The sequence below is a fragment of the Methanosalsum natronophilum genome, from assembly GCF_024808815.1.
GTDB lineage: Archaea > Halobacteriota > Methanosarcinia > Methanosarcinales > Methanosarcinaceae > Methanosalsum > Methanosalsum natronophilum.
Map to the genome: position 1 here is coordinate 1 of NZ_JANUCS010000009.1, position 57,671 is coordinate 57,671.

The 57,671-nt window shown below is 32.1% G+C and carries 51 protein-coding genes and 3 tRNA genes (1 of these 54 running past the window's edge); 21 read left to right on the forward strand and 33 right to left on the reverse strand.

Features of this window, described 5'->3' with window-relative positions; genetic code table 11:
* Positions 1-90: 90 nt before the first annotated feature.
* The 4 genes from J2T59_RS05935 to J2T59_RS05950 all read right to left on the reverse strand — a co-directional run bounded on the left by J2T59_RS05935 (position 91) and on the right by J2T59_RS05950 (position 3,159).
* Positions 91-234 carry a hypothetical protein gene (locus tag J2T59_RS05935; protein WP_259134903.1) on the reverse strand — a complete coding sequence of 48 codons (144 nt, stop codon included), beginning with the start codon at positions 232-234 and terminating at the stop codon, positions 91-93.
* A 301-nt stretch (positions 235-535) separates the two neighbouring features.
* Positions 536-1,132, reverse strand: coding sequence for a methyltransferase family protein (locus J2T59_RS05940; RefSeq protein WP_259135014.1), 597 nt, complete (start codon positions 1,130-1,132; stop codon positions 536-538).
* A 180-nt stretch (positions 1,133-1,312) separates the two neighbouring features.
* The gene (locus J2T59_RS05945; RefSeq protein WP_259134905.1) at positions 1,313-2,368 is read right to left on the reverse strand and encodes a disk-shape morphogenesis protein volactin; all 1,056 of its coding nucleotides are present in this window, start codon (positions 2,366-2,368) and stop codon (positions 1,313-1,315) included.
* Between the two features lie 2 nt (positions 2,369-2,370).
* A complete protein-coding gene (locus J2T59_RS05950) occupies positions 2,371-3,159 on the reverse strand; it encodes a cell division protein CdpA domain-containing protein (RefSeq protein WP_259134907.1) in 789 nt (262 codons plus the stop codon).
* Positions 3,160-3,348: 189 nt separating this feature from the next.
* Here J2T59_RS05950 and J2T59_RS05955 point away from each other — a divergent pair, with 189 nt between their 5' ends.
* The 5 genes from J2T59_RS05955 to J2T59_RS05975 all read left to right on the forward strand — a co-directional run bounded on the left by J2T59_RS05955 (position 3,349) and on the right by J2T59_RS05975 (position 6,371).
* Complete coding sequence (locus tag J2T59_RS05955; protein WP_259134909.1) at positions 3,349-3,657, forward strand: YgjP-like metallopeptidase domain-containing protein; 309 nt, start codon at positions 3,349-3,351, stop codon at positions 3,655-3,657.
* Between the two features lie 368 nt (positions 3,658-4,025).
* Positions 4,026-4,358, forward strand: coding sequence for a hypothetical protein (locus tag J2T59_RS05960; RefSeq protein ID WP_259134911.1), 333 nt, complete (start codon positions 4,026-4,028; stop codon positions 4,356-4,358).
* Between the two features lie 35 nt (positions 4,359-4,393).
* Positions 4,394-4,534 carry a hypothetical protein gene (locus tag J2T59_RS05965; RefSeq protein WP_259134913.1) on the forward strand — a complete coding sequence of 47 codons (141 nt, stop codon included), beginning with the start codon at positions 4,394-4,396 and terminating at the stop codon, positions 4,532-4,534.
* Positions 4,535-4,607: 73 nt separating this feature from the next.
* Entirely contained in the window at positions 4,608-4,823 is a 216-nt protein-coding gene (locus J2T59_RS05970; protein ID WP_259134914.1) for a hypothetical protein, read from the forward strand.
* 813 nt (positions 4,824-5,636) lie between these two features.
* Entirely contained in the window at positions 5,637-6,371 is a 735-nt protein-coding gene (locus J2T59_RS05975; RefSeq protein ID WP_259134915.1) for a SagB/ThcOx family dehydrogenase, read from the forward strand.
* 569 nt (positions 6,372-6,940) lie between these two features.
* On the opposite strand, the gene J2T59_RS05980 is transcribed toward J2T59_RS05975, so the two are convergent.
* The 3 genes from J2T59_RS05980 to J2T59_RS05990 all read right to left on the reverse strand — a co-directional run bounded on the left by J2T59_RS05980 (position 6,941) and on the right by J2T59_RS05990 (position 10,099).
* Positions 6,941-7,768: an immunoglobulin-like domain-containing protein gene (locus J2T59_RS05980; protein ID WP_259134917.1), complete on the reverse strand. Its 828-nt coding sequence runs from the start codon at positions 7,766-7,768 to the stop codon at positions 6,941-6,943.
* A 176-nt stretch (positions 7,769-7,944) separates the two neighbouring features.
* On the reverse strand, positions 7,945-9,453 hold the full coding sequence (locus J2T59_RS05985; protein WP_259134919.1) for a catalase: 1,509 nt from the start codon (positions 9,451-9,453) through the stop codon (positions 7,945-7,947).
* Positions 9,454-9,760: 307 nt separating this feature from the next.
* On the reverse strand, positions 9,761-10,099 hold the full coding sequence (locus J2T59_RS05990; protein WP_259134921.1) for a winged helix-turn-helix domain-containing protein: 339 nt from the start codon (positions 10,097-10,099) through the stop codon (positions 9,761-9,763).
* 124 nt (positions 10,100-10,223) lie between these two features.
* Between J2T59_RS05990 and J2T59_RS05995 the strand changes: the two genes are divergently transcribed.
* Entirely contained in the window at positions 10,224-10,652 is a 429-nt protein-coding gene (locus tag J2T59_RS05995; RefSeq protein WP_259134923.1) for a hypothetical protein, read from the forward strand.
* Positions 10,653-10,753: 101 nt separating this feature from the next.
* On the opposite strand, the gene J2T59_RS06000 is transcribed toward J2T59_RS05995, so the two are convergent.
* The 4 genes from J2T59_RS06000 to J2T59_RS06015 all read right to left on the reverse strand — a co-directional run bounded on the left by J2T59_RS06000 (position 10,754) and on the right by J2T59_RS06015 (position 17,702).
* Positions 10,754-10,825 (reverse strand) — tRNA-Gly (locus tag J2T59_RS06000).
* Positions 10,826-11,059: 234 nt separating this feature from the next.
* Positions 11,060-13,102, reverse strand: a complete 2,043-nt coding sequence (locus J2T59_RS06005) for a hydantoinase/oxoprolinase N-terminal domain-containing protein (RefSeq protein ID WP_310572664.1) — start codon at positions 13,100-13,102, stop codon at positions 11,060-11,062.
* Between the two features lie 176 nt (positions 13,103-13,278).
* Positions 13,279-16,425 (reverse strand): AAA family ATPase, encoded by a 3,147-nt coding sequence (locus J2T59_RS06010; RefSeq protein ID WP_259134925.1) that lies wholly within the window; start codon positions 16,423-16,425, stop codon positions 13,279-13,281.
* The gene (locus J2T59_RS06015) at positions 16,422-17,702 is read right to left on the reverse strand and encodes a metallophosphoesterase family protein (protein ID WP_259134927.1); all 1,281 of its coding nucleotides are present in this window, start codon (positions 17,700-17,702) and stop codon (positions 16,422-16,424) included. The genes J2T59_RS06010 and J2T59_RS06015 overlap by 4 nt, the downstream gene beginning before the upstream one ends.
* Positions 17,703-18,297: 595 nt before the next feature.
* Between J2T59_RS06015 and J2T59_RS06020 the strand changes: the two genes are divergently transcribed.
* A complete protein-coding gene (locus J2T59_RS06020) occupies positions 18,298-19,665 on the forward strand; it encodes an aldehyde dehydrogenase family protein (protein ID WP_259134928.1) in 1,368 nt (455 codons plus the stop codon).
* Between the two features lie 582 nt (positions 19,666-20,247).
* Here the strand turns inward: J2T59_RS06020 and J2T59_RS06025 are convergent.
* Positions 20,248-20,320: transfer RNA gene (locus J2T59_RS06025), tRNA-Phe, on the reverse strand.
* An 85-nt stretch (positions 20,321-20,405) separates the two neighbouring features.
* Positions 20,406-20,479 (reverse strand) — tRNA-Val (locus tag J2T59_RS06030).
* A 154-nt stretch (positions 20,480-20,633) separates the two neighbouring features.
* Between J2T59_RS06030 and J2T59_RS06035 the strand changes: the two genes are divergently transcribed.
* Positions 20,634-21,236, forward strand: coding sequence for a class I SAM-dependent methyltransferase (locus J2T59_RS06035; RefSeq protein WP_259134930.1), 603 nt, complete (start codon positions 20,634-20,636; stop codon positions 21,234-21,236).
* Between the two features lie 22 nt (positions 21,237-21,258).
* On the opposite strand, the gene J2T59_RS06040 is transcribed toward J2T59_RS06035, so the two are convergent.
* Together J2T59_RS06040 and J2T59_RS06045 are read right to left on the reverse strand one after the other, a co-directional pair.
* The gene (locus J2T59_RS06040; RefSeq protein ID WP_259134932.1) at positions 21,259-21,690 is read right to left on the reverse strand and encodes a hypothetical protein; all 432 of its coding nucleotides are present in this window, start codon (positions 21,688-21,690) and stop codon (positions 21,259-21,261) included.
* A gap of 140 nt (positions 21,691-21,830) precedes the next feature.
* Positions 21,831-22,010, reverse strand: a complete 180-nt coding sequence (locus J2T59_RS06045; protein ID WP_259134934.1) for a hypothetical protein — start codon at positions 22,008-22,010, stop codon at positions 21,831-21,833.
* Positions 22,011-22,183: 173 nt separating this feature from the next.
* Between J2T59_RS06045 and cca the strand changes: the two genes are divergently transcribed.
* Entirely contained in the window at positions 22,184-23,575 is a 1,392-nt protein-coding gene (gene cca, locus J2T59_RS06050; protein ID WP_259134936.1) for a CCA tRNA nucleotidyltransferase, read from the forward strand.
* Here cca and J2T59_RS06055 read toward each other — a convergent pair.
* From J2T59_RS06055 to J2T59_RS06090, 8 genes are all read right to left on the reverse strand, one after another.
* Positions 23,532-24,395, reverse strand: coding sequence for a DNA-3-methyladenine glycosylase family protein (locus J2T59_RS06055; protein ID WP_259134938.1), 864 nt, complete (start codon positions 24,393-24,395; stop codon positions 23,532-23,534). The genes cca and J2T59_RS06055 overlap by 44 nt on opposite strands.
* Before the next feature lie 5 nt (positions 24,396-24,400).
* Positions 24,401-25,768, reverse strand: coding sequence for an ADP-dependent glucokinase/phosphofructokinase (locus J2T59_RS06060; RefSeq protein ID WP_259134940.1), 1,368 nt, complete (start codon positions 25,766-25,768; stop codon positions 24,401-24,403).
* Between the two features lie 22 nt (positions 25,769-25,790).
* Positions 25,791-27,257, reverse strand: coding sequence for an ADP-specific phosphofructokinase (gene pfkC, locus J2T59_RS06065; protein WP_259134942.1), 1,467 nt, complete (start codon positions 27,255-27,257; stop codon positions 25,791-25,793).
* A gap of 23 nt (positions 27,258-27,280) precedes the next feature.
* Entirely contained in the window at positions 27,281-28,465 is a 1,185-nt protein-coding gene (argJ, locus tag J2T59_RS06070; protein ID WP_259134944.1) for a bifunctional ornithine acetyltransferase/N-acetylglutamate synthase, read from the reverse strand.
* Positions 28,466-28,520: 55 nt separating this feature from the next.
* Positions 28,521-29,000: a CBS domain-containing protein gene (locus J2T59_RS06075; protein WP_259134945.1), complete on the reverse strand. Its 480-nt coding sequence runs from the start codon at positions 28,998-29,000 to the stop codon at positions 28,521-28,523.
* 57 nt (positions 29,001-29,057) lie between these two features.
* Entirely contained in the window at positions 29,058-30,071 is a 1,014-nt protein-coding gene (argC, locus tag J2T59_RS06080; RefSeq protein ID WP_259134946.1) for an N-acetyl-gamma-glutamyl-phosphate reductase, read from the reverse strand.
* Positions 30,072-30,154: 83 nt separating this feature from the next.
* On the reverse strand, positions 30,155-31,633 hold the full coding sequence (gene metX, locus J2T59_RS06085; protein WP_259134947.1) for a homoserine O-acetyltransferase MetX: 1,479 nt from the start codon (positions 31,631-31,633) through the stop codon (positions 30,155-30,157).
* Positions 31,634-31,635: 2 nt separating this feature from the next.
* A complete protein-coding gene (locus tag J2T59_RS06090; RefSeq protein ID WP_259134948.1) occupies positions 31,636-32,934 on the reverse strand; it encodes an O-acetylhomoserine aminocarboxypropyltransferase/cysteine synthase family protein in 1,299 nt (432 codons plus the stop codon).
* Between the two features lie 236 nt (positions 32,935-33,170).
* Between J2T59_RS06090 and J2T59_RS06095 the strand changes: the two genes are divergently transcribed.
* Positions 33,171-33,596 carry a nucleoside 2-deoxyribosyltransferase gene (locus J2T59_RS06095; RefSeq protein ID WP_259134949.1) on the forward strand — a complete coding sequence of 142 codons (426 nt, stop codon included), beginning with the start codon at positions 33,171-33,173 and terminating at the stop codon, positions 33,594-33,596.
* A gap of 134 nt (positions 33,597-33,730) precedes the next feature.
* Here the strand turns inward: J2T59_RS06095 and J2T59_RS06100 are convergent, their stop codons facing one another.
* The 4 genes from J2T59_RS06100 to acs all read right to left on the reverse strand — a co-directional run bounded on the left by J2T59_RS06100 (position 33,731) and on the right by acs (position 38,987).
* Positions 33,731-34,342: a TIGR00296 family protein gene (locus tag J2T59_RS06100; protein WP_259134950.1), complete on the reverse strand. Its 612-nt coding sequence runs from the start codon at positions 34,340-34,342 to the stop codon at positions 33,731-33,733.
* Positions 34,343-34,395: 53 nt separating this feature from the next.
* Positions 34,396-35,619, reverse strand: a complete 1,224-nt coding sequence (locus J2T59_RS06105; RefSeq protein WP_374761080.1) for a phosphoglycerate kinase — start codon at positions 35,617-35,619, stop codon at positions 34,396-34,398.
* Positions 35,620-35,736: 117 nt separating this feature from the next.
* Complete coding sequence (locus tag J2T59_RS06110; protein ID WP_259134951.1) at positions 35,737-36,819, reverse strand: phosphotransacetylase family protein; 1,083 nt, start codon at positions 36,817-36,819, stop codon at positions 35,737-35,739.
* A 74-nt stretch (positions 36,820-36,893) separates the two neighbouring features.
* Positions 36,894-38,987, reverse strand: coding sequence for an acetate--CoA ligase alpha subunit (acs, locus tag J2T59_RS06115; protein ID WP_259134952.1), 2,094 nt, complete (start codon positions 38,985-38,987; stop codon positions 36,894-36,896).
* A 156-nt stretch (positions 38,988-39,143) separates the two neighbouring features.
* On the opposite strand from acs, the gene J2T59_RS06120 reads away from it, so the two are divergent.
* From J2T59_RS06120 to J2T59_RS06150, 7 genes are all read left to right on the forward strand, one after another.
* Entirely contained in the window at positions 39,144-39,707 is a 564-nt protein-coding gene (locus J2T59_RS06120) for a flavodoxin family protein (RefSeq protein WP_259134954.1), read from the forward strand.
* 43 nt (positions 39,708-39,750) lie between these two features.
* Positions 39,751-40,905 (forward strand): PQQ-dependent sugar dehydrogenase, encoded by a 1,155-nt coding sequence (locus tag J2T59_RS06125; RefSeq protein WP_259134956.1) that lies wholly within the window; start codon positions 39,751-39,753, stop codon positions 40,903-40,905.
* A 66-nt stretch (positions 40,906-40,971) separates the two neighbouring features.
* Positions 40,972-41,250 (forward strand): ACT domain-containing protein, encoded by a 279-nt coding sequence (locus J2T59_RS06130; RefSeq protein ID WP_259134958.1) that lies wholly within the window; start codon positions 40,972-40,974, stop codon positions 41,248-41,250.
* Positions 41,251-41,279: 29 nt separating this feature from the next.
* A complete protein-coding gene (locus tag J2T59_RS06135; protein ID WP_259134960.1) occupies positions 41,280-42,641 on the forward strand; it encodes a PFL family protein in 1,362 nt (453 codons plus the stop codon).
* A gap of 322 nt (positions 42,642-42,963) precedes the next feature.
* Positions 42,964-43,584: a magnesium transporter gene (locus J2T59_RS06140; RefSeq protein ID WP_259134962.1), complete on the forward strand. Its 621-nt coding sequence runs from the start codon at positions 42,964-42,966 to the stop codon at positions 43,582-43,584.
* Positions 43,581-44,138, forward strand: a complete 558-nt coding sequence (locus J2T59_RS06145) for a magnesium transporter (protein WP_259134964.1) — start codon at positions 43,581-43,583, stop codon at positions 44,136-44,138. The genes J2T59_RS06140 and J2T59_RS06145 overlap by 4 nt, the downstream gene beginning before the upstream one ends.
* A 66-nt stretch (positions 44,139-44,204) precedes the next feature.
* The gene (locus tag J2T59_RS06150; protein WP_259134966.1) at positions 44,205-45,416 is read left to right on the forward strand and encodes a potassium channel family protein; all 1,212 of its coding nucleotides are present in this window, start codon (positions 44,205-44,207) and stop codon (positions 45,414-45,416) included.
* Positions 45,417-45,640: 224 nt separating this feature from the next.
* Here J2T59_RS06150 and J2T59_RS06155 read toward each other — a convergent pair whose 3' ends face one another.
* Positions 45,641-46,060, reverse strand: coding sequence for an HIT family protein (locus tag J2T59_RS06155; RefSeq protein ID WP_259134969.1), 420 nt, complete (start codon positions 46,058-46,060; stop codon positions 45,641-45,643).
* Positions 46,061-46,279: 219 nt separating this feature from the next.
* Between J2T59_RS06155 and sp36 the strand changes: the two genes are divergently transcribed.
* On the forward strand, positions 46,280-46,462 hold the full coding sequence (gene sp36, locus J2T59_RS06160; protein WP_259134971.1) for a Sp36 family protein: 183 nt from the start codon (positions 46,280-46,282) through the stop codon (positions 46,460-46,462).
* Positions 46,463-46,490: 28 nt separating this feature from the next.
* Here sp36 and J2T59_RS06165 read toward each other — a convergent pair whose 3' ends face one another.
* Genes J2T59_RS06165 through cgi121 form a run of 3 tightly spaced genes read right to left on the reverse strand, consistent with a single transcriptional unit; the run spans position 46,491 to position 49,450 of the window.
* Positions 46,491-47,786: a tRNA (N(6)-L-threonylcarbamoyladenosine(37)-C(2))-methylthiotransferase gene (locus tag J2T59_RS06165; protein ID WP_259134973.1), complete on the reverse strand. Its 1,296-nt coding sequence runs from the start codon at positions 47,784-47,786 to the stop codon at positions 46,491-46,493.
* A gap of 9 nt (positions 47,787-47,795) precedes the next feature.
* Positions 47,796-48,887 (reverse strand): class II fructose-bisphosphatase, encoded by a 1,092-nt coding sequence (gene glpX, locus J2T59_RS06170; protein ID WP_259134974.1) that lies wholly within the window; start codon positions 48,885-48,887, stop codon positions 47,796-47,798.
* 53 nt (positions 48,888-48,940) lie between these two features.
* Complete coding sequence (gene cgi121, locus J2T59_RS06175) at positions 48,941-49,450, reverse strand: KEOPS complex subunit Cgi121 (RefSeq protein WP_259134975.1); 510 nt, start codon at positions 49,448-49,450, stop codon at positions 48,941-48,943.
* A gap of 170 nt (positions 49,451-49,620) precedes the next feature.
* On the opposite strand from cgi121, the gene thrC reads away from it, so the two are divergent.
* Positions 49,621-50,829: a threonine synthase gene (gene thrC / locus J2T59_RS06180; RefSeq protein ID WP_259134976.1), complete on the forward strand. Its 1,209-nt coding sequence runs from the start codon at positions 49,621-49,623 to the stop codon at positions 50,827-50,829.
* Positions 50,830-50,872: 43 nt separating this feature from the next.
* Positions 50,873-53,776 carry a leucine--tRNA ligase gene (gene leuS, locus J2T59_RS06185; protein ID WP_259135019.1) on the forward strand — a complete coding sequence of 968 codons (2,904 nt, stop codon included), beginning with the start codon at positions 50,873-50,875 and terminating at the stop codon, positions 53,774-53,776.
* Between the two features lie 55 nt (positions 53,777-53,831).
* Here leuS and J2T59_RS06190 read toward each other — a convergent pair whose 3' ends face one another.
* Positions 53,832-54,623 carry a nitrilase-related carbon-nitrogen hydrolase gene (locus J2T59_RS06190; RefSeq protein WP_259134977.1) on the reverse strand — a complete coding sequence of 264 codons (792 nt, stop codon included), beginning with the start codon at positions 54,621-54,623 and terminating at the stop codon, positions 53,832-53,834.
* A gap of 706 nt (positions 54,624-55,329) precedes the next feature.
* On the opposite strand from J2T59_RS06190, the gene J2T59_RS06195 reads away from it, so the two are divergent.
* Positions 55,330-56,679 carry a DEAD/DEAH box helicase gene (locus J2T59_RS06195; RefSeq protein ID WP_259134978.1) on the forward strand — a complete coding sequence of 450 codons (1,350 nt, stop codon included), beginning with the start codon at positions 55,330-55,332 and terminating at the stop codon, positions 56,677-56,679.
* 1 nt (position 56,680) lies between these two features.
* Here J2T59_RS06195 and J2T59_RS06200 read toward each other — a convergent pair whose 3' ends face one another.
* Positions 56,681-57,671: the 3' portion of a DUF2117 domain-containing protein gene (locus tag J2T59_RS06200; RefSeq protein WP_259134979.1), read on the reverse strand. It continues 128 nt past the right edge of the window; the window shows 991 of its 1,119 coding nt (coding positions 129-1,119); its start codon lies beyond the right edge, outside the window; its stop codon occupies positions 56,681-56,683.

The window sequence follows — 57,671 nt, forward strand, 5'->3', positions numbered from 1 at the left end:
AGTAAAATCAACAAAATTAGCTGAACTGGCAAACTCATTTTCCGACAAAAATTAGTAATATTTAATCAAAAATAGTTTAAACTGGCAAACTTAGGGTACAAAGTATTTTTGTAACTTATCCCTAAATACTTCTAATTGCATTTGACAGATTGGGCAAACAAGTTCATTACCATATTCTCTGTTTTTGAAAGATTCAACTGCTCTTCCACATCTTACACATGATTTAATGCACAATTGATACTACCCCAAAGATTTAAATTTAAGTATTTGACCACAAGTTTAAATCGTAATTCAAAATATTAAACATGCAATATAATATATATAGACTCTTAATTTAAAATCTTTAAAGAATGTTAGTTTCTTATCTATAATATTGTACTTGATTACTTTAGATTTATTTGATACAACAATTTTTTCTCTAGTTATCCTCGTGCTAATATTTGTAATCTGTAAAATTAGAAATTTATATCAAACATTCCTTTATAAAGTAACTTTTGAGTGGTGTATGCTTATTATGAAAATAAAAATTATCAATTTATTTATTAGGAACTCTAGGTAATATCCTATTCACTTCAGTTTGATATTCTTTGTATTCAGTACCAAACTGTTCCACTAACCTTTTCTCCCAATGGAATGATCCAAAAACTAGATAAATGGTTATAAGAACATAAATAAGCAATAAATTCAGTGTCATGAATGGAGTAAACCAGATTATAACTAGACCAGATAAAAGAAAAGGATCTCTAATCCACTTGTAAATACCTTTTATTTTTAGGTGATTTAGTTCTTTATTATCAACTTGACCTAGCTGTAACCTTAATTTAAATCTATGGGGAGCATCAGTTAAAGCACGAGGTGCAACCAGTGCAGCAATTACTTGTATGCTTATCATAACCCAGAACCAGGGTGTTGGTATTATATATATTATTGAACCTGGGTTGTTATATATTAAGTACACTAAAGGTGAAATTGTCAATAAGGCTAATAGACTGTAGACTGGCAGATATACTTTGTCAACAAAAGGTCCTAGTCGACATCTGATTTTTCTTTTAAAGTACAAACTTGCTGTAAAACTGTGAATCACGGCAAATACAGTGAAGTAAAGAATGATTAATAAAACGATTTCTATCAGCTTTTTTCATCTCCCTTTGTCTCAAATAAGTTACTATAACTGAAAATTGGTGTAAAACTTTGTTTATGCAATAGAAGTTATAAAATAATGAACTATTAGGTTTCTTAAGTTATAAATAAAATAAAAAAGTGTTGAGATGTTATTTTTTCATCTCAATACAACTAGCAAAAATAGTTTTAGTTATTTATTCTCTTCATTTTTTGTTTTATTTACTTCTTCACTCTCAGCTTTTTCAGCATTTTCACGGGTTATGCTTGATATAAGGCACCCACGTGCAATCGCATATACTGGATCTTTAGCACCAGAGCTGGCATACTGTGTTTTCTTGACCTTTGAAATGTTGATGGAAAGGTTAGCCTCAGTTATTCTTTTCTCAAACATTTCCAAGAAACCTTTTGCACGACTGCTACCTCCAGCGATAGCTACTGGAAACTCTGCATCTGGTGGTGCAGCTTCTTCAAGTTTCCTTTTAAGGTGCTCAATAATATAAGTTATCAGTGCATCATAATAAAGGGCGATAGCACCCTGTATACTTCCAATTTCATATTCTGAATTGAAAGTGAAGTCATTCTCTTTGATTGAAGTAACTCTTTCAATAGCTACTCCAGTAGCACTAGCAACTTGTTCGTCAATCCAATCACCACCTCTGGCAATACTGAACGAAACAATTGGAGTTGCTAAGTATGCTACTGTTATGTTGGTCATTCCAGCTCCAACACTTATACCAACACCAGTAAAGTTTTGGTCACCTAGTTCAGAATAGACAACAGCAAGGCCCTCATCGATTAATGTTGTTTTGTACCCGAGTTTTTTTGACAAAGCTTCTACTGTTTTACTATGGTATAGTACATTTATATTACTGTCAACTGGACTTGCAGGTACTGAAATTGTTAATAATTCACCATCTTTTTCAGCCTTATTCAAAACACGTTCAATTATCAACTTAATCATGGGGATTGATTCTTTCTCATCAGGACTAATTATACCTTGTCTCATTGGTCTTCTGATAGGCTTATTAAAAACGTTTGCAAATTTGAAAGCATCTTCTCCAAGTACATTTATTGTATCGTTTTGATGTGTATATAAGATTTTGGAAGTATCTAGCATATTTTGGGCTAAGTCACCTGCTTCCATCTTCAAAAAAGCATTTCTTTGTTGTGCAAAGACTATAGAATCGCTTTTTCCTTTTTCCGCACAGATAATATTCATTGTTCCTACATCGAGTCCTTTTGCCATAATTATTTCCTCTTATTATTGAATTTAGTTTTAAATTTGTTGAAAATACTTTTGTTTTGGTCCCGTTCCTTTTCTTTCATAGTTTCACTTAACATCTTGGTAGTTAACTCCAAACCATAATCTCCGGTTTCAACTTTACCCGTCATTGTGGTCTGCAAATTTTTAGCTTCGCTTATAAAATCTTCTACTTCAATTCTTTCTTGTTGAGTGCTTTTAAATGTTTTACATGGAACAAAGCTTGTATCATCTTCTTTTACCCCAAGATCAAAACTTGAAAAGTTAGTATTATTGGTTGAATAACTTTGACTTAAAGTTTTTTCTACTTCTTTTTCAATATCTTCTAATGAATAGTTCTTATTAGAACTAGATGTACTTAGGTTTTCAGATGGTTCTCCGATTACTCTTAAAACGGCATTAGCAAAAGCATTTCCTGAAAGTAGACTAATACCCGAAGCATATAATATAACTAAATACGTAGCATAGGGGTATACCCAATTATCTTGAAATATCATTAAAAAATAGATTACACCAGCTATCGATAGTATAAATCCAGTAACCATTGCTATGTTGCTATACAGTCCATAAGGCCTTTGTTTACTAATCATTAAGTTAATGCCCAACAGAGTTAAACTAAAACCTATACCAACTAAGCTGTAAGTAGTCATAATTTCAATGGGATCAGAAGTCCACATCAGGTTAACAAATATACCAAACCCAATGCCTGCAATTGAGATTATGAGACCAGACAAAAATACCATTGACCCTAAATAGTATCTGAGTTTCAAGTCCATGGACATAATACTATTATATTTGATAAATAAGTTTCGTATATATGTTTCATTTTTTCATATTAGGGTAATGCTTGTTAGTCATGTGTGAGATACACTGTAAATGGAGTAAAATAAGGTATTGATAAAAATATTACTTAAGGTGTTGTTTCGCTATCAATAAAAATAGGGCAGAATGTTGTTGAGTACAATTTGATTTGTTCAAATAGGAAAAAGACCTTTGAGGTTAGAGTTACTTTCACTAAGAAGTTAATTGTAAGGGCACTAAAGAATATTTCAATATTTGAATTTGAAAAATTGATTCAAAAGAAATCTAAATGGATATCTAAGAAATTAAATTCACCTATTGTCCTTAACTCTGAAAATATTAAAAGAACTTATTCTGAAAATGAATTGTTTTATTTTTTGGGTTCTGAACTTTCTTTAAATATTAAAAAATCAAAAAAAGAACAAATATTGGTCTTTAAAGCACAAAAAAAAGAACTTTGTATTTCAATTTAGTTTATATGACAATGTCTTTCATGCCATTATTAGTTATACTTAAACTCAAAGTAACCGATAAAGCTTTGTTTAATCCTGATGAGTTTCAATTTATTGACTTAGAACTTGCGATAAGCATTGAATGTTTACGTAGTTCACTGTTTTAGATACTATACTAACTTTGATTATTTAGCTATCATACAACATCATACTAGCTTTAAAATAATAACAGCTAAGGATGGGTTCGATATATAGTAATTAAAAGAAAAATCTATTTAACTATAAATCTATTTAACTTTTCAGCTTTCTTAGTAATGTAAAGATTTAGTTTAAGGAATAATACCCAAATGCGCTCTAATAAATTTAAATCACACATATCAAAATATATTTTGGATAAATTGTCTGAAAATCATTGTTATTGTAAGATAAGATTAAGTTATTTGGGAAGATATGTTAATTTTTTATTAAAAGATGCCCAAAAAGTGATTGAAACTATATTAGAGCTTAATAATGACATATTGTTTGTAAATAATACAAGTAAAATATTTGGTACTATAAAAGAAGACAATTCTGATGGGATTCCTTCTTGTGGTTATATAGCTCTTTTAGGTAAAGATAATGAACAATATTCTATGTTTACTAGATTATGTTATAGAGTGACTGTATTCTCACCGAAAAGTTTTATTTTGTGCTTTTCTTTTATGAAATTAAAAAATGTATAACCTATATCAATTAAGTTTTTACTAAAGTGATTTGAATGTCAATAAAAAAAAGAATATGGAAGGAACTAGCTGAATTAAAAAAAAATAGCATAGATGAACTTAATGAAGTTAAAGATGAATTAAATGAAACAAGTGATGAAATAAAAAATATGAAACATAGGAAAAAAGAAAAGTAAATTATTTAATGGTATAAATGAAGACTCTATGGACTATTAATGTAAAAACATTTTCTTGTTAAAGGTGAAATAAATGAGTTATAAAGAGAAAATGGAAGAAAAAAAAGAATACTTAAAAGATGCTGATTGTAAAAATTGTTTTTTTGTAAAAAGAAAAAGAAACCGAGCATATTGTACAAGGTTTCCTAAAGAAGTTGAAAAATATTACGTTGGTAGAAAGTCTTTAAAGCTTATACCTTTACGAGAACAAGATGTAGTTTATTGGTGTGGTGAATTCATTCCTAAATAAAATCACTAATTTTTGAACTTAGCTGAACTTTCTTTTTTTCTTTTATTCAGATGTAACTTTTGAAACTTAGCATAATAATAGCGTTGAGTAGGAGTTAGAAAATAAGATCAAAGTAAGTCTATTAAACATAAAAGAAACATCTATCACAATTTTACTTAAATGATATGCTTTTCATAAATAGAAAAGAGAAAATGAATGGTTAAAATAATCGAATTCATACTAATCTGATTTTAAATTCGGTATAGATTTGGATCTAACTCATTTTCTCATGACAACAAATGGCATTAAAATTAATAACCCTAACAATGTAAAAAAAATAGCCAATGCCTAATAAGTATTATAAAAAAGATTATCTAAGAAACAAAAAGGCTCAAAGAACAGGTCAAAGGCGTGTTATTTTAGAGATTAATTCAATATTGAAATAAATATGAATTAACGGAAATAGTTGATAGTGAATAATATAGAAATGATTATTCATTATAAATCAATAGGTTTATATAATACATGATTTATCATTATAATTGCAAAACAAATGTGTTTCGAGAAAATACTAATATTTTCATGAGATAATGGAGTTTTAAATTATGCAAAACAAACCCAATTTTGAATTAGATGGTACTGATTCGGTAGCAATTTATGGTTATATTTTTGGAATTTTCATGATTGCAGCAATGTATTTAACTGGATTATTGGCATAATCTTTTTAGTTCTAAAGTCACTTCTGTGATGATAATAATATCTTTTCCTTTTTATGCCTCGATAGAGTTTATTAGGTATTGTACTTGATAAAATTCTCATTGTATGTTGGTTAATATGAAAGAGAATATTGGTGTAGATTTTTTGGAAAGAACAAAGTATAGAAACTTAGATGTTCCTGCTCAATCACTTGGTTATCCAAATCCTCCGTTGCAAAAACCAGTAAAAAATCAAACTATTGAGCTACCATCTCCTAGTCTCATTTCCATTGAAGATTGTAATGTGAGGGAAATTATTGAAGCTCGAAGTAGTGTCAGATCCTATTCTGATGAACATATTAACTTAGAAGAGCTATCTTATTTATTGTGGTGTATACAAGGTGTGAAAAAAGTTGTTAGTGGCATTGCTTCATTTAGAAATGTGCCATCAGCTGGTGCACGACATGCACTTGAAACTTACATTATATCTAATAGAGTTCAAGGTTTAGATAAAGGAATTTACCGATTTATAGCTATAGGGCACAAATTGGAAGTAATTGAAATAGATAATAATGTTGTACGAGAAGTGAAGAAGGCATGCTTAAACCAGGAATTTGTTACTGAGAGTGCACTTGTAGTTGTTTGGTCTGCTGTACCATATCGTATGACTTGGAGGTATGGGGATCGAGGTTATAGATACTTGTTTTTGGATGCGGGCCACTCATGCCAGAATCTTTACTTAAGTTCTGAGAGTATTGGGTATGGTGTTTGTGCAATAGCTGCATTTAGCGATGAGAATATGAATGAACTAATTGGGATCGATGGGAAAGATGAATTTGTAATATATGTTTCAGCTGTGGGTAAGAAAAATTAAATTAATTTAAATTTGATATTTTAGTGATATTTTTTATTGGATTTTAAAAAGTAGCTAAGATAAAAATAAAACATAAAAGTTACTGTATTTAATAATGTTTCTTGTAACCACATTTTTGTTGGGTTAAAAAAACAAATAAAAACTTTTTCTAGAAAGATAACTATTTCATAGTCACCTTTAAAATTTTAAATTGAACTAAAAAATATTTTAATTTCCGATAAGTAAGTAGAGCTATTTTTCCGTTTTTAGCATTTCCTACTATGATTGTGACCTTAAAATAGATGATTAACAAGTTATTAGGTAGTCAAACTTTACAGATTACATAGAATATGTGTAAGTGTAGTTTAAACTTAATACCTTAAAAATCAGTTAAGGATATATGGCGCCCTTGATAGTTAGTGATTGTTAATATCATGAGGATGTTATGTTAATACAAATACAGAAAGTAGAGGTGAGTAGTTAAAAAATATAACATGTTTCTCAAAAAGTTAGAGTCATAATAAAAACTGTTCTTATTAATTATTAAAAAATATTGTGATCATTTTTAATGACCACATTTATTCAAATATTTATTTGCCTACAATATTGAATTCTGTTTCAAGGTAAAGTACATCTTCGGTTTCGGTACATGTAACTGACTTATTTATTCTATATAATCCGTCTTCAACATTTTTAGCGAAATGTTCTGATGGGTTAAAAGACTGTTTGAAAGACTCACCTGGATCTAATACTATCATTTCTAAAGTAACAGCCATCTGCATCTCAACAGGTTTCCATCTATTTTCCATTTGTTCATAGAATTTAACTTCAAACATTCGGCCAAAAGTTATTGGAGTGGTCCCAATGTTTTTAACAGTGTATTCGATATTTTCATTTTTATCGAAATTATCTTTATCTAAACTCAAAGAAGCATTTGGATAAGGTTCATCCATATCTATATAAAAATTTTCAACTACTTTAAAACTCTCACCTGTATCTGCACAATGTAACTTCTTTATTATCCTGTATTCACCATCTTTTGCTTCAGTTATGAAATTAGAAGATGGATTAAATACTTGCTGATCGAATGTTTCTCCAGGTTCTAGAATTATTAAATCCTGTGGCCATACTAAATCCAAATCTTTTTGAGTCCATTCATCAGTGTTTTCGTCATAATACTCTATGTTAAATGCACGACCAAATTCTAAAACCGTATCTCCTGTATTTTTAATTTCAAAATGGATATCTTCATACTTACTAAAACTATCTTTAGGCAAGTTAATCTTTGCATCTGGTCCAGTTTCATCAATTAGATTATTATCTAGGCATCCTGAAAAAAGCAATAATAATGCAATTAAAGCAATTGAGATTAGATGGATTGGTTTTTTTTTAATTTTTGTTAGATTCCACATATTCATCAAATACCTATATGTGATTTACATAAATAAATCATTCTTAAGCTTCAAATTAGTTTGCAGTTATTGTTTTCAAAAAAATAATTAAAAAATATACTCTAACGTAGCTTATAATTTATAAAATAAAATTTAATAGAGGAACTATTAGTTCCTCTTCTGCTTGGTCGTTGATAAACCAATTATGAAGTTGCATTCACACGTTCTTCATGTGACATATTGGCTAGCTCTTCTACTGTATTTATATCAAGCCCTAATCCCTCAGCTACTTTTGTTCCATAATCCGAGTCTGCTTTGTAAAAGATTGCTGCTTGCCTTAATTGAATTCTTTCTATAGCACCTGATAAATGTGATATAATATTTTTTACCAAGTGTTGTTTAGCCTCATCATCCATAACATCCCTATACAGATTCCCTGGTTGTACAAAGTCATCGTTTGGATGTGTGTATTCAGTACGTGCTGCCATTCCTGAGACTTCGAATGGTGGTTCTAATACACTTTCATTGGGTTCAGGCCCATTGAAACTGTTTGGCCAATAATTTGGTCCACTACCTCCATTATCATCAACACGCATGAAACCATCACGTTGATAACTATTCTCTGGTGAATTTTTTGGCCTGTTGACAGGAATTAGGTTATAGTTTGGCCCGAGTCGGTGTATGTGTGTGTCATGGTAAGAAAACACTCTAGCCTGAAGCATTTTATCGGGTGAAATACCTATACCAGGTACAAGGTTAGCTGGACTGAATGCAGCCTGTTCGACTTCTGCGAAATAGTTTTCAGGATTCCTGTTAAGAACAAGTTTACCGATATCTATTGGCGGGAAGTCTTCATGTGGCCACACTTTTGTTATATCAGTTATATCAAATCTATAGTTTTCAGCCTCTTCAGGTGTCATTATTTGCATTTGTAAAGTCCATGTAGGATAATCTCCATTTTGTATAGATTCATAAAGGTCTCTTGTTGCGTGGTCTGGATCTGAACCACTTAATTTCTCCGCTTCTTTGCCTGTCAAGTTTTTAATTCCTTGATCGGTTTTAAAGTGATATTTAACCCAATAATAATCACCATCTTCATTATACCATTTATAGGTGTGACTGGAATAGCCGTTCATATGACGGTAACTTGCGGGTGTACCTCTATCAGAGAACAATATTGTTACTTGATGAATTGATTCGGGTGTTAATGATAAGAAGTCCCAGAACATATTAGCATCTTTGCAGTTAGTCGCAGGATGTCTTTTTTGTGTATGAATGAAATCAGGGAATTTAAGAGGATCTCTTATAAAGAAAACAGGTGTGTTATTCCCAGTCATATCATAATTTCCTTCTTCAGTATAAAATTTGACAGCAAACCCACGTGGATCGCGTGCAGCATCTGCGGAACCTTTTTCGCCACCTACTGTAGAAAATCTAACAAATACTTCAGTTTTCTTACCAACTTCAGATAAAAAGTTGGCTTTAGTATATTTACTGACATCTGAAGTAACTTCGAAATACCCTCCAGCACCTGCACCTTTAGCATGTACCACTCTTTCAGGTATTCTCTCACGATCAAAATGGCTAAGTTTATCTAGAAGATGAACATCTTGCATTAACACAGGCCCATTCTCTCCTGCTGTAAGGCTGTTCTGATCGTTACCTACAGGTATTCCAAAACCTGTGGTTAAAGTATTCTTTTTATTATCCATAGTTAATTTACCACCTTAATACTCTAAGCTCGAAAAAAAAAGCCACTCTAAGCTAATTGTTGTTTTTTCTTAGAGTATAGTTATGTGTAATATTAAAATGAAACTATTTAAGGCTTCCTTGTAAAAAAAATGTTTATAAGTTCAAATATCCATTATGATTATTTGCGTACTTTCCATAACCAGTAGATACATCACTAAATAACAACCTTTTTGTATTCATTTCAAAAGCACTTTCATTCATCACAATTTATTAAATGTAAGAAACCCATAGATTCATTTTTTATCACTTTTTAGTTGCGATTTCATTTTATTTACCCATCTTTGCATTGTCGATGTAACCTTTACCACGTGGTGATAATATGTAATAATGATTGTTATCTTTAGTAGTTTGCTCAATGAACAATGAAGCTTCTAACATCTCAAGATGGAACTTAGCCTGCATTTTGTCAATGCCTAGCTCTTTTTTAATTTCATCTAAAGTTCTTGGAGTTTTAGTAAGAACTTGGAGTATTTTTCTTCTAGTAGGATTTTGTAATGCTTTCAAACCACTTTCGTGATCTTTTGTAGGATTTTTATCAATCTTACCTTCACTCTTCATTTTTTGAATCCACTTATGTTTCAAGCTTTTATTTTCTTCATCATTCATGCTACCAATTATAATGGATAATAATTATTTATTAAAGGTTTTGGTTCAATAATTCTAGCTAAATTTAAATAAATAAAATTTCCTTTATATTGTGGTATAATGTCAATAATTTAATGAGGTAGATATGTCAAAAGAATGTTTAAACTGTGGGTCAAAAATCGAAAGTGAAAAAAAAGGAGTATGCGCAAATTGTGGCCTAAAACCAGATTATTTAAAGGAAGATGGTTATAAACCTTACAATAATTGGATGCGTGCATTTAGTATTCTATATGGCGGGATTGGCCTAGCTGCTGCACCTGCAGGATTTATGTGGTATTTAGAATCGGGCCTCATATCAGTGCTGATTGGATATTCTATATCTTTATTAATAGCTGTGATTTTAGTCCTATTAGGTTTATTACCCAATAAAACAATTAATCTTTTGAACATTAACGATAAGAGCAGACTTTTAATATTCATAATCATTTTAATTATTATTGATTTAATTGCAATAGGTTTTGTACCCGAACCCCCAGGTGGCTGGTGGAACTATAATCCATGGCAAAATAATTAGAATCCATAGAAATTTTACTCTATAGATATTTTAATTTTTTAGTTAGAGAAACATGTTTATTAAGTAAAAATGAATTTGCAGCTGATTTTGATTAAGTTAAGTACACCAGCCGGGATTCGAACCCGGGTTCGAGCGTTGGCAACGCCCGGTGATAACCGCTACACTACTGGTGTATAGAAGATAGTTTTTTGTTTTATTAAAACCAATAGACTCCTAATAAGCAGATGTAATATATTAGAGTTGCGATTTAATATTTTTATTACTTTTATATTTTTACTTAAAATTTAAAGTAAAGGCTATACTCAATTTAAAATGCTTAAGTAAATTAAATATATACAAGTTTCTTTTTTAATTTTTAAAGCTTGAGGATATACTAAATGAGAATATAGATTCTAATTTAATAACTATTAAAATGTATCACCAACAGATATTGATGAATTATTTTTCATGTATTTATCATGAGTCCCCTTTTTTTGAATTGCGACACCTAAAATAACTAAATGTGTTTCTACTGGTGGATTATGCCAATTTTGAGGAATCACTTTTTTTTCATTTACTTTTATCTCGATATCACTTTTATTGAAGCCACAAGCTAACATATGGTTCGTAACCAGCTTTTTCCCATGTTCTTTGGCAAATTCTAGAGCTTGGTAATAATCTTCTATCTTATACCGTCCATCTTGTGAAAATAATAAATAATTTTTATCTGGTTTATTAATTGACTCAGGTATTATCATCATTTCTAGACGCTTAATACCATTCCCAAACAATGCACCTGCAGCATTTCCTACACTTGCAAATTCAGGAACTCTTATATCAGCATCAATCAATTTATCTAAACCATCTCTATAAGCACTCACAGGACCTCCTAACAAAACTACAGGCACATCAAGTTTAAATTTAACATCACTGTTATTTTTAATCATTTCGTGTATACCTTCACGTGGAAGCATTGGTAACATAAAAGTTATCAAGCGATATGCCATATTTATTGTAAACATTTGTTTGACTTCTTTGCAGAATTCATAGGCTTGAAATTTGTTTAACTTACCTAATTTCTTGGAACCTATTAATGAGGCTTCAACGTTCCATTTCTTATAATCTCCTAGCACATGCAATGCATCAGTTGGTGTGAATCCAATACACTGGACTAACCGTTTTTTAATCAAAGAGTTCATTATCTGTGTTGCGGGAGGTTTTACCATAAGCCTACTAAGATCAGCAAAAGAACGCGGATCCTCATAATCTATTACTTTAAGTAGTTTTTCTTCAGATTTTGTAAGGTGCCCATGTTTTTTTTCAGTACGTATGAAATACTTTGTAGGCTGAATATTTTCATCAAGTGTACGTCTTGAGACAATTTCATCCCTTTTCAATTTATCTAAGAGATTTTTATATTTGGTTGCAGCATAGCATAATGGTATAACTTTATTTGGACCGATATTGAGTTTTTTGTCCTGAATCCATATATGACTATCCCCACCCATAGCGGAAGTTTCCATGACAGTTGCTCTGACTCTTGTTTTCCATCCCCCTACAATAGCTCCAGTTTCACTGAGTTCAGGCACACCATTTTTAATTAAAGACACATCGGTGCTGGTACCTCCGACATCGATCACTGTACATGTGTCAAGTCTTGTTAAATATGATGCACCTATAAGACTAGCAGCTGGTCCCGAGAAAATTGTTTCAATTGGTTTATCTAGAGCATCTTGGATACTTATCACTGATCCGTCACATTTGAGCATGAGCATACGAGCATTAATATCCTTTTCTTTTATTACCTGTATTGTAGATTCTATGAATTGACGGATTATTGGAATTAATTTTGCATTAAGTGTTGCAGTAACTGCACGTTCGTATACTCCAATATCCTGAGAGAGATTATGTCCACAAACTACAGGCATACCAGTCCTACTTTCAATCAGCTCTTTTATTTTAAGCTCATGTTCAGGATTACGTATACTGAAATAAGATGATACTGCAAATGCGGAAACTTTTGTTTTTACGTTATTTACAAATTCAGTTATTTCATCAAAATTGAGGTTTTCAATCTCTTCTCCATTATTGTCATGACCACCACTTGTTTCCAATATATCCAAAGCAGGATAATTGTTTGATGGATGATCTCCTACAAGTATTAAACCAACTGGATCACCGGTTTTCTCAAGCACAGTATTAGTTGCAAGTGTGGTTGAAACTGATACTAAACTTACTTGCTTTAAATGCTCGGTATCAATCGATTCAAGTGCATTTTTAATGCCTACGGTCATGTCAGGATAAGTTGTCAATGACTTATTGAACTCTACTATTGAACCATCACTATTTTCCACTATAATCGCATCAGTATAAGTGCCACCAGCATCAATTCCAAGACTATATCGCATGAATATCACATCTGTTCCAATATGGAACAATATACTAATTCTATATCTCTTAATATATAACATAAATTGTATTTTAGTGTATATATAGTGGTGGTATAGACATTGATACTTAAAATATTAAATAAATACAGTATCAAATCGATTATAACAAGAGATTCTATTAAATTAAATTAAATATTTTAATAAATATTTTTAATTCTCTGATATTACTAATAAGTTAATATTGAATACGAGATAAATTAGACAAGCTCAAAAACTTGTGTAGAGGGAATTTTTTCTTTACACATTTCAACATGTTCAGGATGACATGTGAAGTAAAACACCTGATTTGTTTTAATTAAATCATTTATTGCTTTGAAAGCGTTCTGGGCTCTAGTATTATCAAAATTCACGAACACATCGTCAAAAATTATGGGTAATGATGGATTATATTTTTGAAAGTGGAGAATAAAGCCAATCCTAAGTGATAGGTAAAGCTGTTCTGCAGTTCCTCTACTTAATTGCTGAATATCTTTGTGATTCCCTGAACAATCTTCAACTAAGATTTCAGAAGAATCTAATGGTGAGTATATCCTATTGTACTTCTCTCCAGTAATAATGGAAAAGAATTTTTGTGCGTCTGTAACAACTTCAGGTTGGTGCTCATGTTCATACTTTGAAATTGCATTATTAAGTAAGTTTTCAGCAAGAATAAAAGCTGCCCATTTACGTGATATGTGATTTGCTTTTTCACTTACAGATTTCAGATTTTGTTGAATTTCAGATTCTTGATGATTTTCTATAAGGTGATTTATTTTCGTTTCAGTTTCACCAATCGTGTTGGATAATGTTTCTATCATATCGTTTATCCTTTCAATTTCTTCTTTAAGCTCACTTTTCTCAAGTTCAAGCTCACCGTAAGTTGTATTGTTCAATTTTTCTAAGATTTCATTGAATAAATCATTTCCAGTAAATCTTCGAATTCTGTGCTCAGAGGTCTTTATTTCGTCTTTTAATTTTTTCAGTTCAATCCAATTTTGTTCCTTTTTTCTAAATTCTTTAAGTGTAGTAACTTTTTCTAAACTTAAAATCATATTTATCCTACTTTCAATATTATTGATTTCTGAATAGGTAACATCTAGTTTCTTATCGAGTTTCTCAATATTTGAAACAATTAAATCTAATTGGGCTTGGCCTCTTTCAGATAAATCCAGTTTTTCTTTAAGCAGCCTTACAGAAACTTCTATGGGTTGACTAGGATTCATCTTAAGATCTTTGATTAGCTTTACAGTTTTATTTTTGTAGGATTGAACACTGTTACTTATCTGTTCATATTCTTCTTCTTTACTTGAGAGATTAGCATTTTTATCATAACAAGTCTGAATTATAGAATATATTTCAAGTACTTGTGTTGGTAACAAGCCTGTATTTAACTTGTTTGAAAGCAACCAATTATTAAATTCATGAATTATGTCATTTATGCTATTTTCAATATTACTCTTTTCAACCTTTTTTTCCCTAAGATTCTCAGAAAGTTGCCTATTTTTATCAAAGAGTTCGGCTTCTTCAAGTTGAATATTATTAAGTTCAGCTGATTTATCTGCTTCAACCTGTAACTCTTTGGCTTTTTGTTCAACTTGAGACAAGCGGGGGATAAAATCGAAACCACATATCTTTGCTTGCTCCTTTAAAAATGAAGTTAGCTTTTTCTTTTTTTCTTCAGCATTTGTAATGTATTGGTCAATATCGTAAGGTGACTCAAAATTATCAAGAAATTTTTTATCTTCATCATGTAAAGATTTATTTGTAGTTGGTTTGCTATTATTTTTATTTGAAATATAGAGATATAATATTATTGAGCCCACAAGTATTCCCGATATTAAAGCCCCTTCTGCTAAAAGTCCAATCGTGTACATATATATAGCTTGAAGGATAGCAATTATCAATAACAGTATTGCAGGCCATACTGGTGCACTTCCATTTACATTTTTTCTTTGAACTAATGTATTAAGTATTGCAGCATCTTTTCTCCAATTATCAAGATCATTGTTAAGTTTCTCTAATTCAGGAATAAATGTTCTTAAGTTGAATATTGCTTCAAAACACCCCTCAATTTCCACTGTAATAAGGTTAGGATTAATATACTTTCGCTTATTTTTATTTGACTCAAGCTTTGCATTTATCTGATCAATATTCTCATTTAAAAGCTTTATTTCGGAATTTAGATCAGAAACTTTGTTATCAAGGAAATTTAATTGTAACTGTTTAGTTTTAATAAATTCTTTTGTTTGTATTGAAAAATCAGTATTATTGAGTTTCTCACGATTCCAATCATAACTAATTGATTTAAGTAACTTATCCAATTCTTGTTTCTCAGAAGCTATCTTAAGTTCGACCTGTTTACTAGAAGCTTTATCAGCAATGTATTTCTCAAGATAGTTGACTAATTGATATATTTCTTCTTTGTAGTCTAGAACATCGTAATCGATTAGTAAATTCTCCTTGTCCAGTATCAATTCTTGTTTTTCCTTAGTAAACTCTTCAACTTGATTTTCTAAATGCTCTTTTCGTTTCACTAAATTGGTAATTTCATCAGAATGTTTTTCACAAAAAAATGAGATTTTTTTAATATTATCCAAAGTTGCATTTGAAGAAACTAAGTTGATCCAATCGTCCCATACATATAAAAGGTTATTCACAAAATCAAACTTTTTATAGAGATCTTCTCGTGTTGCTTTTAATTTTTCTCTTTCATTTAAGCAAGATTCAAGATTTGTTTGAAGTTCATCATATGATTCTATTTTACCCACATGTTCTGAATATTGTGTTTTGAGATTTTTTATTTTGTAGAATAATTCATTCAAAACTGGTTTTTTACCTTTTGGCTTATAGTAAAATCGATGCATTGAATTGAGTTTTGATTTCACATCAGAAATTGATATGCTTTTAAAACCTGTACCTGCACTATACAATTTGTTCTGTATCGCTTCATCATTAAGTGTATTGAAGTCCTGTAATTCTTTCAGGCTAAATGCATAAATGTTTTCAAATGTATTGGAATCTATACTGCCAACGAGCTTGCTAAGATCATGTTTGTCGCCTATTTTTCCTGTAGGCAAGATCAAGTTCAACTCGGTAGTATCATAGCGTTCAATGACATATTTTTCATCCTTACTTATAAGACTTAGAGAGCCACCATGTCGCCCTCCTTTTAGTGGGATATATGGTTTTGGACTTGTATTTTTGACTTTTGAGAAACCAAAGAACATTATTCGTATAAACTCTAGTAAAGTAGATTTTCCTGCTTCATTTGGACCATAAAATAATACACAATTTGAGGTAATTCCCTCAGCTCTATAACTATTGAACTTACCAAATCCATTTATGTTGATATTTTCAATCCTCATTCATCATTCTCCATGAACTGATCCAATATGATGTCTTCAGCTTCATACAATATTGTTCTCAGCTCGGATTTATTTATGGGTTGCAGAAATCTTTTTCCATCATTGGAGTTAAAAAGAGTTGAAACTGTTTCAAATAGTTCAGTTAAATCATCATCATTAGCTTGATACTCATCAACAAGTTTCACAATTTCGCTTAAAAGGTCTTGGCGTTGAGCTATATTTTGTCTATTTATAGGCAATTTTGTATGGTTCCGTAGTCGATCGATCCAAATGAACTGAGAATCAAGATTTTGGTCATCGTTAAAATATTTTAAAATATTATCAATAACCTCTTCATCATTTAGAATGCTGCTAAGCTTAGACTTACCTACTAATTTATACCTGCATATAATGGATTTATCAGTTTGCTCATTCTTGACTGTTCGAATATGTTTATTCAACATTTCAATTAAGTCTGACTCTGAATTTAATCCATTCAATGATAATTCGGCACAATCCCAATAGATTGTGCTAGTACTCTGAAAGGTATACTTTATTTGAGGATTGTCCATTTTCACAAGATAACAACCTCTTTCACCTGTTTCACCTGGATGTCGGCCTTGAGTATTCCCAGAATATATGATAGGAGGATTGTTTTGAAGAATTGAAGGAGTATGTACATGTCCTAGTGCCCAATAATCATAATTCAATTGATTTAAATCGTTTAAAGTACATGGGGAATAACTATAATGCTCACCGTGATTTCCGACACTACAATGCAATAAACCAATCGTTAGAGGCCATTTTTTACTTTTCGCAGGGAATTGTTTAACAAGATTATCTTTTATGTGATGTTCCTGATAACTCATGCCTACGATATGAACATTAAAATCATTGGATTTAAATACTTTAACCTCAGGTTCTTTTCCATTGAATATATGTACATTTTCGGGCCAATTTAAATGTGCAGACCAACCAGATAGCGGGTCATGGTTACCATGTACTATATATGCCTCAATTTTAGATTCATTTAACAATTCCATTCCTTTAAGGAACTGCAACTGAGAATAGAGGCTTTTATTCTGATTATCATAAATATCACCAGCGAAAAGTACAAAGTTGACTTCTTTTCTAATAGCAAGATAAATTAGATTAAAAAAAGAATCAAAAGTAGCATTAGATAATTTATGTGCCAGTTTCTGATTTATTTCCGCAATACCACTAAAGGGACTATCTAAATGAAGATCCGCAGCATGAATAAAAGAAATACTGTTTGCTGAATTTGATTCGTTGACCATAGAAACACATAAAATATTTTATATTTAAATATTAATAAATTACATATAATCTTTTTTAAACCTTTAATAGATGATTATCTTACCCCATAAATAATAACATAAAATGTAAAGGTCATATGTATAGGTGTATCAATTTTTGTATATACTAACAAAGTTGATCTATGACTTTAAAAAGAGTTGAATTGAGAGAATGGAAATTTCTAACACGCCTCTTTTTACTCATAAAAGTTAACGGAATTGCTTATTTTTCACAATGCTCAGACTTGGTGGTCAATAGTGGCATCATTTTGTACGTTTGGTACAAAATAATATATATTATATATAATTATTGGTTTTTATTTCTAAGTATAGCTTATTACATTAGTGGTTTACTGGATTCGTCCACAATAACATTTCAAGGAACTACATAGAAATGAATTGTCAAGCTTAAAGCCCTACAGGATAGTGGTAAGATTAGAAATAAGCTCACATCAATATCGAAATAGGTAGAAGTTATTAATATACAAAATGAAATTTAATCAAAATGTGGTTGAGGCTTTGACCTTTTCTTTAGTGACACATAAGAAGAAAACAATAAAGAGGCATAATAATAATAATGGAAAGTATCACATCATTTAATCCTGCAACAGGAGAGGCCATAGGGGATTACGAGCTGGATTCAGTACACATTATAGAGAATAAGGTAAGATGTTCTTTGAATTCTTTTATTGACTGGAAAAACACATCGGCTTTTGACAGGTCAGTGTATATAAATGTCGTTGCAAGTGTTCTTAAAAAGAGAAAATATGAGCTTTCAAGTATTATCACCACAGAGATGGGAAAGCCCATCAGGGAATCTGAGCAAGAAATAGACGACTGTATAGATCTTTGCAAATATTTCGCTGCAAATGTTGAGAAGTTCCTTGAAACCGAATTTGTGGATACGGATGCCATTACTTCGGGTTTCTTGTACGAGCCTCTAGGCACCATACTTAATATCACACCTTGGAACTTTCCCTTTTGGCAAGCTTTCAGCACCTGCATTCCAGCACTTGCAGCAGGTAATGTAGTGCTTCTGAAACATTCTAGTTACGTTCCAATGTGCTCTATGGAGATTGAAAATGTCTTTTCTCAAGCAGGATTTCCAAGAGGTACATTTCAGACAATGATGGTCAAGGGTAACATGATAGCAAGACTGATTGCAAGAGGGGAAGTGAAGGCGGTTTCCTTTACCGGCAGCAGTGAAACAGGTAAAAAAGTGGCAGCTGAGTCCGGCCGTCATATGAAGAAATTTGTGCTGGAGCTTGGTGGAAGTGATCCTTTCATCGTACTAAAAGATGCCGATTTAGAGGTAGCTGCAAGGGAGGCTGTTAGAGCCAGATTCCTAAATGCAGGACAGAGTTGTACTGCCGCAAAGCGTATTATTGTGGATGAAAGTGTAGCTAAGGAATTTACCGGAACATTTTTGGAGAGGAACCGGGAACTCAAAGTTGATGATCCAACATCCCCAGAAACAGATATGGGACCTCTTGTCAGTGAACAACAAATGAATAAAATTCAAAGGCAGATCGATGAAACACTTTCAATGGGAGCAGAAGCTCTTCTGGATGGCGGGCCTCGGGAAGGAAATGGATTCTTTTTTATGCCTACAGTGCTCACTAATATCAGGGAGAGTGACCCTGTCATGCAGGAAGAAACATTTGGTCCTGTGGCACCAATCATCACTTTCAAGAATGAGGAGGAAGCTGTCAATCTAGCTAATAACACAAAGTTCGGGCTGGGAGCCAGCGTTTGGTCAGACGACAGAGACAGGTTTATGAATCTTATAAGCAACATCCAAGCAGGCTTTATCACCATCAACCAGGTTGTTGAAGAAGATCCAAGACTTCCTTTTGGTGGTTTCAAAGAAAGCGGTATGGGAAGAATGCTCTATCGAATTGGAATGCAGGAGTTCATGCAGCTCAAATCTTTAAAGATATATTAAATATATGTGGTCAAAAAAAAGAAGCTACCTCTTTGTAGATGTTTTGATAATGAAGGTGTTGATTATTTATTTGGATTGAAATTAGATGGAAACAATTGAGTTCATGAACACACTCTCAAAGTATAGTATAAAGTTTAATGTCACAAAAAATTAAATCAATGATTCTTTCATGCAGAAATTTTTCTGCACTGTGCCTTCTGCGACAAACCTAGTAAAAAAACATGTTTTAGCAGCTATAATATATTTTCAAGGCTTTTTATCAGAATGCTCAATCTCAGTAGCAGCTTAATACACGTCTGTAAGTGCTACCTTATCAAAATCTTATTTAAATATCTAAGTCAAAATGCTTAATTGGTTAAACTATTTTAAAATATGCATATTATAATTCTTCAACAAACAGATGTTTAAAAATGAAAAAAGATTTCTGTTTCTTTGTGAATAGTCTGCATCAATAATTCATTTCTCTGCAAACTTTATTCCTTTTCTGTTGTTGTAGAAATTCATACCTAAAACATTCCACTTATTGGATAAGTATCCAAAGTTATCAGTGTGAAGGTATTAGGCTTTGTACCATTATTGGTATGCCCAGACCCGGACTTGAACCGGGGACAACTGCCTCTTCAGGGCAGCGCTCTCCCAACTGAGCTACCTGGGCACACAATGCTTTGATCTTGTACGATAAATGATACTAGTTACATTTAAAGTTATCTATCAAGACTAAACGGAATTTAAATATCTAATGGGCCCGCTGCGATTCGAACGCAGGATCCCCGCCATGTCAAGGCGATGTCATAACCAGCTAGACCACGGGCCCTTGTAAATTTCAGTAATGTGAGCTTCCTTATATCATTATGATAAATAAATCTTTGGATTTAAAATTATGTATCTTGCCCAGAAATAATACATTGAAATGACTATAAAAGATGTTAAGGTGGCTTTAAATATTTTAAACGAGTTATTAAATTTTGATGAAACATGGTACCAAGTATGATCGGATTGCACACCTTTATAATATTCTAGAATGGCCTTTTGAACATTATTTATTTAATTATTGGAGAAAGGAATTTATCACACAACTTGAAGGCAAAATATTAGATGTTGGTATTGGTACAGGGAATAACATAGGTTACTATCCACATAATTCTGAGATTGTTGGTATTGATTTGAGCAAGAAAATGTTAAAATATTCGCGTAATGTTGACACTCCAAATAAAGTTAATTTGATTTTGATGGATGCTCAAATGTTGGGTTTTGAAGATAACTCTTTTGATTATGTGGTTTCAACTTTTGTAATGTGTAATATTTATAAACCTCATCTAGCTCTAAAAGAGCTTCGACGTGTATGCAAACCTGGTGGTCTAATCATAAACATTGAACATTTACGCAGTGAAACAAAAAGCATTTCATTTATTCAGGACTTATTTAACCCTTTTACAAAGTATCTTTTAGGGGAGTACATTAATCGAGATATTGTATATTTTATACAATCATCAGGACTTGAAGTAATCGAAACTAAAAATTTGAAATTTAAGGATGTTTTCAAATTAATAATATCTAGGAATATAGATTAAATTTATTCTAATCAACTTTCTATTAGCACCAGCATCCATCATAGTGTACATCATTAGATTTTGAAGAAAAGTTATCAGAATACCGACTATTATGTTCTTCTACAATTTCTCCTGTAAGTGAGTTGATTCTAATCATTTGACTTCCAACTTCATCACTATAATAGATTACCCACCATGTATCTGCTAAGTAAACGTTATTTTCTCCAACTCTGAAATCGATTTTTTCTTGTGCTATTTTTAATACATCTTCTTTATTCAATGGTAGATTAGTTACTTCTTGATCAGGTGTACCAGAAAATAATCCACAAAGTGAAAAACCAAGTTTTTCTTGTAAAGATACTAATATTGGACAAGTTTCCACTCTAGAATCATCTTGATTTCCAGAAACTGAATTAATTCCCAGAATGGTAATTAAAACTAGTAGAACTAAAACAACTTGGATAATTTTTTTCATAATATCACTCATATGTTATTTGTTAAGTTATGAAATATATATACCTATTTTTTATCCTTAATTGTAATTAAGTATTTAGGTAAACTCAACTTTAAAATAAAAAAGTAATAAACAATTTAATTTTGAATGTAAGAGATATTTCAGTTACATCCACAACCAGTAGCAGGTCTGTTACATATACATTCTATACATCCAGCTATGGAATCACAAGAATTAATAGCTTGTGATGTTATAGTGCTTGTTTCGGCAGTTACTGTAGTTATGGTTGTAACCATAATTACTAAAAAACCAAAACCTAAGAGAATTTTAGATAGATCCACTGGTTCACCTCCTTAATAATATATTGTATAACAACGTGGGTTTCAGATATATATGTGATTTTTGAGGCAGGTATTACCATCGTACCATTATCTATCTTATATATTTAAACGAAATGTATACGTATATTAACTTCGTCTATTATTCATAGAAAGTGGCAGTACATGTGATAATTATGGACAATGCTAAATTACAAAAGTTCAATACTTTAAAACAAGAAATAATAAGTGAAATCAAACCAACTGAATATGAACAGATAAAACTTGAAGAAGTTACTCGAAAATTGATTGATCATATATACAATGTAATTAAAAAAAGAGATTTAAAAGATATTTCTGTACAATTAGTAGGTTCAGCTGCCCGAAATACGTGGCTTTCAGGAACACACGACCTTGATATTTTCATAGTATTTCCTGAAAATACATCCCGTGAAGAACTCGAAGCTATTGGATTGGAGATAGCTCGTGATGTTACAAAAATAGCAGATAAATATGAAGAACGATTTGCAGAACACCCTTATATCAATCTTCAAGTGGAAAATTTCGGTGTTGATTTAGTTCCTTGTTTTGGAGTTTCAGATTCAAGTAAAATTAAGTCATCAGTTGATAGAACACCATTCCATAATGAATATGTTAAATCTAATATTGCTGGCTTATTTGATGATGTTAGATTGCTTAAACAGTTTATGAGGGGTATAGGAGTATATGGTTCAGAACTTAAAACTAAGGGATTTTCTGGTTATCTTACAGAACTACTTGTAATATATTACGGTTCTTTTGAAAATGTCTTATATAACGCAGCTAATTGGAAACCAGGTATTAAATTAAGACTTGGCAATGAAGAAATATCTACTATACTTATTCAAGAAAAAAAGCCTCTATTATTTGTTGATCCAATCGACCCTGAACGAAATGTAGCTTCTGCGGTTTCTCTTGATAAATTATGTGAGTTTATAGATGCTGCTAGGGACTTTTTGGAGTCACCTTCTAAACAGTTCTTTTTTTCAAAAAAAGGCAATGAACATAACAAAGAATACTTAATCGATAGAATGGAAAGAAGAAGCACGGGTTTTATTGTGATTATATTTGATCGACCAGATGAAGTTGATGATGTAGTTTATCCTCAACTCTATAAGATGGAAAGATCAGTTACTGAGATGTTAGAGATGTTTGACTTTAAGGTAATGAAGTCATTTTCGTGGTCTGAAGATGTGGGACTTGGAAATAAGTCTGTAGTTTTTTTTGAATTGATAACATCACGTTTACCTAATGTAAAAAAACATTTTGGACCCCCGGTTTGGCTTAGAGACCATGCACAGAAGTTTAAGGAAAAATACAGTGATGATAAAAATAGTTTTAATTTTTATATTGAAGATGGGAAATATGTTTGTGATGTTCTACGTCAACATGTTAATGCTAAATCTTTATTAGAGGATAGGTTAAAGACTTGTTCTTTAGGTAAACATATAAATGAAAGTATCAATCAAAATTTTGATTTACTTGAAAACGATGAAGTTTTAAAAATTAAAAATCCTGAGTTTCGTTTGCTATTGAGTAAGAGTCTTTAAATCTATTATACATGTAAAGATATTCTTGTGCATATCCACAATAATTACCAAAGTAATTTCTGCCCCATTCTGCTATTTTATTATAATTTGACTTCTTTTTTATAAATTCATCATTTGAGTAACATTGTTGAACAATTTGCTTAATGTGAGTATCTACGGGAAAAGATTCAAGTTTATCCATAGAAAATAGGAGGATACAATCCGCAACCTTTTCACCGATACCTTCTATTGTCATTAATTTTTCACGTGCTTCATGATACTCATGTTTATGCAAATTATATGGATCAATTTGCTTATTGACAACAAGCTCAGCTGCTTGCTTTATTCTTTTTGTACGAAATCCTAACTTACATTCACAGAGTTCAGATTCACATGCATTTGCAATAGCTTCTGGATAAGGAAATGTAAATATTCCAGCCTCAATCTCAGTTCCAAATATCCGGCAAAGGTTTAAAATTCTCTTTTTAATTGTAGGTATGCTTGAAGCTGTTGCGAGCATGTAAGAAATAAGACATTCCCAAGGATCTTGTCTAATAAGCCTTAATCCATAATATTGTTTTATTGAATTTGCTATACAATTATCTTTGTTAATATCTTCCAATATGGCATTAAGGTTATCATCAAACCTGAAGTACTCATGAAAAAAAGTTTCAGGTAAATCTGAATCAATTGTGATTGAAAAATCGTTGTTTTGTTTAATTTTTATTAGTGACTCTTGTACAATACCAGTCCACCAATCACCAGATTTTTCCCATCTAAAAACCTGGCCACAGTCTAGTGTAAAGTCTAAATTAAAATCTGGACATGAGAGCACATACATACTAATCACACATTTTCTAGAAAATGTAAAAATGTAGCAGCTGTGACAGTATCACCAAGACCTACTGTTGAAATTGGAGTCTCTGTAATGATTGTAGGTATTATAGCATAACCTAAATTTTTCTTTGACCCAATAATACCACGCCCAAAAAACTTACTCTTAACTTTTTGGGACACAAACTTAATTTGATTTTTACCGCGTTTGTTTTCTTGTAAGTTTTTTATTTCTCTATCAATTAAGTTTCTAGATACAATCTTTCCATTATGAGCAAATAAAGCTGCTACTTTAGAGCCAAAATCTAATGATTGGAGTTCAATTGTTGCTTTGGAATAACTACCAATAAAAACGGAGATAATAAAATCTCTGGTATGAACAACGATCTTTTTGTATTTACTTAAATGAATCAACTGGGTTACAGCTTCAAGGATATCAAAAGCACTCATTGATTTTATTTTATCATTATCAATGTTATGAATGGGATTAAAAAAAGTTAGCTCATCCTCATTCATACCTATACTATCTGCAACTTTATCCAAGCTTTTGAATACATCAAGTGCAATTTCATCTGTTAAAAAATCACCTAGTTCAGCATGTACTTTTAATTGATTATTAATAATTTTCCATGTACGTACCTGACTAACTGCATTGTTAATTTTATCTATATGAGTAGTGTTGTCCTGATACTTTTCTCTTAAAAGATGAAAACCAGAAATAACACTACCATTGATTTCATCTATATTCCTTATAGCATAAAGCTCAAAACTGTTAGCGATTTCAAGCTTAGTATTTTCGGGGTCATAAGTTGCAATAAATCTGTTTTCTCTAGGTACTTTAAAACCAAGGTTTTCTATTAAAATTTCATCATTTCTGTTAAAATCAAAAACAAAATGAATAAGTTCATTATGATCATTTTTTTTAAAATCACCTATATTTTCAAACTTTTGTGCAACAGCTTCTCTAAAAACCTTTTTTGGTATAATTACACCTTTTTTTGAAAAGAGATTTAACTGGGTTTCAGAAGGTGCTACTACATTAGGTATTACTTCGTCAATATCAAGATTAGACAAAACGTTAGTCATAATTCCTGCATTACCACCCATACGTATACTTGATTTATTATAGAAGGTCTCTTTAAGGTACTTTAAGACATTATTATCTTCTATTAACCATTCAGAACCAGCACCTAGTTTCATACATCTTATAAGGCCTGCATAGAAATCTGATATTGATTTGATGGTTGATGGTGGTTCTTCTATTTTGTTAATCAATTCAAGTAAATCAATATTTTCTGAGGCTATCAATGCTGAAATTTCTTTACCCTCAATTCTATACAACGCATCAATATTGACATTATATCCACATAATACACGCATGGTTAAATACCAACAAAACACTTTATTTCGCATTTAAAGTAGATAACATACTTACAAACGCAGCTGCAGATATTGTATCTCCAATTCCAACTGTAGCTACCGGATTTTTCACTACTTTTGTAGGTATGATAATAACATCATGTTTTGGAGTGCAGACACACCCATCCTGCAGTTCTTTTAATGTACCAATACCTCTTTCAATAAGATGTTTTTCAAGTGTTTCAAACTTGTTATAACCATCTTTCCAAATGGGTACTTCTAAACCTTGGTCACAGTCTTCAAGTGTAGTAATATCACCAGACATTGCCTTAGAGGCAGCAACAGTTGCTGCAAATAATAAAGATTTTTTATGGTCTTCTGGTGTCACTGGAGAGTCTTTTGAACTTACACATATGTAGTAGCCAAGTGAATGTACTTGCACTCGCTCTAATTTTAGTTCATGTAATAATATTACTGCTCCTTCATATAATGCATCAATTGCACGTTCATCTTTTTTAATGACAGCAAATGCAAGCTCTTCATATCCCAAAACATTGAGAGCATTTGCAACTTCAACTGTATCAAGCCCAATAGAATGAACATGTTCATGAATAATTTTTTTTAGTATTACATTTCTTATAACTCTATTTTGTATTGAGGTGAACTCTACATGAATTCTGATTTTGGGATTAACTTCTTTTAATTTCTTGATTAATTTTACAGATTTATCCACATAATAGTCGTATGTATTCCCATCCTCATCAACTTCTTTAATCATTTGATATCCAGAAAGTAGTGCACCATCTATGCCTTTATAAACTTCTTGAAGATGTTCATAAATATCTTTTTCCATATCTATTTTGATCCAAGGTGGGCGAGAAGAAACAATCAGTCTGTTATCACGTGGAACGATTATCTTTTCTCCACTGAAATCAAACTCAATTCCTTTAGAATATTCGATTATCCAGTTTATTTTAGGCTTTTTATTTGAACTATATGCTTTTGTAGGATGTTTTAGTCTAAGATGGTTATTTTCTATGATTGGATGAAAGAGATTATCCTTATTTACAAAATAATCAGCTTGTTCTTTTGATAACCAAGGCACATATGCAATTACATTTCTAACATCAATATTAGCTAATGTATTTGCAATAATTCCAGCCTGGCCCCCCATTCGCGATTTACCCTGACCTAAATTCTTAGTTAACCAATCATGTATTTTTAGGTCATAGGTAGGAACTTCTGCCGCTTTACCATCTCGCATAGATATTAGTAACCTTGCAACAAAATCTTCCGGAGAACTGATTTCCCGGGGATATTCTTGCAATCTTGATTTGACAGTTTGAGTATTGACAGTATTTAACATATGTAAAATATCCGTTTTTTCAATTTTTTTAATTGAATCAATATTGCAGTTATAAGCTACGAATACCCCTCTTACATTGTGAATCATATCTTTCATTTTAAAGTATGAGTCTCTATATTCCCTTTCCCAATCAGATATTTCCATTGATTATCACCAAAATGTTAAAGTTAAGTTGTGTATTCGGCATTAATTTTAACATAGTCGTAAGACAAGTCACATCCCCACGCAGTAGCTTTGTATTTTCCATTATTCAAGTTGACATTGATAAAAATATGTTCTTCTGACATAACTGCCTTTAGTTTTTCTTGCTCAATGTTGTCAAGGCTTATTATATTCCCATTTTCAACTAAATTAATAATATTTTCTCCACTTGAAAATGATAAAGAGATTTTATTTTCTATAAGATCACACCCAGAATAGCCAACTGCAGCAATTATTCTACCCCAATTAGGATCTTCACCAAAAAGGGCAGCTTTAACTAGCATTGATCTTACAATAGATTTCGCTGCAAGCTTTGCATCTTTTTCAGAGGAGGCATTTATAATTCTAGCTTCAATGAGTTTGGTTGCCCCTTCACCATCGATAGCTATCATTTTAGCAAGTCCTGTTAATATGCAATCAAGTCCTTTTTGAAACTCTTCTATATTCGGATTAACTATCGCCTTTCCTGTACTTATCAATAGAACCATATCATTTGTACTTGTATCTCCATCAACAGTTATCATATTGAAACTTTTATCAACAGCTTTTTTTAAGCAAGTATCTAAAGTTGCTGAATTTATATCTGCATCTGTATAAATGAAGGCTAGCATTGTACCCATGTTAGGCTCGATCATTCCAGAACCCTTTGCAAGACCACCAATACGTGCACCGCTTGAAAGTTCAACAGCAATTTCCTTTTTAAAAGTATCAGTTGTCGTGATGGCATCAGCAACATCATGACTAGATTTTTTACTGTTCTCAAGTTTATTTACCACAACAGCAGCTTGTCTACGGATAAATTCCATGTCCATTTTTTTTCCAATAATTCCAGTTGAAGAAACTGCAATATTATCTTCAGAATAACCTAGATATCTATGAACAATATGTGCCATTTCTTTAGCGTCTTCCATTCCTTGATATCCAGTAAAAGCGTTAGCATTACCACTATTGACAATAAGTGCTGAAATTTTATTAGTTCTAATTATTTTTTCTTTAGTAAGAATGAGTGGAGGTGCAATAATCTTATTTCGGGTGAATACACCAGCAGCATTGCCTTCACCTTCGATTATGGCTAAACCGTTCTTACCTTCTTTTATTGCTGCAGCTTTAACTCCTTTAACTGCACATATTCCGCCATCGACGAGTTTCATATATGTTTCTCCAAATAAAAGATTAGGTAGTATTTCTTGTAACAATTATGAAAAATTATTTTGTTTCATTATTTCTAGCTAAACCCTGAATAATATCTCCCCGAGTTACTATTCCTACAAGCTTTTCATTTGATAAGACCGGTAACCTATTTATCTTATGTTTGTGCATCAAAGATGATGCATCTTCAATTGAAGCTTCTTCTGATATTGTAAATATCTCTTTTTCCATAATACTTTTAACAGGTTTTGACCCGACATCTGTTAACATTTTTTTAGCTTCTTCCCAACTGATAAGCTCTCTTATTGGTATTTCAATAACTTCGAATGGACTTGGAAGCCAGTATGTACTATGTTTAGGTATCTCTAATAGTTTTAAAAGATCGAGTTCTGAAATTAACCCAACAAGTGAATTATCATTATCAAGGACAGGCATTCCACTTATATTATTTTCACGTAAAGTCTGTGCAACATCACTAATTTTATCTTCTTGATAACAATATATCACATCTTGATTCATTATCTCTTTAATTTTCATATGCCCACCTTTATCTATATGTAAAATCCTCTTAATTGTTGAATATTCAATTTATATTCATGGTAATAGTCCAGGAAACCAGAGACCTGTAGTTTCTTCAAGACCACACATAAGGTTCATATTCTGGATTGCTTGACCAGAAGCTCCCTTTACAAGATTATCTATTGCTGATACGACTACAACTCTGTTATTATTTTCATCTATTTCCAGACCTATATCACAAAAATTAGAGCCCCTTACGTGACTAATAGATGGTACACCCTCTATAACACGTATAAAATTATTATCACAGTAAAACTTTTTATATATTTCAAATACTTCTTGATGTTCCATTTTATCCTGTAAGAAGATATGTGCAGTTGTGAGAATACCTCGAATTGATGGTATTACATGTGGTGTGAAACTTATATTTGTTAATCCAGAATCAAATCTTTGTAATTCTTGATTAATCTCAGCTCTATGTCTATGTTTGGTTAATTTGTAAGCCGTAATGTTTTCTGCAAGGTTTGGGTAATGTGAAGTTGTTGTAGGAACAATACCAGCGCCTGAAATGCCAGATTTTGAATCAAAAACAACACTTTCTACTATTTTTTTATTAACTAAAGGTGCTGCTGCAAGGTTTGCACCTGTCGGATAGCAACCGGGATTGGAAACAAAGTCAGAATTTGATACTTCTGGATGAAGTTCTACCAGTCCATAAGGTACATCTCTAGGATCTTCATGTTCTTGACCATATACATGTTCAAATATATCAACATCAAGTCTGTAATCAGCACTAAGATCTATTATTTTAACATCTGAGTCAATCAGCTTAGGTACTACTTTCATTGATGCACCATGTGGAACTGCTAAGAAAACGATATCACAAAATTCAGTGATTTTTTCAGGTTCTACATCTTCAAACCTCAAATAATTAAGGCTAACTAAGTTCTTGTGTTGTTCAGATACGTAAGTTCCATGAAGTTTCCTTGAAGTAGCAATATTTACATTTACATTAGGATGATGAGCTAATAACCTGATGAGCTCACCACCAGTATATCCTGATGCACCTATTATTCCCGCATTTAGCATAAAATCATCTAACTGTAGTTACATCACCAATATTATTTAAAGTTGTTATTTTTCAGTTTCTAATAGTAAGAAGACATTCATTTTTAACTATAATGATATTCTCCTATCATTTTATTAATTTCTTCACTACCGATTATACCTATAACTACTTCATCTTCATCTATTACAGGCAAAGCAGAAATATTGTTTTTTTGCATTTTTCTGGCTGCACTGTCAATCTTTTCATCTGGTGATGCAGTAAGCACATTTTTTGTAATTATTTTATCCAGATGAGTATATTTTAAAGCTACAGCTTTTGAAATATCCCAAGAAGTTATAATGCCACGGATTTTTCCATGATTTGATACCACAGGTAAATGAGTAATACCATTATCAAACATTGACTGTGCAGCATCTTCTAAACTAATATTTTCAGTTACAGTAACTACATTTTGTTTCATTATATCTGAAACCGTAACATCATCCAAGAATCCACTTATTATATAGCTTAATTGACCTGATTCTAAAAGAAATGCATCATGTCCATAATTTGATTCTATTTCCCTATAAGTTACATCAAGGTTATTAGCATTCATGGCCATTAGGATTTCCTTTGATTGATATGGTGGATAAAGCCAATCAGAAGTTACTGAAATTATAAGGCATTTAGACCTTATATTCTTAAGACCTTCACTTAGAGACCCATTTTTGGTAAGATCAAAGTAATCTACTGCTTTTGTAATGTAAAGATATGAATTTGGATCGAATCTTTTAGCGAAAGATTTACCCTTATAATGCAAATAACTTTCTACTTGAAAATCCATACTAATATCATAATTATATTCTTTTCTATCCTGCAACTCTCGACCAAACTTATCTCTCATGGATTCGTCACTAAGGTAAGTAATATGGCCTATCATTCTGGCGAGTGCTAAACCATGTATTGGTTTTTTATCTTTTGAATAATTACCTTCATTCCACTCAGGATCAGATGTAATTGCAATTCTTCCTACTTCGTTGAATGCAATTTGTTGTGGGGATGAATATGCAGAAGATGCTATTGAAATTGATTTGTCTAGCATTTCAGGATAACTGACACTCCATTGTAATACTTGGAGGCCACCCATGGATCCACCAATCGCTGCATAGATATGTTTTATTTCTAAATATTCCAAAAGTTTCTTTTGGGCATTTACCATATCTTTTATTGTAATGACAGGAAAACTAAGCGCGTATTTTTTTCCTGTTTTAGGATTAATGGATGCTGGCCCAGTAGATCCTTGGCATCCGCCAATTACATTTGAACAAACAACAAAATACCTTGTTGTATCAATACATTTTCCTGGTCCTATGAGAATATCCCACCAACCTGGCTTAGTGTCTCCTTCATGCCATCCAGCTGCATGTGCATCGCCTGTAAGTGCATGGCAGACTAATATAACATTGTTCTTTCTTCCATTTAGTTTACCATAGGTTTCATATGCAATAGTTGCATTCTTAATAGTTTTTCCACTCTCAAGTACAAGTTCATCTTTTAAGTGATAATATTTAGTTTCAACTAGTCCTATTGACCCTGGTTTCATATTTATTGAGACCTCTTTAATGCTTGATCAATATCAGTGATTATATCTTCAATATCTTCAAGACCAACAGAAATACGAATAAAGTCTTCAGTAACACCTGTATTTAACCGTTCATTTTCTGTAAGTTGTTGATGCGTCGTAGAGGCTGGATGGATAACAAGACTTTTTGCATCACCTATGTTTGCCACATGTGATAATAACTCTAGATTCTCAATGAACTTTCTCCCTGCACTTAATCCACCTTTTATGCCAAAACCTAAGATGGCGCCATAATGTCCGTTTAAATATTTTTGTGCATTATAATGTGATGGATGATCAGGTAAACCGGGATAATTCACCCACTCAACTAAAGGATGGTTTCTAAGGAACTTGGCAACTCCAAGTGCATTTTGAGAATGTTTTTTCATTCTTAATGGCAAAGTTTCTAGTCCTTGCAAAAAGAGAAATGAGTTAAATGGACTTAGAACTGGTCCAAGATCTCTTAGTAACTGTACTCTAAGTTTCATTATAAATGCGACATTACCAAGCCCTGGGACATTTTTAAACTCATCCCAGTATCGGAGTCCATGATAACTAGGATCAGGTTCTGTAAATCCAGGAAATTTGCCATTACTCCAATCAAACTTTCCTGAATCAACTATTAGTCCTCCTATCGAAGTTCCATGTCCACCTATAAACTTAGTAGCTGACATAACTACAATATCTGCACCCAATTCTATTGGATCGATTAAACTTACACCGACTGTATTATCCACTATCAATGGAATTCCGGCATCACTCGCAATTTTTGAAATTTTTTCAAAATCAGGTATATCCAATTTAGGGTTACCAATAGATTCAATGTATATTGCCTTTGTTTTTTCATTGATTTCTGTTTTAAATCCTTTTATATCTTGTGAATTAACAAACTTAACTTTTCGCGCAAGGTTTGGCATCGTGTTATTAAAAAGTTGATAAGTTCCACCATATAGATTATCTGCTGAAACAATTTCATCAGATGGGTTTGTAATACCAAGTATTGATAGTGCAATTGCGGACATTCCTGAAGAAACGGCAAGTGCCCCTGTACCACCAGAGATTTCAGCTATTCTTTTTTCTAGAACATCTGAAGTAGGATTCATAAGTCGGGTATAGATATTACCAAACTCTTTTAAAGCAAAAAGATTAGCTGCATGATTAGTATCTTTAAACTGATATGATGTAGTTTGATATATAGGAACAGCTCTTGAACCAGTAGTTGGATCCGGGATTTGTCCAGAATGTAATGCACGTGTATTTATCCCATATTTTTTTAGTGTCATTTATAATAACTCCATATCAAGATTTTGTATTAAAGTCTCTTTTTAGTATGTAGTAATTTATTTACAAGTGTTATTGTATCCTTACTACATATATATTTATTACTATAATGGCAACCTATTATTATTACTATAAGTTATATATTATATACTGAAATTTTTAAATAACTAAAGTATTAAACTTAAATACATAATAATAAAGATGAAGTTACTTATTAATAAACAACAGAGGTTATTATTTGAGTATATGTATATATCTTGCAGGACCACTTTTTTCAGAGGCTGAAAGACAATTCAATAAAAAATTCAAGTTAATTCTTACTAAAAATGGATTTAATGTTTTTTTACCACAAGAAAATGAAGTATATGGATGTGATACCAAAAATGAACAGATGTTCTCAAACTACTTGAATATATTAAATAAATGTGATATTATTGTAGCTGTACTTGATGGTGGTTTGGATGTTGATTCGGGTACTGCATGGGAAGTTGGGTATGCATATTCAAAAGGAATACCTATATTTGGTCTAAGAACAGACTTCCGCACATTTGACGATAGTAGTAAGATAAATTTAATGATTGAAGAATGTTTGACATATTTAGCAACGGATATTGAAGACTTGGTTAAAATACTTAACAAATCATTAATTAAAAGTAATAAATAAATAAATAAATAAATAAATAAATCTAAGTGTATAAAGTTGTGTATTTTAACAAAATCAATATTATGAGCATGCATGGTGTATATTTTTATGAAAATACATTCATAAGAAATGTATATTAGCAGTTAATATAATTTTTATTCAAGATGTTTTTCGATAACTTCTCCTCCTGGAGATTTTTCTTTAAATATTTGACCTTCAAACTTATAGATTTGGGTATTTTTATCTTTCCACTGACTTGGCGGTAGTCCAGCCTTTAAACATGTATTTGATAAAAAATCATACACATCAAATCCATGCTCTGTAGCTACTTGTGGTAGTAAAAGTCCTTGATTGAAACCTTTTTTGATGATAAGTCCGTGCTCACCAATTATAATCGAACTCATAATGTCATCCTCATTACCTTCTATAAGAATTGGTGGTGTTAAAATTGTGACTTCAATTAGAATCTCATCTAATTCGATTAACCTTACTACAGGGAATCTTGGGTCATTGGTTGCTGCTGATATGGCTGAATCTATAATTGCATCTAGTAGCTGTGTGTCTGGATATGGTCTCCCTATACAACCCCTTAGTTCATTTTTTTTGTTTAATGTAACAAATACACCACGGTGCTCGTTGAAAATAGGAGATACATCGAATTCAGTAGTAGCTATTTTTTTACCGGTACTTAAAAATTCGGTTATTATTGTCCTAGAAATTTTAACAGCCATTTTTCCTTCAGTTAGATTAAGTAATTGCGGAATCACACATTCCTCCATAAATGCTATTCTATTTCATTGATATTTGCAAAAAGAGATAATTAACTTTTGTTGTAGTAACTATTTTTTAAGGCTTCAATCCCAGGTAACTTTTCACCAGAAAGATAATCTATACAAGCTCCACCACCAGTACTTAAGTGAGAAAATCTGTCCTCATAACCATAATTTCTAACCTCTGCAGCAATATGTCCTCCACCTGCAATTGAATAAGTGGCTTTTGTAGCCGCTCTTATAATCTCTAGTGTACCTAATGCAAATTGTTCAACTTCTGAGATTCCTGCAGGCCCATTTAGAACTACTGTGTGCGCATTTTCTATTTCTTTTGAGAAATATACTATTGTCTCAAGCCCGATATCATTTATAGGGAGATTTTGATCTTTCAGTTCATCAATATCAACATCAATTCTTTTGTTTTTGTTATTAAGTGCAACATCACTAGGATATTTGATTTTACTGTTATAGCGTTTAAGTAGTTCTTTTGCTTTATCCACCTGGTCTATATAACCTTGATTTTTGATAAAATCATAGTTTACTTGACCAACATCTACATTAGAAGCTATGAGCAGGACTGTGCCTATTATTCCCGTAAAAAGAACCTTATCAACATTACCACTGCTTAAAACACTTTCAGCAACTTTTAAAGAGTCATCAACTTTTGCTCCACCTAGAACGAAAATATTAGGATGAGATGTACCTTTTATACCTTTATCCAATGCTAAAATTTCTTTTTCCATCAAACGTCCAGCACCTGCTGGCAATAATTCAGTAAAACCCATAAGTGAAAGGTGTGATCTATGAGATACAGCAAATGCATCGTTTAGATATATATCAATTAAAGGGCTAAGCTTTTTAACCATATGTGAATTAGAATGGGCTTCAGCAGAGCGCTCGATTGTTTCTTCTGAAAAAAACCTAACATTCTCAAGAAGTACAATATCTCCCTTTTTCATTTTAGTTATAGTATTCCTTGCATGCGTTCCAAATATATCCTCTATATAATGAATTCTTCTATCAAGATATTCAGATAATTTAATTGAATGAGACTGCATGGTTGTAAAGTCGTTTTTACCTGGTCGGCTTTGGTGTGCCATTATTACAAGTTTAGTGTTAATTAACTCATTTATTGTTTGAATGTGGCTTTTTATTCTAAGGTCATCTAGAATGTTTCCTTCAGGATCCATAGGAGAATTTAGGTCAGCCCGTAGCAAGATGGTTTTTCCATCTAGATCAAAATCGTTAATGGTTAGAAAATCTTTTACAGTCAATCTATCCCTCAGTTATCATATAATTAGTTTATGCTAGTAGTTGAGCTTTATTCGATTTAAATCACAGAATTATGTGTAACTATAAGGTTTATGAAATTTAAATGGGTTAAAAGATAGTTATTTCACATGTTTTTTTAAATCCAATTCACTTAAGATTAAATCAAGATCTATGTTATTGTCTACTAGTTCCACGGTTCTTTTTAACTTATCGTTTTGTTTTATTCTAGCATGGCCAATCAACTCTTCAATTCGCTCTATCGTGCTCATTGTATCATTTCTTACCATGAGTAGAGGAACTTCTGCTTCCTCAGCGCTAGCAAGTACGGCCTCACCTGGTACTAGACCACCTGTTAAAATAAGACATTTTGTTTTAGCTTCAATAGCTGCTAGTTGAATCGAAGCTCGATCACCACCCGTTATAACAACACTGTTAGGAAATCGCCTGAAGTATTTGATTGCAGCACTTACTTCCATTGCACCAACAAGATAGTTATCAACCAGTAGTTCGAGCTTATGGGCGCTGGTTAGTACCTCTGCATGTAAATGTTCAACTATATCAGAGATTGGTATTGATCTTAGTGTTGAATCTATTTGTATTGTGCCAAATACTCTTATGTTCTTTGATTGAAGAAATGGAACAACAAGGTCATTTACATAGTCAATATCAGACTCATGTATTTCATTTAGGATAACTCCCAATAAATTATCTTTGTTTTTTATGAGCTTTTGGTCACACAGAATTCTATCAACGGCAAATATAGAGTTATATCTTGTAACTAGAATCATCTTTGCATTTAGTATATCAGCAACTTGGGGATCAGATAAACCATACATTGAGCCCCCTCCTACATCTCCTGTACCTTCAATTAGTACTATATCTTTATTTTTTGAGATGAGTTCATGGGCTTCTTTTAATCTTTTATCTAGTCCTTTATCAATACCTTTTAATGAATCACTTATTAGCTGATCGGTTAATAATATTGGAGTCACGTATTTCCTATCTTCTTTTATGTCTAGTATAGACATAATTTCTTCTGAATCTTGATCTGAAAGAGTACCATCAACATCAATTAAAATGTTACCTATGGGTTTCATATATCCAACGGAATAACCCATGTTTTTCAGGAGTATACCTAAACCCGCACATAGTGAACTCTTGCCTGAATATTCTTCTGATGAACTTACTAGAACTGATACCACAACAACACTTCCTTTTAATTGAAGATATATTAGTTATATTTATTAGTACATTAAATCTTTTCAATAAGCTGTTATTATTCACTTAAAGTTAATCTCATATCTATAGCAGTACACCCTTTTCTTTCACCAAATACTACTAGTGGATTAATCTCAAACTCAAGTATTTCTGGGAAGTCGATAGATAGTTGAGATACTTTCAGCAAAACGTCAACTATACTATCAATATCGTGAGGCTTTTCACCTCTTACTCCTGCTAAAAGTGGATATGTCTTTATTGAAGAAATCATCTTTTTAGCATCTTTTTCAGTTAAAGGTGCTAATCCAAATGAAATATCCTTCATTAGTTCTACATACGTCCCTCCAAATCCAAACATAATAAGCGGTCCGAATTGTACGTCCCTGTTCATTCCAATAATTACTTCTCGACCACTCGTAACCATTTTTTGTATTTGAACTCCTGAGATAGTGGCATGCGGCATGTACCTCCTAACAGAAGACATCATTGAATTATAGGCTTTTTCAACTTCTTCACAATCATTCAAGTTAAGTTTAATGCCACCGACATCAGTTTTATGGCTAATATCGGGAGATAGTATCTTTAATGCTACTGGATAGCCTATTTTCTCACAGTATCTTAAAGTATCTTCTAAACTTCTTGCAACTTCTTTTTCTATAACTGGTATACCGTATGCTTTCAAGATATCAAAAGCTTCTAGGCCCATTACAGTCTGTTTTTTTTCTTGTGCTTTTTTCAGCATCCTGGAAACAAGGGCTTTATCGCCTACTATTTCAGGTGCATCAAAATAATGTTTATTTTTAATCTTTCTATAAGTTGAAAGTGCTTTCATACTAGCTACAGCTCTATCAGGTGATGAATAGTTGGGTATATTTGATTTTTGCAATATTTTTTCACCCTTACCAATTCTACTTCCACCAACAAAAGAACAAAGGATAGGTTTATGTGAAGTTTCAATAATTGATTTTATATTATACGCTATCTCCTCAATGTTTGTCATAGATTGTGGAGAGATCAACAAAATTATTCCATCTACATTACTATCCTTTAAAACAATATTTAGAGCATTTTTGTAGATTTCTGAACTAGCATCACCCAAAACATCAACAGGGTTATATATACTGGCTGCAGGTGGAAGTGCCTCTTTCAGCCTAATATATGTTATATCTTCGAATTCGGATAAAAAAAGACCTCTGAGGTGGCATTCATCAGCTGCAAGTATGCCAAGACCACCAGCATTTGTAATTAGAGCAATATTGTCACCTTTTGGATAGTAATATCTTGCAAATGCATGTGAATATTCCAGGAGATCTTCTAATGTGTCAGCACGAATAACACCACTTTGAGAAAACGCTGCATTATATGCTTCATCAGAGCCGGCAAGAGTACCAGTATGTGAAGAAACAGCTTTTGAACCTGCAGCAGTTCTTCCCGCTTTGACAACCACAAGGGGTTTCTTTTGAGATAGTTTTCTTGAAGTTTTAATAAATTCAGGTCCGTTACTAACACCTTCAAGATATGCAGCCACAACTTTGGTGTCGTAATCAATTAAAAATTCTTTTAGTAAATCATTTTCAGAAATATCGGCTTTATTTCCAAGACTAACGAATTTAGAGAAACCAACGTTTTTATTATCTGCCCAATCAAGTGCAGAAGTACAAATTGCACCAGATTGTGAAAATAAAGCGATGTTCCCAGGTTTTGCCATTGTTGCTGCAAAAGATGCATTTAAACCAGCAGAGGTGTTTATTAAACCAAGGCAATTAGGACCTAAAAATCGTATCCCATATTTTTTTGCGGTTTCAACACACTTTTTTTCAAGCTTTGCTCCTTTAATTCCTGTCTCTTTAAAGCCAGCAGATATTATAATTAGGTTTTTAACACCAACATTACCACACTCTTCTATCATATCAGGAACAAACTGTGAGGGGATTACAATAACTGCTAAGTCTATCGGTGTTTCTAAATAAATCTCTTTTATACTAGAAAATGCTTTTAAACCCAATATTGTTTCAGCATTGGGATTTATTGGATATATCTTTCCCTTAAAACTATCAACTAAATTTTTTAGAACAGCATATCCAACTTTTTCTTTATTCTTTGAAGCACCAATAACAGCAACAGACTTTGGACTAAACATTTTTTTTAACATTGATAACCCCAATACTTTATTTTATTTCAAAACTGGATCGGTTGTTTTATTTAATTTAATACAATATTTATTAGTTTTACTATAAAACATTGTTACTAATGAACAAACAAATTATATATTAAGGCATTACTTTATAACGTAAGTAGGTGAGGATAAATGAAAATTTTAGGAATATCTGGAAGTCCTGTTGAGAATGGAAATAATGAGATTTTAATCAATAAAGTGCTGCATATAGCAGAAAATAGAAATTTTGAAACTGATAAATTATTATTATCATCGTGTAATATCTCACCATGTAATGCATGTGATGCATGTAGAGATAATGATACGTGTCCAATAGAAGATGATATGGATGGTGTTTATGCTAAACTGAAACAAGCGGATGCCATAATTGTATCGTCACCTGTTTACTTTGGTGGTATGACAGGACAATTGAAATGTTTGTTTGATAGAAGTGTTCTGCTTAGACGACAAGGTTTTGCTCTTAATAATAAGCTTGGAGCTGCTATTGCAGTTGGAGGGTCACGTAATGGTGGACAAGAAAAAACAATTCAAACAATACATGATTGTATGCACGTCCATGGAATGATTGTTATAGGCGATGGTGGTCATTTTGGAGGTACTTCTCAAAAACCAGTAGTTGAAGATGATGTGGGTATGAAGACCGTAGAAGATACGATAAATAAGATGTGTGATGTTCTTCAAATGCTAAAGCAATAAGTTTTTATCATCTCCTTTTATATTTCTTTAGTGGGAGATGCATATGTTCCAATTAAATAAAAAGAAGTTATTACTTTTTATCGCAGTAATCATTATTATATTTCTATTTCTTACAGTATGGATTAATTTTATTAGTGAGAGGGATACTGACATTAAACCTGTTGAAGGAAATCATGCTACAATTGTTGATGATGATATTGATGTCCTTCAAGTAAGCTCAGTTGCAATAAATCTTAAAATACCATGGGATTTAGATTTTTTTCCAGATGGTAGTATTATTTTTACTGAAAGACCAGGTAAAGTATATGTAATTGATCAAGAAACAGGGCTTTTAAAAGAACCTATCCTAACTCTAGATAATGTTGAACATATAGGTGAAGGTGGTCTTCTAGGAATTGCATTACATCCATCATTTAAAGATACTGGGTTTGTTTATCTTTACTATACATATAAGAAAGAAGATGAGATTTTTAACCGGGTTGTTAGATATAAGATGGATAATAGTTACATAGTAGATGTAACTCAAAAAAAGATAATCATTGACAAAATTCCAGGTGCAAGAACACATAATGGAGGTAGGATTGATTTTGGACCTGATGAAAATCTTTACGTCACAACAGGCGATGCAGCTCAGCCTAAACTATCTCAAGATATGAGTTCACTCGCAGGTAAAATCCTTAGGGTAAAAGATGATGGGAAAATTCCTAGCAATAATCCATTTAATGATTCTCCTGTTTATTCATTAGGTCACAGAAATCCACAAGGACTTGCATGGGACAGTGATGGTAACTTGTGGTCAACTGAACACGGAGCTATTGCAAAGGATGAACTAAATTTAATTGAAGCAGGAAAGAACTATGGTTGGCCAATAATAGAAGGTGATGAAACACATCCCAATATGGAATCACCTATTTTACAAAGTGGCAGAGATACTTGGGCTCCATCAGGAGCTACTTATTACAATGGTTCTATATACTTTGCAGGTCTGCGTGGTCAAACTCTATATCAAGCTAAAATAGATTCTGATTCAGTTGAGTTGTTTACTCATTTTGATAAAGAGTTCGGAAGGCTCAGAAGTGTATTTTTAGGTCCTGATAATAATCTATACGTTTTAACAAGCAATAGGGATGGTAGAGGTGTTCCTGTGTCTATTGATGATCAAATAATACGTATTAATCCTGAAAAGATTCTTTCTTGATTTTAATAATATTCTTATAACAGGTTGTTATATTAATGTAAAAACATTTAATCTGAGGTAGACACTTTGACATCGAATAGATATGTAATTACAGTTATAGGTACTGACAAAGTAGGTATCGTTGCAAGCATCACTAAAGTAATGGCTGATTTCAATGTAAATATAATTGATATTAGTCAGACTATAATGGAAGATATATTTACAATGACAATGTTTGCTGAAAACATAAATGATGATTTTGATCTTCTAGCTTTTCAAAAAAAGATGAATTATGAAGGTGAAAGGCTTGGAGTTGAAGTAAAAGTTCAAAATGAAGACGTGTTTAAGTACATGCATAGAATTTGATTAAAATATAGTCATAGGTTTGGTATAAAATGTTTTTTCATCCAGAAGAGATAATGGAAACTATCCAGATGATAAATACAGAAAAACTGGATATTAGAACTGTTACTATGGGTATAAATCTTCGCGATTGCTGTCATCCTAACATTGAAGTTTTTAATCAAAATATTTATTCGAAAATCACCTATTTTGCTAAAAAACTTGTAGAAACTACCAATAAAATAGAAAATATGTATGGGATCCCAATTATAAATAAACGCATATCTGTTACACCAATATCACTTATTGCAGAAAGCTGTGAGTCAAATAATCTAGTATCAACAGCTATAACTATGGATAAAGCTGCTGCAGAAGTAGGTGTAGATTTCATTGGTGGATTCAGTGCGCTTGTTCATAAAGGAATTACTCCAGGTGACATGAAATTAATTCAATCTATTCCAGAAGCATTATCTACCACGGAAAAAGTTTGTTCTTCTATTAATGTAGCAACAACAAAAGCAGGAATTAACATGGATGCTGTAGCATTAATGGGAGATATAATAAAACAAACTGCTTTATTGTCTAAAGATAAACAAGGAATTGGATGTGCTAAGCTTGTGGTGTTTGCAAATGCACCTGAAGATAACCCATTCATGGCAGGTGCTTTCCATGGTATTGGGGAGGAGGATTGTGTAATAAATGTTGGTGTTAGTGGGCCAGGAGTTGTAAATAGTGCAGTTCAGGGACTAGATGAACCAACAATCGATGAAATAGCAGAAGAGATCAAAAAAACAGCCTTTAAAATCACAAGGATGGGTGAAATGGTGGGTCGTAAAGTTTCTAAAGAACTTAACGTAAGTTTTGGAGTGGTTGATTTGTCACTTGCACCAACTCCTGAAATTGGAGATAGTGTTGCTGCTATCATTGAATCTATGGGTATTGAACAATGTGGAGCGCATGGAACTACTGCTGCACTTGCGCTTCTTAACGATGCAGTTAAAAAAGGAGGTGCAATGGCATCATCTTCGATTGGTGGGTTGAGCGGCGCATTTATACCGGTAAGTGAAGATGCTGGTATGATAAAGGCAGTTGAAAGTGGGGCACTTAATATAGAAAAATTGGAGGCAATGACCTCTGTGTGTTCCGTAGGTTTAGATATGATTGCAATACCCGGTAATACCCCAAGTTCAACCATATCTGCAATAATTGCTGATGAAATGGCTATAGGTGTGATTAACAAAAAAACAACTGCTGTTAGACTAATCCCTGCACCTGGAAAAGATGTAGGAGATACAGTAGAGTTCGGGGGTTTATTAGGAAGAGCGCCGGTAATCAAATTAAGTTCGTTAAAAGCTGGTAACTTTATCAAAAAAGGTGGTAGAATTCCTGCACCATTACAGGCTCTAAATAATTGAATAATGTAGGTTATGATGTATGCTACAAATTTTCATGCTACCATTTTTTAATTATAGCCAAAAAAGCTCATTGCAATCTAAAAATTCATAGAGATATTTAAATGCTTAGTTTGTTTCAATTAAAATGATATTCTCATTTAACATAATTGCATTTGTGTTTAGTCTTTGTTTCATTGTTCTCGAACAATACAAATTTAAGAACACTTTATCTCTTATGACTGAAAAAGTTCAGATTAAATTAGACTAATTGTAATTTTTTTTTGGTGTGTGGTATCTATTTTCACCATCTAGCTTTTATACTTTAGTTTCAATATAACCAATATTGGGGACAAAAAATTCAGACTATGGGGCTGAAATACCTGAGTTAATTGAAGATTGCTTTGGTGAATATGCTAGCATTAGATCAATTGTAAATGAAGCTTTGCCTTTTGAGATTATGGCAACTTTTGGGGGAGTTATTGCGGGTATCATTTTATCAGGTATGGCCGAAGAAATTGAGCTTATACCAGGTCTTATTGTTATAGCTCCAGCTGTAATGGGTCTTAGAGGAAATATTTCATGTACTCTAGGATCACGGCTTGGAAGTGCAATTCATTTGGGTCTAATAACAAAGCTTGAAAGAAATCCTGAATTAATAAACAACATTTCAGGATCCCTACTCTTAAGTTTATTTTTATCAATTTTTCTTGGTCTAATGGGGCATTATATAACTGTAGCTTTAGGATTACCAAGTGCAGGTGCTGTGATTTTAACTTTAATTGCAGTGATTTCAGGAGTTCTTTCAGGAATAATATTAGCTATAGTAGCTGCATTACTATCAGTTGGAATGGTTAAATATGGTTTTGATCCCGATAATATTGTCACACCAGCTATCGCAACAATTGGGGATATTGTTGCTATGCTAATGTTGTTTTTAGCAGCAAAGGTGGTGTTACTAATATGACATATTATACAGTTACTGGAATTATTCGAAGTAGTACTCCCGTGTTACTTTTAGCTGCGATTGCAGGACTTTTAGCAGGACAGATGTTAAATTCTGAGATTGAACGGATAATAACAATGCCTTCACTATTAATACTAATCCCAGCTTTGATTAAAATTGGAGGAGATACTGGTAGCATATTAGCTGCTAGACTTGCATCGGCGTTTCATTTAGGACTTGAGAGTCGAATTTTTAGAAATCCTGTTATGAGCAACAGCTTAATTGGGGTTACTATTGTTGCGATGACTGCTTTATTTTCATTAAGTGTTATTGTCTGGGTAGTCAGCTTTTTATTGGGACATAGTGTAAGCTTTTTAGTATTGCTTCAAATCTGTTATATTGCTGGAATAATTGAAATAGTAATTGTATTTTTCTTTACAATAACAATCTCATCAGCTTCCCACAAATATGGTCTTGATCCCGATGACACAGTTATACCCTTAATAGCTACACTTGGTGATATTGTTGGTGTTGCAGGAATTATATTTGCCTTAAATATTCTTTTGGTTGTATAAATTTGCTTTAATGTATGAACAATAAATTATCTTAATAAAACTAATTTAAATATAAGGGCCTTAAAAATGAATTCAAAAGAAATAAAATATACACCACATAATCTTAAAGATCTACTAACTGAACTGAAAGACACCTCTGAACTTATGGTTGATTTAGCTTATTCTGCTATGATGTATGATGATATAGATATTGCCGAAGAAGTTTTACGTTTAGAAGAAAAAGTTGATGTTTTTGATTATCATATGAAAATTGTTGCAATGCTTAGTGCTCGAAAGGTAGAAGTCGCAGAAGCAATGGTCAGTGCACTAACTGTATCCGAATCAGCTGCAGATATTTCAAATGCAGCTGTAGATATTGCAAAAATAGTAACTCTTAATATGAATATTCCTTATGAGTTAAATATTGCACTCCGAGATGCTGAAGAGACTTTTATTCGTGTTAAGGTTAATGAAGATTCTATTATGAATGGCCAAACCTTGAAAGATATTGAGCTAGACATTGAAGCTGGAATGTGGATAACTGCAATTAGAAGACAAAATGAGTGGATATATAATCCTGGTCATGATACACGTATTCTGAAAAATGATGTACTTTTTGCAAGAGGGCATGGTGAAGGGGTACCGCTATTTTCGGAAATGGCATCAAATGAAAAACCCATTCCTAGAAATATGATGCATACAAACAAATTAGCAGACCTTGAAATGGCAGTGGATATTATTGTTGAAATGAAGAATATTGCTGAGTTATCTGTAGGTTTAGCATATTCTGCACTTCTGTTTGACAATGAAGATATTGCCTATGAAGTAAAATCAATTGAATCTCAGATGGAAATTATGAAAAGTAACCTTGAACATTGGGTACTTAAGACGGCAAAACATGTGAAGGATGTAAATCAGCTTCGAGGCTTATTACATCTAGGAAATGCTTCTTTGAAAATCTCAAATGCTGCTTATGGAATTGCAGATACTGTAATTAGAGATATTGAACTACATCCAGTTATAACTCTTGCAATAAGAAATTCAGATGAAATTATAAGTAAACTCAAGGTTGAAGAATGTTCATCTCTTGTGGGGAGGTCACTAAGTGAATTGAAAATTGAAACCGAAACTGGTATGTACATCTTAGCTGTCAAGAAAGGCAATAAATGGATATACCGGCCTAGCTCCAAAACAATAATTCATGCGGATGACTTGTTAATTGCCAAAGGGTCACGTATAGGAGAACAAGTCTTTTTTGACCTATGTTCTTGCCCGATTAAGTCAAAAAAATGTGGCTGAATTTTTTAGTAAGAAACTTAATTATATTCTTACACAAGTAGTCTGATAATTATTGTTTCAGAAAAAAGTATTAAAAATAATAGATAATTAAAATTTTTTATACGTATGTCAATATTTTATTTCTGACAGCTACTTTACAATTAATGCTATCATCTATTCTTATAAAATAATCTAACTTAATTGAAATGATTATTTAATTGCTTTAAATAAGAATAAAAGTTAAATTAATTAATATTTTCTTTAATTCTTGCAGCTAAAATATCTAGACTATTGGTATCACTATCTGTCCAAACAATTGATTTGATCCCATTTTGACCACCATCGCCTTCATACCTAGGAATGAGATGTACGTGGAAATGATGTATCTCTTGTCCTGCAATGTTTCCAACGTTTGTTCCAATATTCATTCCATACAATGAAAATGTTTTTTCTAAAGCTTTTGCAACTTTATGTACAGTTTTGAACAACATAGCAACTTCATCTTCAGATGTAGTAGTAAATGAGTCAAAATGATTTTTCGTAATTACTATGGTATGCCCTTGAGTAGCCGGTTCGATATCTAAAAATGCAATAGCATTTTCATCCTCAAATACTTTGTTTGTAGGTACTTTCCCATCAACGATTTTGCAAAACAAACAGCTCATAATATTCACCATATTTATAGTGTTGATTTATATATTTAATTATTTTGTCAAATTTATTTGATTTATTTGAATCAAAAAAAAATTATTTTACTACTACTGCGATTAAATTAAAAAAGAACACAACAAAACTTGTTTAATTTTCAATTTAAATTTTTAAAAATCTATATATAACATTTGTATTATAACAATAAGTGCTAGTAATATGGAGGGATTTTACGTATGACTTTATGGGAGTATGACATAAAATCGATTCGAGCCCATGAGTGGGTTCAAATGAAAAAAGATTTGAATGAAATTGGTTTTGAAGGTTGGGAACTCATTAAATTGTCTGATGATATGAATGAGAACGGTATTACCAAAGCAGTTTTTAAAAGGCCTTTGGATTATGTTGATGCCTTATAATATCAACAATTACTAATATCTCATTTTGTCATTGAATAACTTCAGCTATAAAATATCCTGGAACTGCATCACTTATTTCCACAACATATTTGTTACCAGGTATAAGTTTTGCTTGTTTGATAATTACAGGCTTGTATGAAGGTGTTCTTGCCATAAATCCATTTATTTTTGCTGGCATTGATACAAACACCTCACCTTTCCAGCCAATCATTTTTTCTTTTGATTCCATCTTTATATCTTCACAGACTTGGTGCAAGTGTTTTGATCTATCTACTATTGTTCTTGAATCCAAGTTACGAAAACTTGAAGCTTGAGTTCCAGGTCTTGGAGTATAACGAGAAATATTCACTTTATCTGGCATATGCTGTTTAATCCAATTTACCGTTATTTCAAAATCTTTATCATTTTCGCCAGGAAAGCCAACAATTACATCAGTAAAAAAAGTTAAGTCTTTAAAATTGCTTTTAAATGCTGATAAAATTTCATTAACATCTTCTATAGTGTTTTTTCTGTTCATAGAAGCTAAAATCCTATTAGATGCAGATTGTATGGGTAGGTGAATCAACTTGTAAATTTTGTCATTATGAAAAACTTCTACTAACTTATCTTGGTGTTCTTTTATTGAAAATGGGTTCATCATCCCCACTCTAACTTTAAAATCAATTGGTATCGAACAAATTTCTTCAAGAAGTGCTGGTAAACTATATCCAATATCATCACCATATTGCCCAGTATCTTGAGAAGTAATCCAGATTTCTCTGCAGCCGTCATTTAATGCTTTTTTTATATCATCTAGTATCATCTCTGGATCAGATGATTTAAGTGAACCTCTAGCATTTCTTACAATGCAATATGCACATTCATAATTGCACCCTTGTGAGATTGGGCATATATGAATATTGGAATTATATCTAATTCTGTTTGTGTTTAGAATTGTAGTGGAAGAGTTATTGAAAACCTCTATGCTTTTATCTTTTTTATTATCTTGATATATTTTCACTTTATCAATAAGCTGGGTTAACTCATCAATTGCATTAATACCAAGTAGATGAGCATTTCGATTGGCTGCAAATATATCATTTTTCTGTACTTGTGGCATGCATCCAGTAACTATTACTTGCTTCCCATCACAACCAAATTGTCGAATTTTGTGAAGAATCTTTTTCTCAGTAGTTGCTTTAACAGTACATGTATTTAGAATAATAACATCTGCTATATTTGGATTATCTATAAGGTCGTGCTCTGACTCGTTCACAACTGAAGCCATAACCTCAGCAGATGCTTGGTTTGATGAACAGCCAAAGTTTAAGATAGTTATTTTCATTTTCAGTAATTATTTTATTCTAAGTGGAGTTGTTTCTTTATTCTTTATGTATATAGAATCGGTGAATTTTACTACTCCTGAACTTCCCATAGTTATTGTATCTACTCTTGCATCACCTTCTCCAAAAAGATTAGCACCTCTTAAGAATTGGCCCGATGTAACACCAGTTGCAGCAAATATAACATCTTTCCCAGGAACTAGCTTTTCAGTATCAAGTATAGTGTTTATGTTTTCTTCTTTTATGCCCATTTTTTCTAATCTTGGTAATTTCTCTCTTTTTTCTTTCTCGATATCTTCTTTGGATTTGTTGTTAGCTACTGAAGGCAAAACTAATCTTGCTAAAACCTTGCCACCCAGTATTTTAATTGCAGCTGCTGTCAGAACAGCTTCTCCTGATCCACCTGATCCCATTACTATGTGTACTCCTGAGCCTCTAATAGATGTTGCGACACCAGGCATCAAATCACCGTCTGTTATCAAATTAACACGAGCACCAGAATTTCTTATTTCATCAATCAAGCCTTTATGCCTCGGTCGATCTAGTATGACAACAACAAGTTCTTCTACGTCTCTTTTAAGAGCTTTAGCCACTATTTCCAAATTATGTTGAACTGGTGCGTCGAGGTCGATTCTTTCCCCAGGATTTTCTTTTTCATACTTTACAACCTCTGATCCAACAACAATTTTCTCCATATAAACGTCTGGTCCATGAAAAAGGCCACCAGGTTCCGACATTGCCATGACTGAAATAGCACCCGGAACTCCATCAGCAGTTAAATTAGTACCTTCTAATGGATCTACAGCAATATCAACTTCTAAGTCTCCTTCACCAGTACCGACATGTTCACCTATGTATAACATGGGAGCTTTATCTCTTTCACCCTCACCAATTTTAATTGTACCTCTCATAGCTAACGAATTTAACATTCTCCGCATTGATTCTACTGCAACTTGATCCGCGTAATTCTTTTGACCACGACCAATTTGATGTGCTGCAGCTATGGCAGCGGCTTCTGTGACGTTTACAAGTCTGGGTAAAAGTTCTTGCTCAATTGGACCTGCATTATGCATCATCCTTTCACAGTTCTTTTTCATTTCCATTGTGTTCACCATCTAATATTATGTAGGCCATTATGAATCTAATTATTAAAAGTTTAATTAATATAGTCCACTAATGCCACTCTTTCTTTAACAAGCTTTGGTATTTTGTCCTCTCCTACAACATTTATTTCTTCTACTGTAATTTTAAATTGCTGCATGATGTAGAATTTTTTCTCTGTAGTGTATTCCAGCAAATCTTTTTCAGTAATAGTTTTTTTTAATGCGTTATAAGCTTTTAGAGTATCTTTTTCATTACCTAACACAATTAATAGAATATTGTTATTGCCTTCTGCAATACCCAGGGAAAATGCATCTTCTATTTGTTTTTTAGCAGCAGCATACCTCATTATTTCAATACCTTTATCCTTAGCTACATTTTTGTTTGTTTCAAACGACTTATTAGCTTTTTCTATAGCATACATGACATGCTCATAGCCTGCAATCATATTAGAATTCATAGCCTGAATTAGAACTTCACTTTCTGAAGCTATTTCATTTATTTTATTCAAAAAATCAGAAACTTTTTTAATATATGTAATACCAGTTAAAATAATTAGATGCATGATGTTTATGAAATAGTTTAATTAGCATAAGTTTATCGGTTGCTATAAATTATATGAATTATTGATAGGAACACTTGCTAAAATATCAATCAATTAGTTTATGTAGCAATAAAAGCTATTGATGTCATTGATTTGTTAAACTTAATGACTTATTCACTAGGAGAAACCCAATGTATAGTTTAGAATGTATAGACTGTGGCAATAAATATGCAGAATCAGATGTAGTATATACTTGTGAATGTGGTGGTCTTCTCGATATAATTTATGATTATTCGAACATAAATATTGATATGGAGAAACTAAGGTTAGAACCTCCAACTGTATGGAAATATCGTGATCTTCTTCCTATAAAGGGCAAGCATGTGACAATATATGAAGGCGGAACTCCATTGTATAAATGTGATCGTTTAGCTGAACTCATAGGAGTAAAAGAAATTTATGTCAAACACGAGGGACTTAATCCAACGGGTTCTTTCAAAGATCGTGGAATGACGGTTGGTGTTTCTAAAGCCCTTGAGCTTGGTATGAAAACGGTTGCATGTGCATCTACTGGAAACACTTCCGCTTCACTTGCAATTTATGGTGCAAAAGCCGGAATTCCTGCTATTGTTTTGTTGCCTGAAGGTAAAGTTGCAATGGGTAAAGTAGCCCAAGCTTTGATGCATGGTGCAAAAGTTCTAAGCATTAAAGGGAATTTTGACGAAGCTCTTTCACTGGTTCGTAAACTATGTGATGAAGAAAAGTTCTATTTATTAAACTCAATTAACCCATATCGTTTAGAAGGACAAAAGACAATTGGCTTTGAAATAATTGATCAACTAAATCTTAACGTACCAAGCAGAGTTGTTCTTCCGGTTGGTAATGCAGGTAACGTAACAGCAATTTACAAAGGGTTTAAAGAATTTACAGAACTTGGTGTTACGGATCATGTACCTAAAATGTGTGGTATCCAAGCTGAAGGAGCATCTCCAATTGTAAAGGCCATAAAAAATAATGCTGAAATGATTGAACCTGAAAAATCACCTGAGACAATTGCAACAGCTATCAGAATTGGAGATCCTGTAAATGCCAAAAAAGCTTTAAGGGCAATCAGAGAATCTAATGGAACTGCAGAAACAGTAACAGATGAGGAACTAGTGCAAGCACAAAGAGATTTAGCACAACTTGAAGGAATTGGTGTAGAGCCCGCTAGTGCAACTTCGGTAGCAGGCTTAAAGAAACTTGTTAAACAAGGTGTAGTCCAATCAAGTGAAACGGTGGTTTGTGTTACGACTGGGCATCTTTTAAAAGACCCACAAGAAGTAATAGAGGCCTGCGATAAACCAATAGTTGTGGATGCTACGATTAAAGCTATCAGAGACGCGGTATTCAGTAAATGAGAATATAAATCTTCAAATAATCTTAATGGTTGGTTTATTAAACATGAATGCAGAATATTTACCAGACTTTATTGAGCGCAAGTGGATATCCAAGTGGGAGCAGGAAGCTATTTTTGAACCTGAGCCTAATGAGCAAGAAAAATATTTTATTACAGTTCCGTATCCTTATTTAAATGGTATATTACATGCAGGACACACAAGAACGTTTACTATTGGAGATGTTATTGCTAGACATAAAAGAATGCAAGGTTTGAATGTTCTTTTTCCAATGGGATTTCATGTTACTGGAACTCCCATTGTCGGTCTTGCTGAGCTTATTAAAAATAGAGATCCTCAGACAATTGAAGTATATTCAAAACATCATGGAATTCCTGAAAGCAAGCTACATACCTTAGAATCCCCAGAAAAAATCGTTGATTTTTTCAGTGTTGAAGCTGAAAAGTCAATGAGATCGATAGGATATTCAATTGATTGGCGTCGCAAATTCACAACTACTGACGATGCTTATAAGAAGTTTATTGAATGGCAATTCAACCACTTATATGAAAATGGATATATTGTTAAAGGATCTCACCCTGTAAAATGGTGCCCTGCGGATGACAACCCGGTTGAAGACCATGATATATTACATGGTGAAGGTGCAAATATTGTTGATTATACATTAATCAAGTTTGAGTATGAAGGCTGTATTTTTCCCTGTGCTACTTTAAGGCCTGAAACTACTTTTGGTGTAACTAATCTTTGGGTTAATCCTGAGATAGAATATGTTAAGATAAAAGTAGCTAATGATGAAAATGATGAGACTTGGGTTGTAAGTAAAGATGCGTATGACAAATTATTGCATACGGATAAGGATATTCAACTAATTGAGACTGTACCTTCATTTTCTCTTATTGGAATTAAAGTAACAAACCCTTTAACAAGAGAAAAGGTGATTACTTTACCCGCTTCTTTTGTAAGAGGTGATAATGGTAGTGGTATTGTAATGAGTGTACCTGCCCATGCTCCTTTTGATTATCTTGCTTTAAGGGATTTGTATGATAGTGATCTCAGTGCTTATGGTATTGATGAAAACCCACGTTATATTAAATTAATATCTTTAATTGATGTTCCTGAGTTTAGTGATTATCCAGCAGTTGATGCTGTAAACCAGTTCAATATTAACAGTCAAAATGATTCTTTAGCAGAAGATGCAACTAAATTAGTATATAAAAAAGAGTACCATTCAGGAACTCTCAAACAAAATACTGGCAAATATGCTAATATTAAAGTATCTAAAATAAAGGATATTTTGACAAAAGATTTAATTGATCAGAATATTGGTGAATTATTCTATGAGTTCAGTGAACCTGTAGTTTGCAGGTGTGGAACTCCATGTGTAGTTAAGATGGTTAAAGGCCAGTGGTTTTTGCACTATTCCAACCCTGGTTGGAAAAGAACAGTTACTGAATGTGTTGACCAAATGGATATTATTCCAGAAGAACTTCGTGTTGAGTTTCATAATAAGATAGAATGGCTGAAAGATAAAGCATGTGCTAGAAAAAAAGGATTAGGAACGAAGCTTCCTTTTGATAAAGCGTGGTTAATCGAATCCCTAGCCGATTCAACAATTTATATGTCATATTATATTTTAGCTAAATTCCTTAATGAAGATATAGGAGCTGAGCAGCTAACAAACACATTATTAGACTATATACTACTAGATATTGGTAGTCTGGAAGCAGCATCTATCAGTTCTGGTCTTGAAAGAGAGTTAATTGAAAAAATCAAAACTGATTTCAGCTATTGGTATCCAGTCGACATTCGAACTTCTGGAAAAGATTTAGTTCCGAACCATTTATTATTTTTCCTTTTCCATCACGTTGCAATATTTGGTCGAGATAAATGGCCGAAATCAATTGCAATTAATGGATTTGTTTCTCTAGAAGGAAAAAAAATGAGTAAATCAAAAGGTCCACTTTTGACAATGAATGAAGCTGTTCATCTTTATGGAGCAGATGTGACCAGAATGTACATTTTATCATCTGCTGAACAAACACAAGATGCTGATTGGAAAAATGATAAAGTAGAGAATGCTAAAAAACAATTAGAACGGTTTTATAGTTTTGCACATCAAATTATTAAATCGTTTTCATCAAATGATTTCAAAAACAGACATGAATATAATGATTTGGATCATATAGACAAGTGGTTTTTAAGTCAATTACAGCAACGTATCTATCAAACAAATATATCGCTTAAACAAGTTAAAACAAGAAATGCATTACAAAATTCGTTTTTCATTCTATTTAATGACGTTAAGTGGTATCAGAGGCGCGGGGGTAGTAGATTATTACCTTACATTCTTGACGTATGGGTGAGATTAATGGCACCATTTACTCCTCATTTATGTGAAGAAATTTGGGATAACATGGAGCACACTAACGGAAATTTTATTTCTCTAACCCAATATCCTATTTATAATTCAGAACTTATTGATATTGATGCACAGTTAGCAGAAGAGCTAGTTTCTAAAACCTTAGAAGATATGGATGAGATTTTAAAAGTTATCAAACTGAAACCAACTACTATTTATCTGTATTCAACTCCTAAATGGAAAAAATACGTGTTTATGACAGCTTTAAGTATGAATGATCAGGGAAACTTAGATGTTGGTTTATTAATTAAAGAGTTGATGAAAGAATCTGAAATGAAAAAATATGGGAAAATTGTACCAAAATATGCCCAAAAGGTAGTTTCCGAGATTAAAGGTATGAGTGATGAAAAAATATCTTTTTTACTTAAATCTAATTTGAATGAAACAGAAGTACTTAATCTAGCGACTGATTTCTTTGAAAAAGAAACTGGCTGTCAAGTATATGTTTATAATGGTGATTCACCTGAGTATGATCCCAAAAATAAAGCAGGAAATTCTACATACTTAAAACCAGCAATATATGTTGAATAAAGTTCATCTTTCAATTCAACACTTATTTGCTGTGATACCTTATTGACATGTAAGTCTAGTATAACTGTGGTCTCCTATCATTAAATACAGGTATCTTACGTCTCACATTTTTTGTTTCGTTAAGATTTATATCACCAATCAAAATAGTTTCTTTATCATCTGCTTGAGATACTGTTTTACCCTCTGCATCAATTATAATTGACCCTCCAAAATAACTTTTTCTTGGATCTTGGCCTATTCTGTTACACGCAATATGGGGAATTTGATTTTCAATTGCACGAGCTTTTACTAGCGTTGTCCATATATCTTTTCTAGGGTTTGGAAATTCAGCAATGGTAACTAAAATATCAGCTCCATCAAGTGTCATTTTACGTGCAATCTCGGGAAATCTAACTTCATAACAAATTTCCAAACCAATAGTCAGACTATTATTTTTAGTAACAAGATTATTTATTTTATTACCACCAGTAAAAAACTTATTTTCTTCTGTAAATGGATGGATTTTCCTATAATATCCTGATATTTCACCAGTATCAATACAAAAGCCTAGATTATAGTAATATATCTTACCATTCATGTATTTTTTTTCTATGATTGAGCCTATTAATATACATTCTAACTCTCTTGAGAAAGCTATTAGTTGTTGAATAGTATTGTAAGGATAGTTCTCAGATACTTGCTCTATTTTTTCGTAGCAAAATCCTGTTGTAAAAACTTCAGGAAAAACAATTATTTTTGCTCCTTTATCTAAGGCACTTTTTGCGTGACATAATGCATTTGTCAAGTTATTTTTCTTATTACAATATGAAATGTCCATTTGAATACATGCAACTTTAATCACTGTCATATAAATCCCTCATAATATCTACTAATCTCAGTTATACATATTTTGCTTTTCAGTTTAAATTATAGGAAAAAATAATGGAAGTAAATCTTTAAATTTTTACAATACAAGTTTTAAAGCTTGACACGGTATATGTAGTCTTTATATTTATTCAAAAAATAAACTATCAAAATTTTATTGTTTTTGTAAGTAAGAGTTGATTTAAATAGTTGAAATTAAATGAAGCTAAAATTTATAAATTAACCAAAAGCTTTAAAAGGAGAAACTTTATTTTACAAACAGCGTTTTTGAAATACTCAAATAGATTTCTTGTATATCTAATCCAGTTTCAACTGATGCCAGCAGGCTTGAGGCTTTCAAAGATAATTGGAATAAATAGCATTACAGTACATAAAATAACTTTACGATACTTTTGTATCGCAATCATTTTCAAAACTGTGAAAAGCTACCAGTAAGAATACAATTCAGTTAAGGAAATTGAAATAATATACACGAAATTAAACTAGTAGTTGAGTAAATAAATTGTAATTGAATAGTCAAAACCTTATTAGCTCCTATAATTTAGTACACTATTTTATGGGATTGATTTGGTTGCAATAACACCCTTTGAACAAGGGGAAGTGCCTAAATTAGATTTAATATACAAAGTAAAATTTTAGGAAGCTATGCAATTTTATGTATAGCAGTTCGATTTAAGTAGTAGATAAAAATGTCATTCAAATCATTAAATATAAATCCAAAAATAATTAGAGCGTTAAATAATGAAGGAATTGTTGATCCTACAGAAATTCAACAAAAAACAATTCCATTAATTTCTGATGGAAAAGATGTAATTGGAATTTCACATACAGGATCTGGTAAAACTGCAGCTTTTGCTATTCCAATACTTGAAAAGATTCAAAAGGGAAAAGGAATACAAGCTCTTGTTGTTGTTCCTACACGTGAACTTGCATGCCAGATATCTCAAGAGTTTGAGAAATTTGGTAAAAATTTAAGTTATTCTATAGAAACTATATATGGTGGAGTTGCAATTGGTCCACAAATAAACAGATTGCCAAAAGCAGATATAGTGGTTTGTACTCCAGGTAGACTTCTTGACCACATTAATAGAAAAACCATTAATTTGTCTAAAGTTAGAAATTTGGTTCTTGATGAAGCTGATATTATGGTAGATATGGGATTTTTTGATGATATCAAGAAAATACTGAATGCAGTACCAAAGAATAGACAAATAAGTCTTTTTGGAGCAACTATTTCAGACGAGATTAATGAATTGAAGAAGAAATATATGAATAAACCTATCGTTGAAAAATCAGAAGCTCATGTTAATTCTACGCTCTTGAAACAATATTATTACAAAGTTGCTCAAAAAGAAAAATTCTCTTTACTTGTTCATCTTCTTAAAAATGAGGCAACTGATCGTGTAATTGTGTTTTGTCCAACAAGGTCGAAAGTTGAATCCGTTTCAAAAAACTTAAAGATGAATGGTATTAAGTCTAATATGATACATGGAAAAATCAAACAATCTAGAAGGCTAAAAGTAATTGATAATTTTAACAAAGGAAGACCTAAAGTTCTTGTTGCATCAGGTGTAGCTTCAAGAGGTCTTGATATTAAAGGTGTAAGCCATGTTTATAATTACGGGCTTTCACAAGATCCACAAGAGTATATACATAGAATTGGACGTACAGCAAGAGCAGGTGAAGCAGGTAAGGCAATTACTTTGCTAAGCCCTGTAGATAATAAAATTTTTACTCGAATCATAAATATGTATGATATCGATGTAGAAAACATAAAATGCAAAGATTTTTCTAAAATCCACTTTGATTCTAGAGAAAATAGTGGTGATACTCGTAGAAGAAACGAAGAGTCTAAAAATACTAGAAATAGTAATCAAAAATCTAAAAGGAAGTTAAATAAACCTTCAAATTCACGTGTAAGTGTAAAAGCTACAAGTGGAAGAAAATCTAGGGTTAAATATAGAACTAAATCTCAAGATGGAATTTTAAATGAGACAAAAAAGTCTCCAAATCCAAAAAAAGTTATAAGTGCTATCTAAATTATATATCAATAGTGGTTTCAATTATGTTGGAACCTAATTTCTTTATTTTTGATTTTATGGACTCCAAATCACTATAATTGACACATTTATTATTGTTAAAAATATTTTGTTTTATTTTTTCACCTAATATATCATCATGTCCTTTTTTTAGAACATATATTGTTGAATCTGTAAAATAACGTGTATTGTGATCTTTACAATCTAGGTCACCATCAACTATGCCTAATACAGGAATAGAAAAGCGAAATAGTATTTCACTGGCTATTGAGGTAGTATCATCTCCTATGCTAATCGCCGCTGTTGTTCCTGATATGTATTTGTAAATGTTCTCAGCATCATGATCTATAATAATCAGTTTGTTATCGTTGAAACTTTTAAACCTGTTATTTAATTTAGTTGGCTTATTAAAATTTCTTAACTTACCTGTTTTTATCCATACATTTTCAAGGTCAATTGGACATTTCTTATTATATTTATGTAGTTTTTCAATACCATGCTCCTTTAAAATCCCACCTTCTAGTTTTGTTAGAATTCCATTCTCCACAATAATATCAACAAAATTATTTTGAGCTTTACCAACAATTAAACCATTAATAAAGATATTTTCACCTGGGTAAGTACCTTCAATTCTTCTTATTTGGACATTATTTTTTTTGTGAACTTTAATCTTATATGGCTTTATTATGTTAGTTGAATGTTTAATATTTAGAAGAGAAGATATTGTTGTTATATATTCAAGAGCATTATCATTCATAGGAAATATGGTTTCATCAAAACAACCCGGCCTTTCAATGTGTATAACAGGCTTATCTTGTAAATTTGATATTTTTGATGCAACTATTGAAGCAAAACGAACACCACTGTATAGTGACTTACCATGATTCAAAAGAATAGCAATATCGTTTTTTTTTAGTAAGTTAGTTACGATTTCACTTGGTTTTTTGTTGCAACATGTATCAATTTTATTTTCTAAATGTGCATCAAAAACC

Coding starts and splice junctions, on each gene's coding strand:
- J2T59_RS05945 (WP_259134905.1), bottom strand. CDS start 2,368: ATGGCAAAAGGACTCGATGTAGGAACAATGAATATTATCTGTGCGGAA.
- J2T59_RS05950 (WP_259134907.1), bottom strand. CDS start 3,159: ATGGACTTGAAACTCAGATACTATTTAGGGTCAATGGTATTTTTGTCT.
- J2T59_RS05965 (WP_259134913.1), top strand. CDS start 4,394: ATGTCAATAAAAAAAAGAATATGGAAGGAACTAGCTGAATTAAAAAAA.
- J2T59_RS05970 (WP_259134914.1), top strand. CDS start 4,608: ATGAGTTATAAAGAGAAAATGGAAGAAAAAAAAGAATACTTAAAAGAT.
- J2T59_RS05975 (WP_259134915.1), top strand. CDS start 5,637: ATGAAAGAGAATATTGGTGTAGATTTTTTGGAAAGAACAAAGTATAGA.
- J2T59_RS05980 (WP_259134917.1), bottom strand. CDS start 7,768: ATGAATATGTGGAATCTAACAAAAATTAAAAAAAAACCAATCCATCTA.
- J2T59_RS05985 (WP_259134919.1), bottom strand. CDS start 9,453: ATGGATAATAAAAAGAATACTTTAACCACAGGTTTTGGAATACCTGTA.
- J2T59_RS05990 (WP_259134921.1), bottom strand. CDS start 10,099: ATGAATGATGAAGAAAATAAAAGCTTGAAACATAAGTGGATTCAAAAA.
- J2T59_RS05995 (WP_259134923.1), top strand. CDS start 10,224: ATGTCAAAAGAATGTTTAAACTGTGGGTCAAAAATCGAAAGTGAAAAA.
- J2T59_RS06005 (WP_310572664.1), bottom strand. CDS start 13,102: ATGTTATATATTAAGAGATATAGAATTAGTATATTGTTCCATATTGGA.
- J2T59_RS06010 (WP_259134925.1), bottom strand. CDS start 16,425: ATGAGGATTGAAAATATCAACATAAATGGATTTGGTAAGTTCAATAGT.
- J2T59_RS06015 (WP_259134927.1), bottom strand. CDS start 17,702: ATGGTCAACGAATCAAATTCAGCAAACAGTATTTCTTTTATTCATGCT.
- J2T59_RS06020 (WP_259134928.1), top strand. CDS start 18,298: ATGGAAAGTATCACATCATTTAATCCTGCAACAGGAGAGGCCATAGGG.
- J2T59_RS06035 (WP_259134930.1), top strand. CDS start 20,634: ATGAAACATGGTACCAAGTATGATCGGATTGCACACCTTTATAATATT.
- J2T59_RS06040 (WP_259134932.1), bottom strand. CDS start 21,690: ATGAAAAAAATTATCCAAGTTGTTTTAGTTCTACTAGTTTTAATTACC.
- cca (WP_259134936.1), top strand. CDS start 22,184: ATGGACAATGCTAAATTACAAAAGTTCAATACTTTAAAACAAGAAATA.
- J2T59_RS06055 (WP_259134938.1), bottom strand. CDS start 24,395: ATGTATGTGCTCTCATGTCCAGATTTTAATTTAGACTTTACACTAGAC.
- J2T59_RS06060 (WP_259134940.1), bottom strand. CDS start 25,768: ATGCGTGTATTATGTGGATATAATGTCAATATTGATGCGTTGTATAGA.
- pfkC (WP_259134942.1), bottom strand. CDS start 27,257: ATGGAAATATCTGATTGGGAAAGGGAATATAGAGACTCATACTTTAAA.
- argJ (WP_259134944.1), bottom strand. CDS start 28,465: ATGAAACTCGTCGATGGCGGAATATGTGCAGTTAAAGGAGTTAAAGCT.
- J2T59_RS06075 (WP_259134945.1), bottom strand. CDS start 29,000: ATGAAAATTAAAGAGATAATGAATCAAGATGTGATATATTGTTATCAA.
- argC (WP_259134946.1), bottom strand. CDS start 30,071: ATGCTAAATGCGGGAATAATAGGTGCATCAGGATATACTGGTGGTGAG.
- metX (WP_259134947.1), bottom strand. CDS start 31,633: ATGAAACCAGGGTCAATAGGACTAGTTGAAACTAAATATTATCACTTA.
- J2T59_RS06090 (WP_259134948.1), bottom strand. CDS start 32,934: ATGACACTAAAAAAATATGGGATAAATACACGTGCATTACATTCTGGA.
- acs (WP_259134952.1), bottom strand. CDS start 38,987: ATGTTAAAAAAAATGTTTAGTCCAAAGTCTGTTGCTGTTATTGGTGCT.
- J2T59_RS06120 (WP_259134954.1), top strand. CDS start 39,144: ATGAAAATTTTAGGAATATCTGGAAGTCCTGTTGAGAATGGAAATAAT.
- J2T59_RS06125 (WP_259134956.1), top strand. CDS start 39,751: ATGTTCCAATTAAATAAAAAGAAGTTATTACTTTTTATCGCAGTAATC.
- J2T59_RS06135 (WP_259134960.1), top strand. CDS start 41,280: ATGTTTTTTCATCCAGAAGAGATAATGGAAACTATCCAGATGATAAAT.
- J2T59_RS06145 (WP_259134964.1), top strand. CDS start 43,581: ATGACATATTATACAGTTACTGGAATTATTCGAAGTAGTACTCCCGTG.
- J2T59_RS06150 (WP_259134966.1), top strand. CDS start 44,205: ATGAATTCAAAAGAAATAAAATATACACCACATAATCTTAAAGATCTA.
- J2T59_RS06155 (WP_259134969.1), bottom strand. CDS start 46,060: ATGAGCTGTTTGTTTTGCAAAATCGTTGATGGGAAAGTACCTACAAAC.
- sp36 (WP_259134971.1), top strand. CDS start 46,280: ATGACTTTATGGGAGTATGACATAAAATCGATTCGAGCCCATGAGTGG.
- J2T59_RS06165 (WP_259134973.1), bottom strand. CDS start 47,786: ATGAAAATAACTATCTTAAACTTTGGCTGTTCATCAAACCAAGCATCT.
- glpX (WP_259134974.1), bottom strand. CDS start 48,887: ATGGAAATGAAAAAGAACTGTGAAAGGATGATGCATAATGCAGGTCCA.
- cgi121 (WP_259134975.1), bottom strand. CDS start 49,450: ATGCATCTAATTATTTTAACTGGTATTACATATATTAAAAAAGTTTCT.
- thrC (WP_259134976.1), top strand. CDS start 49,621: ATGTATAGTTTAGAATGTATAGACTGTGGCAATAAATATGCAGAATCA.
- leuS (WP_259135019.1), top strand. CDS start 50,873: ATGAATGCAGAATATTTACCAGACTTTATTGAGCGCAAGTGGATATCC.
- J2T59_RS06190 (WP_259134977.1), bottom strand. CDS start 54,623: ATGACAGTGATTAAAGTTGCATGTATTCAAATGGACATTTCATATTGT.
- J2T59_RS06195 (WP_259134978.1), top strand. CDS start 55,330: ATGTCATTCAAATCATTAAATATAAATCCAAAAATAATTAGAGCGTTA.